General features: G+C 36.1%; 56 protein-coding genes, 2 tRNA genes and 1 other annotated feature (1 of these 59 running past the window's edge). Of the genes, 50 read left to right on the plus strand and 8 right to left on the minus strand.

The genetic code is table 11. The features are described 5' to 3' along the window. The 16 genes from AC1EJ5_RS05580 to AC1EJ5_RS05655 form a co-directional block, all read left to right on the plus strand. A partial coding sequence (locus AC1EJ5_RS05580) for a group II intron maturase-specific domain-containing protein (protein WP_479815078.1) occupies positions 1–549 on the plus strand: 549 nt, incomplete at its 5' end. Between the two features lie 210 nt (positions 550–759). Further along, on the plus strand, positions 760–1830 hold the full coding sequence (msrB, locus tag AC1EJ5_RS05585) for a peptide-methionine (R)-S-oxide reductase MsrB (RefSeq protein ID WP_479815080.1): 1071 nt from the start codon (positions 760–762) through the stop codon (positions 1828–1830). A 186-nt stretch (positions 1831–2016) separates the two neighbouring features. Then, the gene (locus AC1EJ5_RS05590; protein ID WP_479815082.1) at positions 2017–3243 is read left to right on the plus strand and encodes a S1C family serine protease; all 1227 of its coding nucleotides are present in this window, start codon (positions 2017–2019) and stop codon (positions 3241–3243) included. A gap of 177 nt (positions 3244–3420) precedes the next feature. Beyond that, positions 3421–3744, plus strand: coding sequence for a YlxM family DNA-binding protein (gene ylxM, locus AC1EJ5_RS05595; protein WP_209774372.1), 324 nt, complete (start codon positions 3421–3423; stop codon positions 3742–3744). Positions 3745–3752: 8 nt separating this feature from the next. After that, positions 3753–5093 (plus strand): signal recognition particle protein, encoded by a 1341-nt coding sequence (gene ffh / locus AC1EJ5_RS05600; protein ID WP_308749571.1) that lies wholly within the window; start codon positions 3753–3755, stop codon positions 5091–5093. Between the two features lie 17 nt (positions 5094–5110). Then, the gene (gene rpsP, locus AC1EJ5_RS05605; protein ID WP_209774369.1) at positions 5111–5356 is read left to right on the plus strand and encodes a 30S ribosomal protein S16; all 246 of its coding nucleotides are present in this window, start codon (positions 5111–5113) and stop codon (positions 5354–5356) included. Positions 5357–5358: 2 nt separating this feature from the next. Next, positions 5359–5583 carry a KH domain-containing protein gene (locus tag AC1EJ5_RS05610; protein ID WP_223417692.1) on the plus strand — a complete coding sequence of 75 codons (225 nt, stop codon included), beginning with the start codon at positions 5359–5361 and terminating at the stop codon, positions 5581–5583. Further along, positions 5580–6065 (plus strand): ribosome maturation factor RimM, encoded by a 486-nt coding sequence (gene rimM, locus AC1EJ5_RS05615; protein ID WP_479815085.1) that lies wholly within the window; start codon positions 5580–5582, stop codon positions 6063–6065. The genes AC1EJ5_RS05610 and rimM overlap by 4 nt, the downstream gene beginning before the upstream one ends. Then, on the plus strand, positions 6058–6780 hold the full coding sequence (trmD, locus tag AC1EJ5_RS05620) for a tRNA (guanosine(37)-N1)-methyltransferase TrmD (RefSeq protein WP_311480885.1): 723 nt from the start codon (positions 6058–6060) through the stop codon (positions 6778–6780). Before rimM ends, trmD begins: the two co-directional genes overlap by 8 nt. Next, entirely contained in the window at positions 6752–7099 is a 348-nt protein-coding gene (gene rplS / locus AC1EJ5_RS05625) for a 50S ribosomal protein L19 (RefSeq protein WP_209774354.1), read from the plus strand. The genes trmD and rplS overlap by 29 nt, the downstream gene beginning before the upstream one ends. Positions 7100–7210: 111 nt before the next feature. Beyond that, entirely contained in the window at positions 7211–8053 is an 843-nt protein-coding gene (gene ylqF, locus AC1EJ5_RS05630) for a ribosome biogenesis GTPase YlqF (RefSeq protein ID WP_311480884.1), read from the plus strand. Beyond that, a complete protein-coding gene (locus AC1EJ5_RS05635; protein WP_479815088.1) occupies positions 8050–8673 on the plus strand; it encodes a ribonuclease HII in 624 nt (207 codons plus the stop codon). The genes ylqF and AC1EJ5_RS05635 overlap by 4 nt, the downstream gene beginning before the upstream one ends. Then, entirely contained in the window at positions 8670–9017 is a 348-nt protein-coding gene (locus tag AC1EJ5_RS05640; protein WP_223417686.1) for a YraN family protein, read from the plus strand. Before AC1EJ5_RS05635 ends, AC1EJ5_RS05640 begins: the two co-directional genes overlap by 4 nt. 1 nt (position 9018) lies before the next feature. Then, a complete protein-coding gene (gene dprA, locus AC1EJ5_RS05645) occupies positions 9019–10098 on the plus strand; it encodes a DNA-processing protein DprA (protein ID WP_479815090.1) in 1080 nt (359 codons plus the stop codon). Positions 10099–10102: 4 nt separating this feature from the next. Continuing rightward, a complete protein-coding gene (topA, locus tag AC1EJ5_RS05650; RefSeq protein WP_479815092.1) occupies positions 10103–12160 on the plus strand; it encodes a type I DNA topoisomerase in 2058 nt (685 codons plus the stop codon). 151 nt (positions 12161–12311) lie between these two features. Next, positions 12312–13319 (plus strand): hypothetical protein, encoded by a 1008-nt coding sequence (locus tag AC1EJ5_RS05655; protein WP_479815094.1) that lies wholly within the window; start codon positions 12312–12314, stop codon positions 13317–13319. A gap of 63 nt (positions 13320–13382) precedes the next feature. Here AC1EJ5_RS05655 and mscL read toward each other — a convergent pair whose 3' ends face one another. Continuing rightward, a complete protein-coding gene (gene mscL / locus AC1EJ5_RS05660; protein WP_223417682.1) occupies positions 13383–13796 on the minus strand; it encodes a large conductance mechanosensitive channel protein MscL in 414 nt (137 codons plus the stop codon). A 96-nt stretch (positions 13797–13892) separates the two neighbouring features. Here mscL and AC1EJ5_RS05665 point away from each other — a divergent pair, with 96 nt between their 5' ends. The 5 genes from AC1EJ5_RS05665 to AC1EJ5_RS05685 all read left to right on the plus strand — a co-directional run bounded on the left by AC1EJ5_RS05665 (position 13893) and on the right by AC1EJ5_RS05685 (position 17108). Then, positions 13893–14483: an NUDIX hydrolase gene (locus tag AC1EJ5_RS05665; protein WP_223417681.1), complete on the plus strand. Its 591-nt coding sequence runs from the start codon at positions 13893–13895 to the stop codon at positions 14481–14483. Continuing rightward, complete coding sequence (locus tag AC1EJ5_RS05670; protein ID WP_223417680.1) at positions 14473–15303, plus strand: aminoglycoside 6-adenylyltransferase; 831 nt, start codon at positions 14473–14475, stop codon at positions 15301–15303. Before AC1EJ5_RS05665 ends, AC1EJ5_RS05670 begins: the two co-directional genes overlap by 11 nt. Before the next feature lie 8 nt (positions 15304–15311). Further along, complete coding sequence (locus AC1EJ5_RS05675; RefSeq protein WP_479815097.1) at positions 15312–16520, plus strand: D-alanyl-D-alanine carboxypeptidase family protein; 1209 nt, start codon at positions 15312–15314, stop codon at positions 16518–16520. 22 nt (positions 16521–16542) lie between these two features. Further along, positions 16543–16619 (plus strand) — tRNA-Arg (locus tag AC1EJ5_RS05680). A 12-nt stretch (positions 16620–16631) separates the two neighbouring features. After that, complete coding sequence (locus tag AC1EJ5_RS05685; RefSeq protein WP_348937730.1) at positions 16632–17108, plus strand: nucleoside deaminase; 477 nt, start codon at positions 16632–16634, stop codon at positions 17106–17108. 39 nt (positions 17109–17147) lie between these two features. On the opposite strand, the gene AC1EJ5_RS05690 is transcribed toward AC1EJ5_RS05685, so the two are convergent. After that, a complete protein-coding gene (locus AC1EJ5_RS05690) occupies positions 17148–17552 on the minus strand; it encodes a VOC family protein (RefSeq protein WP_479815099.1) in 405 nt (134 codons plus the stop codon). 148 nt (positions 17553–17700) lie between these two features. Between AC1EJ5_RS05690 and AC1EJ5_RS05695 the strand changes: the two genes are divergently transcribed. The 7 genes from AC1EJ5_RS05695 to AC1EJ5_RS05725 all read left to right on the plus strand — a co-directional run bounded on the left by AC1EJ5_RS05695 (position 17701) and on the right by AC1EJ5_RS05725 (position 24953). After that, the gene (locus AC1EJ5_RS05695) at positions 17701–18648 is read left to right on the plus strand and encodes an NAD(P)-dependent oxidoreductase (RefSeq protein ID WP_479815101.1); all 948 of its coding nucleotides are present in this window, start codon (positions 17701–17703) and stop codon (positions 18646–18648) included. Then, a complete protein-coding gene (udk, locus tag AC1EJ5_RS05700; protein ID WP_479815103.1) occupies positions 18645–19274 on the plus strand; it encodes a uridine kinase in 630 nt (209 codons plus the stop codon). The genes AC1EJ5_RS05695 and udk overlap by 4 nt, the downstream gene beginning before the upstream one ends. After that, entirely contained in the window at positions 19264–21069 is a 1806-nt protein-coding gene (gene glgB / locus AC1EJ5_RS05705) for a 1,4-alpha-glucan branching protein GlgB (protein ID WP_479815105.1), read from the plus strand. The genes udk and glgB overlap by 11 nt, the downstream gene beginning before the upstream one ends. Beyond that, entirely contained in the window at positions 21066–21533 is a 468-nt protein-coding gene (locus AC1EJ5_RS05710; protein WP_223417668.1) for an acyl carrier protein, read from the plus strand. Before glgB ends, AC1EJ5_RS05710 begins: the two co-directional genes overlap by 4 nt. Next, positions 21530–22684, plus strand: a complete 1155-nt coding sequence (locus tag AC1EJ5_RS05715; RefSeq protein ID WP_311487104.1) for an FAD:protein FMN transferase — start codon at positions 21530–21532, stop codon at positions 22682–22684. The genes AC1EJ5_RS05710 and AC1EJ5_RS05715 overlap by 4 nt, the downstream gene beginning before the upstream one ends. Before the next feature lie 67 nt (positions 22685–22751). Further along, positions 22752–23405 carry a sugar transferase gene (locus AC1EJ5_RS05720; RefSeq protein ID WP_311480869.1) on the plus strand — a complete coding sequence of 218 codons (654 nt, stop codon included), beginning with the start codon at positions 22752–22754 and terminating at the stop codon, positions 23403–23405. A gap of 75 nt (positions 23406–23480) precedes the next feature. Beyond that, the gene (locus AC1EJ5_RS05725) at positions 23481–24953 is read left to right on the plus strand and encodes a DUF1846 domain-containing protein (protein WP_348937721.1); all 1473 of its coding nucleotides are present in this window, start codon (positions 23481–23483) and stop codon (positions 24951–24953) included. 42 nt (positions 24954–24995) lie between these two features. Here the strand turns inward: AC1EJ5_RS05725 and AC1EJ5_RS05730 are convergent, their stop codons facing one another. Next, positions 24996–27122 (minus strand): metallophosphoesterase family protein, encoded by a 2127-nt coding sequence (locus tag AC1EJ5_RS05730; protein WP_479815108.1) that lies wholly within the window; start codon positions 27120–27122, stop codon positions 24996–24998. A gap of 170 nt (positions 27123–27292) precedes the next feature. On the opposite strand from AC1EJ5_RS05730, the gene AC1EJ5_RS05735 reads away from it, so the two are divergent. From AC1EJ5_RS05735 to AC1EJ5_RS05790, 12 genes are all read left to right on the plus strand, one after another. After that, entirely contained in the window at positions 27293–28501 is a 1209-nt protein-coding gene (locus AC1EJ5_RS05735; protein WP_479815110.1) for an ammonia-forming cytochrome c nitrite reductase subunit c552, read from the plus strand. 48 nt (positions 28502–28549) lie between these two features. Continuing rightward, positions 28550–29959 (plus strand): cytochrome c biogenesis ResB family protein, encoded by a 1410-nt coding sequence (locus AC1EJ5_RS05740; protein ID WP_479815112.1) that lies wholly within the window; start codon positions 28550–28552, stop codon positions 29957–29959. 91 nt (positions 29960–30050) lie between these two features. Beyond that, complete coding sequence (locus AC1EJ5_RS05745; RefSeq protein ID WP_479815114.1) at positions 30051–30950, plus strand: YybS family protein; 900 nt, start codon at positions 30051–30053, stop codon at positions 30948–30950. Then, the gene (locus AC1EJ5_RS05750) at positions 30940–32949 is read left to right on the plus strand and encodes a DHH family phosphoesterase (protein WP_223417652.1); all 2010 of its coding nucleotides are present in this window, start codon (positions 30940–30942) and stop codon (positions 32947–32949) included. Before AC1EJ5_RS05745 ends, AC1EJ5_RS05750 begins: the two co-directional genes overlap by 11 nt. Beyond that, positions 32927–33376, plus strand: coding sequence for a 50S ribosomal protein L9 (rplI, locus tag AC1EJ5_RS05755; protein ID WP_223417650.1), 450 nt, complete (start codon positions 32927–32929; stop codon positions 33374–33376). The genes AC1EJ5_RS05750 and rplI overlap by 23 nt, the downstream gene beginning before the upstream one ends. Continuing rightward, complete coding sequence (gene dnaB / locus AC1EJ5_RS05760) at positions 33376–34707, plus strand: replicative DNA helicase (protein ID WP_223417648.1); 1332 nt, start codon at positions 33376–33378, stop codon at positions 34705–34707. The genes rplI and dnaB overlap by 1 nt, the downstream gene beginning before the upstream one ends. Further along, positions 34700–35254 carry a GNAT family N-acetyltransferase gene (locus AC1EJ5_RS05765; protein WP_308748877.1) on the plus strand — a complete coding sequence of 185 codons (555 nt, stop codon included), beginning with the start codon at positions 34700–34702 and terminating at the stop codon, positions 35252–35254. Before dnaB ends, AC1EJ5_RS05765 begins: the two co-directional genes overlap by 8 nt. Continuing rightward, positions 35235–35975 carry a DnaD domain-containing protein gene (locus AC1EJ5_RS05770; RefSeq protein WP_479815117.1) on the plus strand — a complete coding sequence of 247 codons (741 nt, stop codon included), beginning with the start codon at positions 35235–35237 and terminating at the stop codon, positions 35973–35975. The genes AC1EJ5_RS05765 and AC1EJ5_RS05770 overlap by 20 nt, the downstream gene beginning before the upstream one ends. 1 nt (position 35976) lies before the next feature. After that, a complete protein-coding gene (locus tag AC1EJ5_RS05775; protein ID WP_479815119.1) occupies positions 35977–36957 on the plus strand; it encodes an ATP-binding protein in 981 nt (326 codons plus the stop codon). After that, complete coding sequence (locus AC1EJ5_RS05780; protein WP_348937711.1) at positions 36944–37615, plus strand: NAD(P)H-hydrate epimerase; 672 nt, start codon at positions 36944–36946, stop codon at positions 37613–37615. Before AC1EJ5_RS05775 ends, AC1EJ5_RS05780 begins: the two co-directional genes overlap by 14 nt. 61 nt (positions 37616–37676) lie before the next feature. Then, on the plus strand, positions 37677–38564 hold the full coding sequence (locus AC1EJ5_RS05785) for a DUF4349 domain-containing protein (RefSeq protein WP_479815121.1): 888 nt from the start codon (positions 37677–37679) through the stop codon (positions 38562–38564). A 199-nt stretch (positions 38565–38763) separates the two neighbouring features. After that, positions 38764–38839: transfer RNA gene (locus AC1EJ5_RS05790), tRNA-Val, on the plus strand. A 124-nt stretch (positions 38840–38963) separates the two neighbouring features. On the opposite strand, the gene AC1EJ5_RS05795 is transcribed toward AC1EJ5_RS05790, so the two are convergent. Next, the gene (locus AC1EJ5_RS05795; RefSeq protein WP_479815123.1) at positions 38964–40844 is read right to left on the minus strand and encodes an acyltransferase family protein; all 1881 of its coding nucleotides are present in this window, start codon (positions 40842–40844) and stop codon (positions 38964–38966) included. A 355-nt stretch (positions 40845–41199) separates the two neighbouring features. Here AC1EJ5_RS05795 and serS point away from each other — a divergent pair, with 355 nt between their 5' ends. Beyond that, on the plus strand, positions 41200–42489 hold the full coding sequence (serS, locus tag AC1EJ5_RS05800; protein ID WP_223417637.1) for a serine--tRNA ligase: 1290 nt from the start codon (positions 41200–41202) through the stop codon (positions 42487–42489). A gap of 519 nt (positions 42490–43008) precedes the next feature. On the opposite strand, the gene AC1EJ5_RS05805 is transcribed toward serS, so the two are convergent. The 4 genes from AC1EJ5_RS05805 to AC1EJ5_RS05820 all read right to left on the minus strand — a co-directional run bounded on the left by AC1EJ5_RS05805 (position 43009) and on the right by AC1EJ5_RS05820 (position 47999). After that, positions 43009–44163 (minus strand): uroporphyrinogen decarboxylase/cobalamine-independent methonine synthase family protein, encoded by a 1155-nt coding sequence (locus tag AC1EJ5_RS05805; RefSeq protein WP_479815125.1) that lies wholly within the window; start codon positions 44161–44163, stop codon positions 43009–43011. Between the two features lie 98 nt (positions 44164–44261). Beyond that, positions 44262–44496, minus strand: a binding site (T-box leader). A gap of 102 nt (positions 44497–44598) precedes the next feature. Continuing rightward, the gene (locus tag AC1EJ5_RS05810; RefSeq protein ID WP_479815127.1) at positions 44599–45132 is read right to left on the minus strand and encodes a 5-formyltetrahydrofolate cyclo-ligase; all 534 of its coding nucleotides are present in this window, start codon (positions 45130–45132) and stop codon (positions 44599–44601) included. Then, the gene (locus AC1EJ5_RS05815) at positions 45122–46099 is read right to left on the minus strand and encodes a YihY/virulence factor BrkB family protein (RefSeq protein WP_479815129.1); all 978 of its coding nucleotides are present in this window, start codon (positions 46097–46099) and stop codon (positions 45122–45124) included. The genes AC1EJ5_RS05810 and AC1EJ5_RS05815 overlap by 11 nt, the downstream gene beginning before the upstream one ends. Continuing rightward, complete coding sequence (locus AC1EJ5_RS05820; protein ID WP_479815131.1) at positions 46080–47999, minus strand: alpha/beta hydrolase family protein; 1920 nt, start codon at positions 47997–47999, stop codon at positions 46080–46082. The genes AC1EJ5_RS05815 and AC1EJ5_RS05820 overlap by 20 nt, the downstream gene beginning before the upstream one ends. Positions 48000–48466: 467 nt before the next feature. Between AC1EJ5_RS05820 and hpf the strand changes: the two genes are divergently transcribed. The 9 genes from hpf to AC1EJ5_RS05865 all read left to right on the plus strand — a co-directional run. Then, positions 48467–49006: a ribosome hibernation-promoting factor, HPF/YfiA family gene (gene hpf, locus AC1EJ5_RS05825; protein ID WP_223417625.1), complete on the plus strand. Its 540-nt coding sequence runs from the start codon at positions 48467–48469 to the stop codon at positions 49004–49006. A gap of 135 nt (positions 49007–49141) precedes the next feature. Beyond that, positions 49142–50671: a YifB family Mg chelatase-like AAA ATPase gene (locus AC1EJ5_RS05830; RefSeq protein ID WP_223417624.1), complete on the plus strand. Its 1530-nt coding sequence runs from the start codon at positions 49142–49144 to the stop codon at positions 50669–50671. Further along, on the plus strand, positions 50671–51846 hold the full coding sequence (locus tag AC1EJ5_RS05835) for a GspE/PulE family protein (RefSeq protein WP_479815133.1): 1176 nt from the start codon (positions 50671–50673) through the stop codon (positions 51844–51846). The genes AC1EJ5_RS05830 and AC1EJ5_RS05835 overlap by 1 nt, the downstream gene beginning before the upstream one ends. Before the next feature lie 8 nt (positions 51847–51854). Beyond that, positions 51855–53153: a S41 family peptidase gene (locus AC1EJ5_RS05840; protein WP_479815135.1), complete on the plus strand. Its 1299-nt coding sequence runs from the start codon at positions 51855–51857 to the stop codon at positions 53151–53153. A 161-nt stretch (positions 53154–53314) separates the two neighbouring features. After that, entirely contained in the window at positions 53315–54010 is a 696-nt protein-coding gene (locus tag AC1EJ5_RS05845) for an isoprenyl transferase (RefSeq protein WP_479815137.1), read from the plus strand. Beyond that, on the plus strand, positions 54007–54786 hold the full coding sequence (locus AC1EJ5_RS05850; RefSeq protein WP_223417618.1) for a phosphatidate cytidylyltransferase: 780 nt from the start codon (positions 54007–54009) through the stop codon (positions 54784–54786). The genes AC1EJ5_RS05845 and AC1EJ5_RS05850 overlap by 4 nt, the downstream gene beginning before the upstream one ends. Before the next feature lie 9 nt (positions 54787–54795). Then, the gene (gene rseP / locus AC1EJ5_RS05855; protein WP_479815139.1) at positions 54796–55809 is read left to right on the plus strand and encodes an RIP metalloprotease RseP; all 1014 of its coding nucleotides are present in this window, start codon (positions 54796–54798) and stop codon (positions 55807–55809) included. 10 nt (positions 55810–55819) lie between these two features. Beyond that, complete coding sequence (ispG, locus tag AC1EJ5_RS05860; protein ID WP_479815141.1) at positions 55820–56878, plus strand: flavodoxin-dependent (E)-4-hydroxy-3-methylbut-2-enyl-diphosphate synthase; 1059 nt, start codon at positions 55820–55822, stop codon at positions 56876–56878. Continuing rightward, positions 56868–57671: the start of a PolC-type DNA polymerase III gene (locus tag AC1EJ5_RS05865; RefSeq protein WP_479815143.1), read on the plus strand. It continues 3639 nt past the right edge of the window; only the first 804 of its 4443 coding nucleotides appear in the window; the start codon lies at positions 56868–56870; its stop codon lies off the right edge, out of view. Before ispG ends, AC1EJ5_RS05865 begins: the two co-directional genes overlap by 11 nt.

The raw sequence follows: 57671 nt of genomic DNA on the forward strand, positions 1-57671 counted from the left end.
AAAAGAGTCAAAAAGCTGTTAGAAGGAAAATTAAAGCTTAAAGTCAATGAGGAAAAGACCTCAATAAGAAAATTAAGCCAAACAAAATATCTAGGATATGGATTTTACCATAACAACGGAACCCAATTAAAAGTACACAAAGAAAGCCTAAAGAAACTAACGGCAAAACTAAAAGCAGTAACAAGCAGAAGTAATGCACTAGGCTATAGGCAAAGAAGAATAAAAATCAACCAAATCATAAGAGGATGGATACAATATTTCAAACTAGCAAATATGAGAAATCATCTTCAGAAACTAGACGAATGGTTAAGAAGAAGAATCAGAATGTGTGCATGGAAAAGCTGGAAGAAAATTAAAACTAAATTTACAAACTTAGTAAAACTAGGTACAACAAAATATCAAGCTTGGCAATGGGCAAATACACGCAAATCCTATTGGAGAATAGCCAAAAGCCCAGTATTAAACAGAGCTCTAAACAACAAAAGAATAGCTGAAAGGGGCTATATATCCCTAGTCAGCTATTACAATAAAGTTCATATTAAATTGTAGAACCGCCGTATACGGAACCGTACGTACGGTGGTGTGAGAGGTCGGTAGATGAATTAATCATTTACCTCCTACTCGATTGTGTGGGCAATATGTGGGCAAGTCTTTTAATTTGATTTTCTATGAGATTATCCTTTGCAATGTAAGTAAATTTTATGGATGTTTTTAATAATGGATGGTAAAATTCTTTAAAAAATATAAAGAGGTTAGAAAATGAAGTCGAAAAAAATATTGATTTCCTTTTTGTTCTTAATGTTGATCTTTATAGGAATAAGGGTTTTTGGGAATAAAGACAGTAATTCTCCTAGAGATGAAAATACAGAAATAAAAGCTAAAGACCTAGCAAGCCTTAAGAATAGGGGAGAAATATATTTGGCTGGAGGTTGCTTTTGGGGCGTTGAAGGATATTTTAAGAAAATCCCAGGTGTTATTGACACAAGTGTTGGCTACGCCAATGGGAAAACAGATGATACCACTTATGAAAAAATTGGAAAGACAGACCACAGCGAAACTGTAAAAATCACTTATGATCAAGATAAACTGTCCCTACAAGGTATCCTAGAGTATTATTTTAGGATAATTGATCCGACATCTATAAACAAACAAGGCAATGATGTGGGCAGGCAATATAGGACTGGGATTTACTACACAGATGAAAATGATAGGCTCATTATTGGTGAGCTTATAAGGCAAAAACAAGAAAATTTTGAAAAGAAAATTGCTGTAGAAGTTAAGCCTTTAAAGAATTTTGTATTGGCAGAAGACTATCACCAGGATTATTTGGATAAAAATCCTGGAGGTTATTGTCATATCAATATTTCTTTGGCAGAAAAGCCTTTAGAATCAAATAAAATTGATAAAAATACAATGGAATTAAAAGAAAAACTTACAAAAAATCAGTACAAGGTAACTCAGGAAAATGAAACTGAAAGACCTTATTCTTCTGAATATGATGATTTTTACCAACCTGGTATCTACGTTGATGTGGTAACTGGTGAGCCACTCTTTTCTTCAAAAGATAAGTACGATGCAGGATGTGGCTGGCCATCCTTCACAAAGCCAATTGATTCTAATATCAACTACAAGAATGACAAGGCCCATGGCATGGAAAGGGTGGAAGTAAGGAGTAAAAAAGGCGATTCCCACCTAGGTCACGTCTTTAATGACGGTCCAAAGGATAAGGGAGGTGCAAGGTATTGCATAAACGGCTCTGCTTTGAGATTTGTTCCCCTTAGCAAGATGGAAAAAGAAGGCTACGGAGCCTATATTGATAAGGTAAAATAAAAATTAAGGGGAGAATTTTCTCCTTTTTTAATTGAAAATATATTGAATTAATATAGTAATAAGAATATGAAGATTCTCAAAAAATCAATATTATGATTAATAAAAATTAGAAATTTTATATAAATTTAATAATTTATCCATTGTTTAACCACATATTGGGTATATATTACTGTATAGGAGGAAAATATGAGTAATAGATCTTATAAAAAATCAGGCGGAAGATTTTCATCTTTTGCTTCAGCTTTAATTGGCGCTATCATTGGTGGATTTGTAGTTTATTTTCTACTAGTTGCGCCTCAGTCAAATAAAAAAGAAATTAGTGAAAATAAAACCCAAGTTGAATCAAGGCAAGATAATACCAAACCAATAGACATTAAGGAAAATGAGTCTATGGAGTCTGTTGTTGTTAAAAAATCAATTGATTCAGTGGTTGGTATCAATACAGTGTCAAAGGTGACTAGACAGTCATTTTTTGGACCTCAATCAGGTTATGTAGAAGGTATTGGTTCTGGATCAATCGTAAGTGAAGATGGCTATATTGTCACAAATTCACATGTTGTTAGCGATGGGGAAGCCAAGGAGATTAACGTCTTATTTAACAATGGCGAAACTGCTCCGGCAGAGCTTGTTTGGAACGATGCATCTTTAGACCTTGCTATAATTAAGGTTGACGAAAATAATAAAAACCTAAAGGCAATTGATATCGGAGATTCTGATGAAATAGGCGTTGGAGATAGGGTAGTCGCAATTGGTAATCCACTTGGTTTTCAACTTCAATCCACTGTCACATCTGGTATTATTTCTGGTCTTAATAGGTCAGTTTCCTTTAATACAGGAGTTCAAATGGATGGCTTAATGCAAACAGATGCAGCCATTAACTCTGGTAACTCAGGTGGTGCCCTTCTAAATTCAAGGGGCCAACTAATAGGAATCAACACAGCTAAGGCTGGAAACAGCGATGGGATTGGTTTTGCTATTCCAATTAATACTGTAAAACCAGTTATAGATAAAATTAGGGAAAATGGCAAGTTTGACTCAGTCTACCTTGGCATAACCGGTCAATCCCTTGATTACCTAAGGCAATTACAATACCTAAAAGACAATATCAAGGCAAAAAGTGGTATCTATGTTGTAAGCGTATTTACAGACGATAGCCCAATCAAGGAAGGCGATGTAATCAAAGAAATTGACGGTAAGCCTGTAAAAGACATGGGAGCATTAAAGAAACTTCTCTTAGCCTACAATCTTGGCGATACAGTCAAATTAACAATCGAAAGAGATGGCAAGGAAGAGGAAATTAATTTTACATTTACAGTAGATTCGTCAAATGTAGATGAATATAAGTCTGCAAGACCAAATGAATCCAAAGAAAAACAGGAAGAAAAATCAAATCCATTTTTCAATCTTCCATAAAAAATAATTTAAAAGAGCAGTTATTTAGCTGCTCTTTTTGCATGCATTAAAAAACATTGAAATTTCAATATTGATAGAGGTTGTAATAAAATGTTTGGAGTCAAGAAATTATCTTGACATGGTCTTCGGAAGCGTGTATAATAGTGAAGTCAAGTAAAAATATTGACAGGTGATATTATGGAGAAAATAGTAAAAGTAGCCCAGCTGTACGATATGTATGGCCCACTTCTAAATGAAAAGCAAAGAGATGTTATAAATTGCTACTACAACGAAGATTTATCCCTTCAAGAGATTGCTGACAATGACGGTAGGTCAAAGCAAGCAATTTCAGATATGATTAATAGGAGTGTGGATAAATTATTTGAGTTTGAAAATGAGCTTTCTTTACTAAAAAGCAAGACTGAACTTAAGGCTTCTCTTTTTGAAATAAGAGAGCTGATTGAAAGTTCAAATAATAAAGAAGCAATTCAAAAGTTAACAGAAATAATTGAAAATATTTAGGAGCGTATATGGTTTTTGAAAGCCTTTCAGATAGACTCCAAGCAGCACTTGGAAAGCTAACGGGAAAAGGAAAATTAAACGAAAAAGATATAGACACTGCTATGAGGGAGATAAGATTATCACTTCTTGAAGCAGATGTTAACTACAAGGTTGTAAAAGACTTTGTAAAGACTATTAAGGAAAGATCACTTGGGGCTGACGTGATGAATTCACTTTCTCCAGGACAGATGGTAGTTAAAATCGTAAACGAAGAGCTAACAGAGCTTATGGGTAAGGAAAACTCTAGGCTTGCCTTAAAAGGTGGCACACCTCATATGGTGATGATGGTTGGTCTTCAAGGTTCTGGTAAGACTACTCATTCTGGTAAACTTGTAAAAATGCTAAAAAAGGAAAATAGAAATCCTATGCTAGCAGCCCTTGATATCTACAGACCCGCAGCCATTGAACAATTAAAGGTCGTAGGTAAACAAGCAGATACCTTTGTATTTGAAAAGGGCAAGGAAGATCCTGTAAAAATTGCCAAAGAGGCAAAGGATTATGCAAGAATCAATAATTATGATACAGTAATCCTCGATACAGCAGGTAGGCTTCAGATAGATACAGACCTTATGGATGAACTTAAGGCTATCAAAGAAGAAGTAAAACCTGATGAAATCCTCTTGGTTGTGGATGCTATGACAGGTCAAGAAGCGGTAAATGTAGCCAAATCCTTTGATGATTACCTAGATATAACAGGAGTCATCCTCACCAAATTAGACGGTGACGCAAGGGGCGGTGCTGCTTTATCAATTAGACAAGTCGTAGGCAAACCTATCAAATTTATAGGTGTAGGTGAAAAACTTGACGATTTAGAGCCTTTCTATCCAGACAGGATGGCAAGTAGGATCCTTGGAATGGGTGATGTACTTTCGCTAATAGAGAAGGCTGAAGCACAATTTTCTTTAGAAAATGCTAGGGAACTCGAAGCAAAAATGAGGGAACAGACCTATAGTTTGGATGACTTTATGGAACAAATCCAACAGATAAAAAATATGGGTCCCCTTGAAGACTTACTAGCAATGATACCAGGAGTTAACTCAAAGATGCTCAAAGGTGTCAATGTGGATGATGCTGGTTTTGATAAAATCGAAGCCCTCATAAATTCCATGACTAAGGAAGAAAGAGATAAGCCTGAAATTATTGGCAAGAGCAGAAAAACCAGGATTGCAAATGGTTCTGGAGTGGATGTCCGTGAACTTAATAAGCTATTAAAGCAATTTAAAGAGCTTAAGAAAATGATGAAAAAAATGAACGGACTACAGAAAAAAGCAAAAAAAGGCAGAGGCTTTCCAAAGATGCCTTTCTTTTAAAAAATAAGGAGGAAAAAATGGCAGTAAAAATTAGATTAAAAAGATTAGGACAAAAGAAAAAACCATTCTACAGAGTGGTAGTAGCAGACTCTAGAAGAGCTAGAGATGGTAGATTTATCGAAGAAATCGGTTATTATAACCCAGTTTCTGAACCAAAAGTATTTAAAGTTGACAACGAAAAAGCTAAACAATGGATTAAAAACGGTGCTCAACCAACATCTATTGTAGAAAAGCTATTCAAAGACAATGATGTATTAGCATAATTATGAAAGATTTAGTAGAATTAATCGTTAAAGAATTAGTAACAGACAAAGAAGCTGTAGAAATTGTAGAAGATCGTGAAGGCAGTGAGGTTAATATTTTAATCAAGGTTGCCGAAGAAGACAAAGGTAGGGTAATCGGAGTTAGGGGCAATATTATTAACTCCATTAGAACTATCGCAAGAAGTGCAGCTATAAAGGAAAATGTTAAGGTAAACATAAAAATATGAGGATCTCAGTAGGAGAGATTGTAAAAGCCCAAGGAATTAGGGGAGAAGTCAAGGTAAGAAGCCTAAGCGATAATGAAGAAAGATTCAAAATTGGATCAAAACTTTTTATAGGAGACGAAACTGTAACTATAAAAAGATCATATAAGCAAAAAGCAATGCTTATTTTAGGCTTTGAAGAATATGATAATATCAACGACATCCTTAAATTTGTGGGCAAGGACCTAACCATAGATGAAAAAGATTTGGGAAAACTTGCCGAAGATGAAGTCTACATCAAGGACCTAATTGGTCTAAAAGTAATCTGCGATGGGCAAAAAGTAGGTGAAATCATAGATGTAATCTCAGGCGTCTATCCAAATGACGTTTATGTTATAAAAACAGATGGCGGCGAAGTTTTGCTTCCTGCAATCAAAAATACAATCAAAAAAATTGATACTGAAGAAAAAATAATTGAAGTAGAAAATTTTAGTGACTATGAATAAAGTAACACTCCTGACCCTATTTCCAGAATCCTTTGAATTTTTAAGGACCTATGGGGTAATAGGTAAGGCGATCGAAAATAAAAAACTAGAACTCGAAATAGTGGATATGAGAGATTTTGCAAACAACAAGCACAATCACGTCGACGATACAGTATACGGCGGGGCAGCCGGAATGCTAATTAGACCTCAAGTAATATATGACGCCCTATTATCAGTCAAAACAGCCAAGTCTAAAGTAGCCTTTATGTCGGCTACAGGAAAAGTTTTAGATCAGAAGTTAGCAATCGACTTTGCGAGTATTGAACATTTGATAATAATATGCGGTCATTATGAAGGCATCGACGCAAGAATAACCAACCACTATGTAGACTATGAAATATCCATAGGCGATTATGTCCTAACAGGCGGAGAAATCCCAGCTATGGTCCTAATAGATTCCATGGCAAGGTTCATAGACGGAGTTGTAGGCAAGGAAGAGTCACTAGTAACAGATTCTCACTATAATATATTGTTGCAACAAGATGAATACACCAAGCCAAGAGTTTTCAATGGCTACCACGTACCAAGCGAACTTGTAAGTGGGGACCACAAAAAAATCGCAGCTTGGAATAAAAATAATGCAATAGAAAAAACAAAAAGAGTAAGACCAGACTTATACGAAAAGTACTTACGAGAGGAGAGCAAAGATGGATTTAATCAAAAAAATAGAAAGTGAAAACCTACGTGAAGAAAACTTTGACTTTAATGTAGGTGATACAGTAAGAATAAGCTACAGAATCAAAGAAGGCGACAAGACAAGACTTCAAGACTTTGAAGGAACTGTAATCTACATCAGCGAAGGCGGCGTAGGCAAGACCTTTACAGTAAGAAGAATCTCTTATGGTGTAGGTGTAGAAAGAACCTTCCTATACCACAACCCAAGAATAGAAAAATTAGTAGTAACTAGACGTGGTAAGGTAAGAAGAGCTAAGCTAACCTACCTAAGAGAACGTCAAGGTAAGGCTGCTAAAGTTAAAGAAAAAACAAATTATTAATAATAAAAAATGTCTTAAAGTTACCTTTAAGGCATTTTTTAAATGCAAAAATATATAATTTTTATTTTTCCGATTATTTATGTATAATAGTAGGTAAGTTAGGAGATAGATATGGCACTTAATATAAATTGGTATCCTGGTCATATGAAAAAGACCAAGGAGGAAATTGAAAAAAACCTAAAGCTGGTTGATATAGTTTTAGAGATTATAGATGCGAGGATTCCGGAGTCTTCGAGAAATCCAATGCTTGATGATATTTTAGCTGACAAGCCAAGGATGATTATTATGAATAAATCTGACCTTGCAGATCCAAAGGAAAATCAAAAGTGGATTAATAAGTTTAAAAACGATGGGATTGTGGCTCTTCCAATGAATTCTAAAGAGAGAATCAATGTTGGCAAAATTTATGATATAGCAAGGGAGATTCTTGCTGATAAGTTTAAAAAACATGAGGAAAAAGACATTGACAATCCTATAATAAGGATGATGATTGTTGGTGTGCCAAATTCTGGCAAATCTACCTTTATAAATAATGTAGCCCAAAGGAAAGGTGCGAGAGTCGGCAACCGTCCAGGAGTGACCCAAACCAAACAGTGGATAAAGACAAATTCTAATTTGCAGCTACTGGACACTCCAGGTGTGCTTTGGCCAAAATTTGACGATAGGACAGGTCTTCACTTATCCTACACCAACGCCATTAAGGATGAAATCCTAAATATAGAAGATTTGACCCTTTATTTTATTAGAGAATTGGCTGAGGAATATCCAGAAAATCTCAAAGAAAGATATGGAGTTGACCCAAATGCCCAAGCAATAGATATTTACGAAGCTATCGCCAAAAAGCGTGGTGCAATTATTGCTGGCGGAGATTTTGATTACACAAGGACAGCGACTATTATCCTAAACGATTTTAGGACAGGCAAACTTGGAAGAATTACCCTAGAAAAACTATGAAATATTCTGAATATAATGACCAAATAAAAAAAGAAATATATGAAAAATACGACCACATATGTGGAATTGACGAGGTCGGCAGGGGTCCTCTGGCAGGTCCTGTTGTGACCTGTGCAGTCATAATGAAAAAAGATTCTCACATAGATGGAGTGACTGATTCCAAGAAATTAAGCCGAAAGAAAATGCTAGATTTAAAGGAAAAAATTTTGGCAGATGCCATCGCCATTTCCTATGGCTATGCCAATTCCAGAAAAATCGATCAAATAAATATCAGACAGGCGACTCTAGGAGTCATGAAAGATGCCCTAGAAAATTTGGAAATCCAACCAGATATTGTCCTAATTGATGCGGAAAGGATTGATACAGACCTTCCTCAATTAAATATTGTAAAGGGCGACTTAAACGAATACGCTATTTCTTGTGCTTCGATTTTGGCAAAGGTCAGACGAGATGATATTATGATAAATTTTTCTAAAATCTATCCGGGTTATGGTTTTGAAACAAATTTTGGCTATGGAACAAAGGCTCATTATGAAGGCCTTGAAAAATACGGAGAAACTCCTATTCATAGGCAAAGTTTTTTGAGAAAATTTCACGAAAGGCAGCTATCATTTATATGACGATAAAAAGACAAGTCGGCGATTTTGGTGAGGAAATCACTGCCGAATACTTAGAAAAAAATGGTTATAGGATCCTTGATAGGAATTATTCCAAACCCTTTGGAGAAATTGATATAATCGCCATCAAGGATGATTTGATTGCCTTTGTTGAGGTTAAGACTCGAAAGTCAGATGCCTTTGCCTATGCGGCTGAGGCTGTTGATTTTTATAAGCAGCAGAGGATAAGAAGGGCAAGCCAGGCCTATCTAATGGAAAAAAATATGTCGGATTTTTTGATGACCTTTGATATTGCCGAAGTTTACCTAGATACAAGAAAGATAAATTACATAGAAAATGCTTTTTGATATGGATAAGAGAGAAATTTTATTATACCTAAATTACATAAATATTAATAATAGAACCATCCTAGATATTTTTGAAAATACGAATTTGGATAATTTTTTTGAAAGGACAAGGGCTGATTACTCCTTCCTTAACGATGCAAATCACGATAGGATTTTTAATCCAAAAAACCTTGAGGATTTCAAAGCTTATAGGGAAAAAGTTGCTAAGCTTGGTGTAGATTTTGTGACAATCCTTGATGAATCTTATCCAGAAAATTTAAAATACATAGACGATAGACCTGCGGTTTTGTATTACAAAGGAAGATTAGATGCTATTCGTGATAGCCAGTCCATCGCCTTTGTAGGGGCAAGAAAATGCACAGACTACGGTAAGTGGGCCTGCAAAAATTTGGCCGGATCAATTGCCCAGGCAGGCCTAACAACTGTTTCTGGCTTGGCCTATGGTATTGATGCCATGTGCCACAAGGCGACTTTGGAAGTTGGCGGTAGGACTATTGGAGTAATTGGCTGTGGAATTGATCAGGTTTATCCTAAGGCCAACAAGTTTTTATACGAAAAAATCGAAGAAGAAGGATTGATTTTGTCTGAATTTCCCCTAGGTACACCTCCGATTGGCTATAATTTTCCAAGGAGAAATAGGATTATTTCTGGAATTTCCCTGGCAACTGTGGTTATAGAAGCCAAGGAAAAATCAGGAACCATGATTACAACCAGGTGTGCCCTAGATCAGGGCAAGGAAGTTTTTGCTGTACCTGGAAATATTAACTCAATCTATTCAAAAGGGACCAATAAGCTAATCCAAGATGGATCAAAGCTTATTTTGTGTGCTGAAGATATCCTTGAGGAACTCGATTATCTTTTGGATAAAAAAGTACCTAAACAGCCTATTGATTATTCAGCACTTGATAAAGATGAAGTTAGTGTAGTAAGATATATTGAGACAAATCCAAATGCCAGTCCTGATGACTTGGCACTTAACTTAGATTTAAGTATAGATGTGATAAACTTTTTACTAACAAGTTTAGAACTTAAAAATGTAATTGAAAACATAGGAAATAACGAGTTTACAATAAAGGAGTGAGACTTTGGCTAAAAATCTAGTAATAGTAGAGTCGCCTACCAAGGCTAGGTCAATTTCAAAAATGCTTGGAAGGAACTATAAGGTAAAGGCAACTGTTGGCCACCTTAGGGACCTACCAAAAAGCAAGTTTGGTGTTGACATAGAAAATGACTTTGAACCTGAATACATAAAGGTCAGAGGTAGGGCGAAAACTATTAACGAGTTAAAAAAAGAAGCGGAAAGTGCTGACAAGGTTTATCTGGCGACAGACCCGGATAGGGAAGGTGAAGCCATTTCTTGGCACCTTGAATACCTATTAGACCTTGATCCAAACGAAAACAACAGGGTGGAATTTCACGAAATAACCAAAAACAATGTCCTAAATGCCATGAAAAACCCTAGAAAAATCGACAAAAACCTTGTTGATGCCCAACAAGCTAGGAGGGTCATGGACAGGATTGTGGGTTATGAAATAAGTCCGATTTTGTGGAAGAGGGTCAAATCTGGCCTTTCTGCAGGACGTGTTCAATCTGTTGCCCTAAAACTAATTGTTGATAGGCAAAAAGAAATTGACGATTTTATACCAGAAGAATATTGGACTATTACTGCCAAACACAAATACGATGGCATAGATTTTGAATCTGAATTTTATGGATCAAAATCCAAAAAAATGAAGGTTTCAAATGAGTCTGGTGCCCAAAAAGTTTTGGATAAGATTGATAAGGATAATTTTAAACTCGATACAATTGCCAAAACTAAGAGAAAAAGACGTCCTTATGCCCCATATACAACCTCAACCCTCCAACAGGATGCATCAAACAGACTTGGTTTTTCAACCAAATTTACCATGCAACTTGCCCAACAACTTTACGAAGGTATTGATATTGGAAAAGAGGGAACTGTCGGTCTAATATCCTACATGAGAACAGATGCGACTAGGATTTCTAAGGAAATTGTGGGCGAATCATTGAAATATATCAAGGAAAAATACGGTGCAGAATACGCAGGACGCGGCAATACCTATTCTGGCAAGAAAAAAGGCAGCCAAGACGCCCACGAGGCAATCAGACCTACATCCATATTTAGAGATCCAATTTCCATAAAAACTTACCTAACAGACCAACAATACAAGCTCTATAAGCTAATCTGGTCAAGGGTTGTAGCAAGCCAAATGGCTGATTATGAATATCTATCAACCCAAATTAACTTTGATAACAAGGGCCTAATTTTTAGGGCAAATGGAAAGATTACACTTTTTGATGGTTTCAATAAATTATATGGCAACCTAGATAGTGAAAATAATTTGCCAGACCTTAAGGAAGGCCAAGTCATAGGAGCAGAAAAAATCACCAAAGACCAACACTTTACAAATCCACCAGCAAGGTACACAGAAGCGTCTCTTGTAAAAACCTTGGAGGAATTTGGCATAGGTAGACCTTCAACTTATTCTGCAACCATAAACCAAATCATGTCCAGAAACTACGTCGAACTTGACGGCAGGTCAATCTATCCTACAGAGTTAGGAAAGACTGTGAATGAATTTTTGCAGGAAAATTTTGACGATGTAATAAATGTTGAATTTACAGCAGATATGGAAAACCAACTCGACAGGATTGCCGAAGACCAAATTTTTTGGAAAGATGTTTTGAGAAATTTCTATAAAGATTTTTCTAAGGATATGGCTGCTGTCAAAAAAGATACAACTGACTATAAGGTCAAGGATAAGGTCCTTGATGAAAAATGTCCAAAATGCGGCAAGCCTCTTGCGATTAAACACGGCAGGAACGGCAAGTTTATAGGTTGCACTGGTTTTCCAGATTGTGACTTTACCAAGTCTATCATAAAGACAACCGGAGTTAAGTGTCCTAAGTGTAAAGATGGGGAAATTATCGAAAGAGTATCCAAAAGAGGAAAGAGATTTTACGGTTGTTCCACCTATCCAAAATGCGACTATGCTCTTTGGGATCCGCCAACAGGTGAGAAATGCCCAGAATGTGGCAGCCTTTTAGTCCATAAGAAAAATAGAAAAACAGACGAAATCAGATGTTCTGAATGTGATTATGTAAAAGTAAAGAAAAGATAAATTAGCTATGACAAGTATTTCTTGTCATAGTTTTTTTATTTGTAGGATGAATGGTTTTCAATAAATCGACTGGTATATATCAAAATATTCGTTTGAAATATCATAATACTCAAGTAAAGCATTTATAAATAACAATATTAAAGGAGTTTTTATGAAAAAAACAAATAAAATGTTAGCAGGTTTAGTAATTGGAACAATGGCTTTTCCAGGACTTGGTGGTATGCCTGTAAATAATGCTAACCTTAGCGCAGGGATTCAAAACGTTGCTTATGCTGATGTTAATACTAATAATATCAAGCTGGTAAGCGGCAAATTTGATTATGAGACAAATATCTATACACTTGAGTTTAGTGGAATAAGTGCTAAAAATCTTGGTCAAGTTCAAGACTTTGTTTTGATGGCAAACTTTGATGGCGATATTTATAGGGGAAACTTAGCGCCTGGCAATTATTCTGTAGAAGATAAAAATGGTAAAATGGTTGTATCATTTCCCGGACAAAACATGGCAGGAATTAGCCTGGTATTTAAAGACCTATATTTAGGTGTAAATTTTAAGCCAAATCAAGGTGAAAAAGTTGTATTAGATAGAATCCAAGCCCTCAACCTAAAATCTTATAAGGCACAATCAAAACAAATACTATTTGATAAGCTTGATAAAAGCTTGCTAAATAAGCAAGAGATTGATTATATTAATAAAATTATAGATAGAGGAGATAGTATTGTAGCAGTTACAAGTGATTATAGAACAATTCTCGATGTACTTTACAATATGGGAGAAAAACTCGATCAAATGGTATCTACTGGCAACTATGCTACCGACCAATTAGATGCAAAAACTCATGAATTGTTTATAGCAGGTCTAGAAGAAATGATGCCAAGCTTGAAGCAAGCTCCAAAACAGGCTCCAAAACAAGAAAGTAAAAAAGAAACTCCTAAAAAAGAAAATAAGAAGGAAAAAACTCTTAGCCAAGTTGAAAAGTTAAAAGCTTCTATAGATGATAATAAAATTACAACTAAGGCTGCCCAACTTCTATTAGATACAGTTCCTGATTTGAATAAAGAAGTGACAACAAAACTTCAAAATCTTATCAAAAAATCAGATGCCTTGATAGTTAAAGCTGAAAAAGCCCTTGAAAAACTAGAAAAATCCGGAAAATAAAAAAAGATTTAAAATAAAGAAATGAAATAGGGACCCTTGCAAATTTGCGAAGGTCCCTAATTTTTATTCTAATTCGTTTGAGTAATTTTCAAGCTTAGATGTACACTTTGGACACCTAGTTGCTTCTATATCAATTTTGCTCTTGCAGTATGGGCAAGTTTTTTCTGTTTCTACTACTGGTTCTTCCTTCTTTTTATGAAGACCGTTAAGAGATTTAACAATCAAAAATAAAACGAAGGCAATAATTATAAATGAAATAATTGCATTAATAAGATTACCAATTTTAAGAGTTGCTCCTCCTATGCTTATAACAAGGTCTTCATAGTTAACTCCTGCTGTAAGGCCTGCTATAATTGGCATTAAAAGATCATCAACTACACTAGTTACAATAGCTGTAAAGGCTGAACCCATAATAATACCTATGGCCATATCTAATACATTGCCACGGGCAATAAATTCCTTAAATTCTTTAAACATAATAATTCCTTTCTATATTTCTAAAATACTGTTTCATTATACTCTAATAACTTGACTTTAAAACCATATTTATATATGATTTTAATAGGAGTTTCTATGAAATATTTACAAGTAGATGACGAATTTTTATCTAGGTTAAAATCCTTCGCTGTTTTTATTCCCCTAATAGAGATTGACGGCAAGGACCATATTTTATTTGAAGTAAGAAGTGACATAGTTAGCCAACCTGGTGAGGTTTCTTTTCCTGGTGGTAGAGTAGAATGTGGCGAAGATTTTAAGGAAGCCGCCATAAGAGAGACTATGGAAGAATTAAATCTTAATCGCCGAGAAATAACATATTTAGGTTATTCTTCTATGATTCTTACATCTAATTACAGGCATGTAAAAAGTTTTTATGGTAGGATTAATAAAAATTTGTCAGAAATAAAGTATAATAAGGAAGTAGAGTCGATTTTTACGGTCGATCTTGACTTTTTTAAAAATAATCCGCCCATATCCTACAGGGCGCCTTATAAGATGGATTTTCCAAAAGATTTTCCTTTTGATAAAATCCCGAATGGCAAGGATTATAAATTTCAAACCGGATACAATGAAATGTTTTTCTATGATACCAAGCCTGTAATTTGGGGCTTGACCGCAAAAATGCTAAAAAACTTTATAGAAAGTTGGAGTAAAAATGAGGAATGATATTTCGCAAAAAATTAAAGATTATGCAAAGACAAATCCAGCCATAGAGTCTATTTTCTATGTAAAAAGGCAAAATAATGACGAATTTTATAGGATTTATACAGTTGTCAATGAGGTAATTATAGCCAAACTCGAAGAAGAGTTTGCAGGACTTTTTGATGACCTAATCTTTGTAAATAGGGTTAAGGAGAAAAGCGAACTCGACAAAAACAAGTTTTCTTTTACAACCATCGACCTTTACAAGATGGACAATATTAAGATTTCCGAGTCGATAATAAGTAGCGATGTGGCTAAAGACTTTATAAAGACTCTCCCAGCTGATATTGAGTTTTTATATAACAAACCAGGTTCTGATGCACTTCTGCCAAACAAAGACTTTGCCTATAGCCCTGTCAAAGAATACGAATTTAGCCAAACAGTTAAAAACTTTTTTGCATCTGCTATAGAAGTTTCTCTTTATTTAAACCAAAACAATGGGCTTGCTGCAGCCATCAAGATGGAAGATGTAAGAAGTGAGCTTTCTAAGATGCTTAGGATCTATGTTGTAAACAAGTTTAAGGGAGCAAGAGATATTGGAAAGGATGGCAGCGAATTTGTCCATACACTTGTTAAGGAATACAAGGACGATTTTGAAGATACTTTCCACGATATAAACCCACTTAACATTTATAATAGCCTTTTTAAGGCCTGCATACTTTTTAGAAAAGTGGGAATGGCTGAGGCAGAAGATTTGGGTTTTGAATACGATAGACAAACTGATGTAAAGACATTGAAGCTTTTAAGAAATAATTACAAAAAGCTTGAATCCTTTCTAAACTAGGAGTAAATATGAAATACAAATACAAGATAGCAAGTCTAGCTTTGGCAATTTTTATGTTTTTTATGCCTGTAAGCCTTGCAACTAGCCAAAATAAAATAGTAGGTCTTGATGAAAATGTCAAAGCCTACCTTATAGGAAATGAAGAAAATGGCGAAGTTTATTACGAAAAAAATGCAGATGAGCCAAGACCAATGGCATCTTTGAGTAAACTCATGACTTTTCTTGTGACCAAGGAAGCTATTGATAGGGGTGACATTTCCTTAGATACAAAAGTTAAGGCTGATAAGGAAGCAGAAAAATTAACCACATGGGAATATTCTGCCCTAGGTGTAAAAGAAGGCGAGACCTATACAGTTGATGAGCTCTTAAAAGGCCTAATAGCTGTATCTGGTAATGACTGTGCTTATCTTTTGGCTAACACTGTATCAGTCTCAGAGCCAGCCTTTGCAAGGGAAATGAATGAAAAAGCAAAAGAACTTGACCTAGAAAGCCAAGTGTATTATAATTCTAGTGGGATAGAAACAGAAGATGGTTATCAAAATACTTCTTCTGCTAGAGACTTATTTAAGTTGACCCAATATATACTTAAAAACCATCCTGAAATCTTAGACTATTCGGCAATTAGGGAAATAAAAGATCCCGCCAGAGATATAGACAAGAAATCAACTATTCCTCTTATGGATGAAATCAAGGGAGTTGATGGTCTAAAGACTGGTACAACCAATGATGCTGGATATTGCCTAGTTTCAACAATCGACATGAAAGAACTTGACGATAAGGATGATTTTAGGTCCATAGGTGTTGTTATGGGTGCAGACCAAAAAGACACCAGGGACAAGGTTATGAGTGACCTTATTTATTACGTATCAAAATATTTTTCTATAAAAACAGTCCTAGATTCAAATGTACCTATTAAATCTATAAAAGATGTGACTGTTAAACAGGGATATATAGACCTTTATCCAAAAGAAGATATAAAAATGATCGTAAAAGAAGGCGAAAATCCTACAATAAAGTATAATATAAAAGAAGATGTAAAAGCGCCTATAAAAGAAAACCAAGATATGGGAGAAGTGGAAATTTCCTATAAGGATGAAAGCCACAATGTCGGCTTGTTTTCAAAGAAGGCTCTTGATAAGGCTAGTCTTTTTACAAGAGTTATTAGAACTATAAAAGATTCTTGTGACTTTTTATTAAAGACAGTAATAGCAAGATAAAGGCAAATTTTTTGCCTTATATGTATCGGTAGCTCAGCTGGATAGAGCACTGCCCTCCTAAGGCAGGTGTCGGAGGTTCGAATCCTCTTCGGTACACCAAAAGGAAATATTATGCAAGATTTATTTACAAAAGCTGATGAATTTTTTATGACAGAAGCTATAAATGAAGCCAAACTTGCAAAATCAATTGACGAGGTCCCGATAGGGGCCGTTGTTGTTTGTGGAGAAAGAATAGTTGGCAGGGGACACAATTTTACCTATAAGGGCAAGTCTGCTCTAAATCACGCCGAAATCTATGCCCTCAAAGAAGCAGGCAAAAATATCGGAGATTTTAGGCTTGAGGAATGTACAATGTATGTCACTCTTGAGCCCTGTCTTATGTGTGCGGGTGCCATCATGCACTCTAGGATAAAAAGACTTGTAATTGCCTGTAAAGACCCAAAGAGGGGCGGATTTTCCACATCTTTTATAGATAAAGATAGCCCCCACCTAAATGTGCCCGACATTTCTTATGGGCTCATGGAAGAAGAATCCCTAATAGAACTCCAGAGTTTTTTTAGGGCCTTAAGAGCAAAGAAAAAAAGCTAAGATAAACTTAAGTTGACTTAAGTAAATCCTAGCTTTTTTTTAATCTATAATTTCCGCTATAAATTGCCAGCTTATATCGTATTTGTCCACAAAACTTGTAAATAATTTATTGTCTAATTTTTGTGGCTCGCTGGTTACATTTGAATCTTTTTTGAAATTTATATAGGCCCTATAAAGCTTATCTGAATCTGTTTCTATCACTATTTTTATATTGTTGCCCTTGACATAGGTGTCATCATTTGTGACATCGTAGAGGTAGATTTTATTGCCATAAATATCTAGGTGGGAATTATAAATCCTATCCCTAATTTTTGGAGGGTGGTTGAATTTTGCAAAATCCCTATATCTAATAATATCTTCTGGATAGGCAAGGTCAAAAACATTGCAATAATAGTTTATTGCCTCATTACACAATCCGTTTTTAAAAGTTAAAGCTACCGCCATTTTAATTCCTTTCTATTCTACTATTTAATTTATCCTTCTTATATTATTATTTCAACTCCTCACTTTGTTAAAGAATTTTTAATTATTACAAAACCTACATTTAGAGTATAATGTTTAAAAGAAGTTTTTTATATAAAGGAGTATATAGATGAAAATTAGTCTTATTGATCCATTAGAAGTTAAAGAATCTTATATAGAAGAACAAAAAGAAAAACTTGAAAAACTTGGTCATGTCTTTACTTATTACAAGGAAAGTGCCAAGGATGAGGAAGAAAAAATAGCAAGGCTAAAAGATGCTGATATAGCTATTATTACCAATAAACCTGTATCTAGAAAGGTAATTGAAAATACCAATCTAGACCTAATTGACGTTGCCTTTACAGGTGTTGACCACGTTGACCTTGAAGCTTGTAAGGAAAAAGGCATCAAAGTCCTAAATGCATCTGGTTATTCAGATGATTCTGTGGCTGAGCTTGTAATCGGTCTAACAATTGGAGTTTTGAGAAAATTTGACAAAAATAACGAAAATATCTTTGAAGGAAAATCAAATCCACTTTTAGGTTCCCTTATCAAAGGCAAAACTTTTGGTGTTATAGGGACAGGCCATATAGGTAAAAAACTTATCGAACTTCTCCAAGTTTTTGGATGTAAGATTATTGCTTTCTCTAGGACAGAAAAAGACGACATCAAGGCTCTAGGGGTTAAATATGTTGACCTTAAGACCCTTCTTAAGGAATCAGACATAGTATCCCTTCATATACCAAACAACAAAGAAACCAAGCACTTCTTAGGAAAAGAAGAACTTGACCTAATGAAGGAAGGTGCTGTTCTAATTAACTGCGCAAGGGGAGCTGTAGTTGATAATGACTACCTAGCAAAATTATTAAATGAAGATAAGCTAAGGGCTGGTATTGATGTTTTTGATATGGAACCACCACTTCCAGCTGATTATCCACTAAGAAATGCCAAAAATGTCCTATTAACAAACCACGTTGCTTTTTATACACAAGAAGCCATGCAAATTAGGGCAGAAATAGTATTTGACAACCTTTACTCCTACCTAGATGGGAAAATAAAAAACGAGATTAAATTATGATAAGACCAAAAATCGTAGCCATAGCTGGAGGCTCTGCCTCTGGCAAATCTACGATAGTAAAGATAATCGCAGAAACTTTCAAAGATGATTTGATAGTTGTAGGCCACGATAATTATTACAAGGCCCATGACGATCTAGATTTTGATCAGAGAAAGCTTTTAAATTACGACCATCCAAAGGCCTTTGATACTGATTTGTTTTGCGACGACCTTGAAAGATTGGTGGCAGGAGAAGAAATTAATATGCCTGTTTATGACTACACCATCCACACCAGGAGCAAAGAGACAATCAAAGTTAAGGCCAAGAAGATCATCCTCATAGAGGGGATTTTGGTCCTATATGATAAAAGAATAAGAGACCTTACAGATACAAAGGTCTTTGTGGATGCTGATAGTGATATTAGGCTAAAAAGAAGAATCCTAAGGGATACGGTAGAAAGGGGAAGGTCAGTGGAATCTTGCCTCACCCAATATATTGAGCAGGTCAAACCTATGCACGAAAAGTACGTAGAACCAAGCAAAAAATACGCCGACATCATTATCCCAAGGGGAGCTAAGAATATCAAGGGTATAGAAATTTTGTCTAAACATATAGAAAATATGATAGGAAATACTAATGAAAGTTAATATTTTACCAACAAATTACCAGGAAATTAAAGATTATATAGACGGCAACTCCACCATTGGCCATAAGATTTGGGGAGCAATCCCTCATGAAGATGGCTATATATTCAGAGTTTATGCACCAAATGCAGATGAAGTTTACATCAAAGGAGACTTTACTGGTTGGCAAAACGAAAAACTTGTAAAAAACGACGAGTTTGGATATTTTTATGGCTTTTATAAGGCGAAGGTCAATGACTATTACAAATATATAGTGGTCAAGGATGGGGATTGGATGGAAAAAACAGATCCTATTGCCCATGCCATGGACGGAGAAGGCGACTTTGCAGCTAGAATCACAGCAGAAGATGACTATGTATTTAATGATGATGACTTTTTAAAAACTAGGGGTAAAAACTTTGACAAGCCCCTAAATATATATGAACTCCACATAGGATCTTTTATGAGATTTGCTGGCAAGGTAAATTTCTTAGACATAGTTGATAGTCTTGTAAAACACGTCAAGGAAATGGGATACACTCACGTTGAAATTATGCCAGTTACAGAATATCCTTTCTACCCATCTTGGGGTTACCAATCGACAGGATTTTTTGCAATTAGCCACAGGTACGGGACAGGTCTTGATTTTAAAAAGTTTGTAGACATCCTTCACCAAAATGGCATAGGAGTTATACTTGATGTCGTCGCAGTTCACTACGCTTCAGATTTTTATGGACTTGACCATTTTGATGGAACAGCCATGTACGAGTCCCAATATATGGACCTAAAATATTCTGAATGGGGTTCAAATAACTTTGACTATTCAAAAGGCCATGTGAGAAGCTTTATGAAGTCTTCAATGTCATATTTAATCGAAGAATTCCACCTAGATGGAATCAGGATTGATGCTGTATCTTATATGGTATTCTATAATGGCAACTCAAACAGGGGTGTTCACCACGATAACATCTTCTTTATAAAAAACTTAAATGAAACTTTAGAGAACCTCCACCCAGATGTGATGAGGATTGCAGAAGATTCTTCTGATTATCCAAAGGTAACCCATCCGGTTTCTGAAGGTGGACTTGGTTTTGATTATAAGTGGGATATGGGTTGGATGAATGATACCTTGAGATATTTCAAAGTCGATTCTATGAATAGAAGGGACTACCAAACCAATATCAATTTCTCCATGTATTATTTTTACAATGAGAAATTCCTGCTTCCACTAAGCCACGATGAGGTTGTCCACCTTAAAAAATCCATGGTTGACAAAATGAATGGGTCCTATGAAGATAAATTCAAACAATTAAAGGTCCTAATGACCTACCAAATGACCCATCCAGGCAAGATGTTAAATTTCATGGGCAACGAAATTGCGACCTTCGAAGAGTGGAATGAAAATGTAGGAATCAGGTGGGAATATCTTGATTATCCAATCCACGATGGATATAATCGTTTTGTAAAAGATTTGAACAAATTATACAAGGACGAAAAAGCCTTTTACAAGTATGATTATGATGAAAAAGGTTTTGTGTGGAGGGTAGTAGACGACAATACCAACTCTGTTTTTGCCTATGAAAGGATAGCAGATGGGGATAGGTATTTGGTTATTTTAAACATGGCTAATGTCTATCAACCATACTATGAAATACCTTATGACGAAGATTTAGTTTTTGAGGAAGTATTTAATTCCTTAGATGAAAAATATGGCGAGTATAGAAATAATAAGAGAAGAATAGAAGTTAAGAAAGGAAATAATCTGGGATTAGAGCTTTGGCAATATGAAGCTGTAATCTTTAAGATAAGAGAAATATGAAAGACAGAAAACCAATCAACCTATCATGGTTAGTTGAAAAATGGACTTTGATAGATGAGGACACATACTTAAAAAATATGTGGTTAAACACTGAATCCCTTGATTTTATCAGGATCAATAAGGAAATTCAAACCAATGAAGACATTGAAGCGTCCTATATAGATATAGACCAGGATGTAGAAAAATATATCCTTATGCCAGGTACAAGCGAAGTAGATAATTCCGACATTAGGGATGCCTTTATCTCTACCTTAGATAGGAGAGAAAGGGATGCCTTTGTGGAAAACGCTGAGTTTATAGCACCAAGCGCTGAGTTTATGGATACAGTTTATGAACTTGGCCTAGAAGGCAGATGGAACGACTTTAGAGATAAGGTCGCGGCAGGTTTGTTACTAAGTTGGGCAGAAGACGAGGGGCTTTCTGTCAATAAAGATATGGAGACAATTAATATAAATAAAATATGAAAAAAATACTTATGGTTTTGGCACTCGCTGCAAGTCTTACAGCCTGTGCCAATATTAATGAAAAAGAAAATGTAGAAAAACCAAAACTAGAAGCAGTTAAGGAAGATTCTTCAAAGGAAGATGTAGATGCTAGCTCAAGTGATGAGGAAAAAGTTCAAAGTGATTCAGAAGAAAATACCCAATTAGAAAAACACACAGAAAATGTTTACGAATACTTTGATACAGTAACAACTTTTTTGGCCTACACCAAAGACCAAGAAGAGTTTGATAAATATGTAAAAGTCTTAAGGGATGAACTTAAGACCTACCACGAACTTTACAACTCATACGATGCTTTTGAAGGGGTCAATAACTTTAGGACCATCAATGAAAATGCTGGCAAAGAGCCAGTTAAAGTTGACCCAAAGATTATCGAGCTTGTAGAATATTCTAAAAAAATGTATGACCTTACAGATGGTAAAATAAACATAGCTATGGGTTCTCTCTTAGGCCTTTGGCACGATTATAGGGAAATGTCCCTAGATAATCCAGAAAAGGCTGCAATTCCAGAAGAAAGTATGCTTGTTAAGGCCAGTGCCCACAAGGATATTGATTCTATAGTAGTTGATGAAAAGGCAGGTACTGTATTTATCAAAGATCCTGAGGTTCAAATAGATATTGGAGCTATCGGCAAGGGCTATGCAACAAAAATAATTGCAAATAAGCTACAAGAAGCAGGTCTAGAGCACGGAATCCTATCTGTAGGTGGGGATGATGTTCTAATTGGAGATAATCCAGCTAGTGAAAATTCTTATTATAAGATAGCCATCCAAAATCCAGACCTAGAAGATAAGGAAAATCCATATTCATCTGTAGTTAGCCTTAAAAATACATCTGTTGTAACAAGTGGGGACTACCAAAGATTTTTCATGGTAGATGGCAAGAGATACCACCACATAATTGACCCAGAAACTATGTATCCATCAACAAGATGGAGATCAGTTTCTGTAATTTTAGATGATATAGCAGAGGCAGATACAATTTCAACCTATCTTTTCATCATAGATCTTGAAGAAGGTCGTGAGTTTGCGAAAAAAGTTGGGGCTGAAGTTTTGTGGATAGATGAAGATTATAATTCTTATTCTACAGAAGGCTGGCCTGAAGTAGAATAAGATTTTACTAGACTATTTATAAATTTGAAGTTTAATAGTCTAATGATTATTAAAACAGAGGATTAATGTGAATAAGGTAAACGAAGATTTAATTTATGAAAAATTAAATAAGAAAAAAGTGTCTTTGTTTTTCAAGAGATTTTTTGATATTCTTGTATCGCTCATAGTCTTGATAATAATTGCTATTCCAATGATAATTGTGGCAATTTTTATTAAGCTTGATTCAAAAGGACCTATTTTTTACAAGCAAGAAAGGCTTGCCAAGGGCAAAAGACCTTTTTATATCATTAAATTTAGGACAATGAGAGTGGGCGCCGACAAAAACCTTGATAACCTAACAGTTAAAAATGACCCAAGGATTACAAAAACTGGGGAATTTTTGAGAAAATGGAAGATTGACGAACTCCCTCAATTTATAAATGTCCTAAAGGGCGATATGTCACTTGTGGGACCAAGGCCAGAAACACCAAAGATGGTAAATTTATATCCAAATTACTACGACGTAATTTTTGCTGTAAGGCCTGGGATTACTGACTATGCATCCATAGAATTTAGGAATGAATCTGAATATTATAATTCAATTGAGGATAGTGAGAAGATTTACCTAGAAAAAATCCTCCCAATAAAAATAGATCTCAAGTTAAAATATATAGAAAATCTGTCAATAAAGACCGATATTTCAATACTTTTTAAGACAGCTAAAACAATTATCACAAAATAAGGCGTATATTTTTTATGTCTTATTTTTTTTTTGAGAAATTCTTGGTATAATTAATAGGTATAATAGGAGGAAATTGTGAAACTAGCTTTTGATAACGATAAATATATTAAGGAACAATCGGCAAAGATTGTTGAAAGAATCAGTCACTTTGATAAGTTGTACCTAGAATTTGGTGGTAAACTCTTTGACGATGCCCACGCATCAAGGGTCTTGCCAGGATTTTTACCAGATTCTAAGTTGAGGATGCTCTTAAATATAAAAGAAAAAACCGAAATAATTATTACAATAAATGCTAAGGATATTGAAAAGACAAAGATTAGGGGAGATAACGGTATTTCATATGATACAGAAGCCATCAGGTTAAAATCTGCCCTTGAAGACTTTGGATTTTTGGTATCTGCCATAGTAATTACTCAGTTTGACTATCAGGAAAAAGTCCTTAAGTATTGCCAATACTTAGATAACCTAGGCATTAAAAATTACAAGACTTACGACATTGATGGTTATCCAAATAAGCTTGAAAAAATTATTTCAGACCAAGGTTTTGGCAAAAATGACCATGTTAAAACTACTAGACCCCTAGTAGTAGTTACAGGTCCTGGTCCAGGTTCAGGTAAAATGGCAACTTGCTTATCTCAAATGTATCTCGACCATGAAAATGGAGTTAATGCTGGTTATGCCAAATTTGAAACTTTTCCAATTTGGAATTTACCACTAAAACATCCTGTAAATATGGCCTACGAAGCAGCCACAGCTGACCTTGATGATGTAAATATGATTGACCCATACCATCTTGAAGCCTACGGCAAGTCCGCAGTTTCCTATAACAGGGATGTGGAGGCCTTTCCTATCCTTAAAAAGATGTTTGAAAAAATTATGGGCAAATCTCCATACATGTCACCTACAGATATGGGTGTTAACATGGCAGGCTTCTGCATCGTAGATGATAATGCCGCCAAAGATGCTTCCAAGGCAGAAATCATAAGAAGATATTACAATACCCTAGTTGACTACAGGATGGCTAAGGAATCTTTCCACACATTAGAAAAAATTCAAATGCTAATGAGCCAGCTTGAAATATCCGCAGATGACAGGATTGTTGCCCTAGAAGCAAGGGAGAGAGCAAAAAATGCTGGCACAGAAGCCTTCGCCATAGAAACCCAAGACGGGGAAATTATTACAGGCAAAAAGAGCGATCTTTTAAGTGCACCTGCAGCTTGTATTCTAAATGTCCTCAAAAAACTTGGCAAGCTAGATGAAGAAATTTTACTAATTTCTCCTCACATAATTGAGCCGGTATCAGACCTTAAAACCAAGGATTTAGGCGGCAATGAGACAAGTTTGTCAGTAAATGAAATGCTCATAGCTCTTTCAATATCAGCGACAACCAACCCGCTAACCCATATGGCTATAAAACAATTGGGCAAATTAAAGAACCTTGATGCCCATTCAACAGTTATTTTAAATGATTCACAAAAATCCATGCTTAGAAAACTCGGATTAAACTTTACACAAGATCCAGAATTTTCAGAAGAAGATTATAGGTAAGAAAAAACAAGCCCCTGTAAAATTTTACAAGAGGCTTGTTTTTTAATTGTCACTATCGTGAAATTCTATATAGTTGAAGTAAAAATCTATATCATTATCAGTATCATTTTGGTAAATTTTTGCCATATCTTCGTTCATTTCCCCAATCATGTCTATGATAAATTTCCTCAAAGATTTTTGGCCAAACATCTTATCTGACATATTCATCTTAAACTTTCTAATTGATCTCGAATGGGCGATTTTTTTAGCAAGGTCAACACCACTTATATGAGACTTTCTTGTAATAAATCTAGAAAAGAAATTTAAAAGATCTCTTAGTGTGTCGACTCGAAGCCTGATATACTTGTAGGCGAGGTTTGAAGTAAACCCGCTAGTCTTAATTAAGTCATCAAAAAATCTTTTTTTAGACCCGTATTTAATGAATTTAATATTGCTAGTTACATAATCAAAGGCTTCATTTATCTCATCTGTTGCGTAGTCCAAGGTTGAATTTATTATGTCATAAGATTTGTCATTGAGCTTATCAATCATATCTGTAACATATTTTGGTCTTTCTATATCATTTGACCTGTATTGGTAAATAAAGTTTGCAAAGTCATAGAAAGTATGGCCCTCAACATCAATAGGCATCTTAAATATCTTATTTAAAATTTTTTCTATAAAATAAATGATTAGGGGTGGATATATAATGTTCCTTTCAACCTGTTTAAAAATCACATCCAAGGCTTCTTCTATATCCTTAGATTTGATTATTATCCTATTGCCAATAGCCTTAACCAGGATATGATAGGACTCATTTTCTTCTATTAGGTTAATATTTCCAATCATAGGCTTAATCATTGGAAATTTGTCTTTTATCATTGGAAAGACGACCTGGTCCATGTAAGTATTGTAAGGTAGATTAAACTTGGTGTTGGCGTTGATTTGATTAATAAGTTCTGTTTTCACATCCAAATTTTCAAGCTTAGGATTATTAGCCTGAATCCTTATATAGTTTGAAATTACTTCCTTAAGAGAAAGTTGATTTTCCAAGGTATGCAAGGAAGCATCTTCAATGTGGATGGTATTTTTATTTTCATCTGTGTAGGTAAATTCACTTATCAGTTGGGTTTTTATTTCAACTTCAAAACCGCTTATGGTTCCCGACTTGTTTTCTATTTTTAAATGTCTGATTGGAAGGGGATAGGTAATGGTTGAACCTGTCTGGATGTCGTAGATTTCATTTCCCTCTTCAGAGACGAATTTGGCTGTTCCATTTTCGTGGAGGTGGCCAGTGAAGATAAACTTAACCCCATTGTCAGCAAGGACTTCTATAGGTGTTTTATTATTTAGTCTTTGATCAGGATCTTTAATCCTAGTCTTGTATTCTTTGATTATAAAAGGCGAAAATACTAGCTCTTGGTTTCTAAAATTTGGGATAAAGGCGTGGTGACCGACAGCTATTACCATATCATTTCTGGCCTTGGCCTCGTCAATCTTATCTGCTATCCACCTTAATTGTTCTGTAGAAACTGAGCCGATTACGTTATTAACTCCATCCCTGTGGCCTTGTTCCATATCTGCGGCATAGATTGAAGAATCAATCATAATTATTGTAAGACCATTAGTGTATTTATAATCTTTTTTTATCCTTGCTACATAAGTCAAATAGCCATTGGCATAATAGGAATATTTTTCGTCCCTCTTATATTTTTCGTTGACCCTTTCAAGATAGGTCTTAAAAATATCAGAATCCTTGTAAAATTCAAGGATTGATGGGTCTTTATAAATAAAATCGTAAGTTTCGTAAAATTCCTTAGGGCTAGTGGCAGGAGTTTTGGTGTCATTTTTATAATCATAGGCACGCTTAGAATTTATGTCGTGATTGCCTGGAATTATAAAAATTTTTCTATCAGGATCTTTTTCTTGCCAAATTTTTAAAAGAGAAGCAGACTTTTTGTGACTAACAAGTTCGCCTTCCTTGCTAATATCGCCTGAAATAATTAGATACTTTGATCCAGCCTCATCCACAAGATCAAGAGCCTTCCTAAAAAGAGACTCACTTTCAACAACTAATTTTCTTTCGACTTTTAATTCTTTTCTCAGACTTTCAGTATCAGCAATCAAGGACTCATCCAAAACATGAGGGTCTGAAATGATTGACATATCTGAATTTTTTAAAATATCCATATCTTCCTCGCCTTTTCTTACACTAATTATACCAGATATAGGCCCTAATGATAAGTAGGAGAGGCTTGTAAGGAAAAGCTTTGCTTGATAATTTGTAGATAATAGTTTATAACAGTAAGTAAGAAGAATATGGGATTTTTGCCCATGAACATAAATTTTAGGAGGAGAAGATGAATAAGAAGATTATAAGTGTCTTATCAGCCTTTGTTTTGGCCATATCTCTAAGCTCCTGCAGCAATGATTCTGAAATCAAATCTGCAGAAGAATATAAAGATACATACCCAGATATTTATGCGACATATAAAGCAAATGAAGATATGAGCGAAACAAAATTTGGTGGGTCAGTCCAAGTTGACTACCTCGAAGCTCATCCAAACTTAAGGACTTATTACGAAGGTTACGGCTTTGCCAAACAATATGACAGGGCTAGGGGCCACGTTTATGCTCTTGAAGATGTTATTAATACAGAAAGACCAAAGCCAGGCGCATCTTGTCTTGCTTGTAAGACAGCTGACTTTGTAGCTGCCCTTGAAAAGGATGGGGTGGATGTAAATTCCATGGACTTTGACCAATTTGTTGCTGACCATCAAGGTATGGACACAATTTCATGTTACGATTGCCATATGAATGATATCGGCACTGTTCAAGTAACAAGAGACCACTTTAGAAAACAAATCGATGCGGGCAATGTAAATGCTAACAATGCCAAGGTAGATAGCCTAGCTTGTGCCCAATGCCACGTTGAATATTACCTAGATCCAGAGACCAAGGAAGTAATTTTACCATATAAATACGGTTTTGAAACTGACGATATGTTAAAATATTATGATGAAATTGAATTTGCTGATTGGGAACACCCTCAAACAGGTGCTAAGCTCCTTAAGGCCCAACACCCTGAGTTTGAAACCATGATGGGTTCAGTTCACGATTCTGCAGGACTTTCTTGTATAGACTGCCATATGCCAGTAGTTGAAAATGAAAAGGGCGAGAAATTTAAATCTCACCACTGGACAAGCCCACTTAAGTCAAAAGAAGGCATCAAAAATTCTTGCCTATCTTGCCACGCAGGAAAGAGCGAAGATGAAATGATTGCTTGGGTTGAAGAAGTTCAACAAGGTGTATATGACAGAACAAACGAAGTAAGTGACGAACTTAAGGCATTTATAGACCTTTTAGCTAAACATGTTAAGGCAGGCGACTTATCAGATGAAGATAAGGCTGAGCTTCAAAAAATTCACAGACATGCACAATTCAAATGGGACTTTGTTTGGGTAGAAAATGGTGAAGGCTTCCACAATTCAAAGAAAGCCCACCAAAACCTAGACGAAGCCGAAGAATTGGTAAAACAAGGCCTAGAAATCTTAAAGAAGTATGAATAAAAAGCTAAGATGGACTCCGCCGGAGTCCTTTTGCTTTTAAGGGAGATTATGAAAAATAATAAAATATTTAAAAGTTTTTACTCAATGAAAACTGGGATTATCCTCCTGGTTATAATTGCGCTTTTATCGATAATAGGAACTGTGATTCCTCAGGGAAACCAAGCCGCCTTTTACCAAGAATCCTACAGCGATTTTTGGGCTAAAATCATCCTTGCTTGCGACTTTGACAAGGTATATTCAGCCTGGTGGTATATCTTAATTACAGTTTTACTCTTGATAAATTTATTTTTATGCAGCATAAACCGCTTTAGGGTGATTTTTGAAAAGTCTTTCAAGGACCCAGCTATAGAGCCAAAGCTAAAAAATTACAAGTCTTGGACCAAGGTCAAGGACGATGAGCTTGCTATATTTAAAAAACTTAATATTAGGTCTTATAAAAAAACAGAAGTTGATGGCAAGGAAGTCTACTATGCCTTTGATGGTAAGATTGGTTATCTAGGCTCATGGCTTACCCACCTTTCTCTAATTATAATTATCCTAGCTTTTGCCTATGGCAGATACCAAGGCTTTGAGGAATTTGTCCACGGCGTGCCCGGCACAGTTATGAATCTTGAAAATTCTGATTATAAAATCAAGGTCGACCAATATGACGTGATGTTTAGGGAAGACTACACAGTTGACCAATATATCACTAGCCTATCTATCCTTGATAAGGATGATAAAGTTGTTGATAAGGGCATAACTATGGTAAATAAGCCTTTTAGGTTCAAGGACTTCAATGTCTATCAAAACTCAACAGGCTGGGCCTTTGATGCACTTTTATTTAAGGATAAAAAATTAGTCGAAGATAAAATTATGTATAAGGGCGACTTTTTTGTGGCAGATGGTAAAAAAATAGCCCTCCAATTTGTAGATTTTTATCCAGACTTTGATGAAAAATCTATGATGAAACCTAGGACAAAATCCCCATTTTTGAACCATCCTGTAACTCTTTATGCCTTATTTTATGATGGCTTGAGGGTTGATATGGGCCTTAACCATCCGGGAGAGCCTATAACTTGGGAAAATTACAGTTTTGTAATCAGGGACCCACAGATGTTCACCCTAGTCCAAGTTGCAAGAGATCCTGCAACACCGACTGCTCTTTTTGGAGCCTTAGCTGTGGGCCTTGCTGGAGTTTTAACTGACATAACAACATTAATCCTTATCAGATCCTATAGTGACTACAAGTCAATCTACAAAACCCTAGCCTTTCATAGCTTTTATTCTATATGGACATCTTACGTGATGATTTCATTGTTCATTGAAAATTCAAGCTTTATAATGGGAAATGCAATAGTGGTCTTACTTGTATCGATAATTTTATATTTTATAGCCTACTATGTATCTAAGGCTACAATAAGGCTTTTTGATTCAAGAAAGCTATTGGATAAGAAAACCCACAGTTTTAGGGAATGAAGGACTCTTTTGATTTGCGGATATTGTTAAAATTCCTTTTTAAAGTAGAATAATATAGATAAAAATTATTCGATTTTTATATGGAGATTATATGACTTTAACAAAAAATACAAATAGGATTATGGAGCCTATTTTTGTCATAGCTTTGACTTTACTTTGCTTATTTTTTTCAGAAAAGAGCTTGGTATTTATTGGTATGGTTCCAATACTATTTACTATTTTTTACTTTAATGAAGGAATTTTAAGCTTTTTACTAGGAGCTTTTGGCACATATCTTTTAGGCCTGATTTTTGTAGACAAGGATGCTCTATCTATGAGCCTTATTGCCTTGCTACTTATTAGTCTAAGTCTAATAGTTCTTATTGGCCTTAAATTTACTGCCAGAGTCCAGATTATAGGAACCTTTGTCGTAACTAGCCTGATTTTTATTTTCTTGTATAAGTACCAGATGCTAGAAAAGGGACTTTCTATCGATAAATTAGCTATAAATTTAAAGGAAAATTTTGAAGATCTTTATGCTTATAGGTTAGATTTTGATATTTATAGGCTAACAACTAGCCTATATCCTGCAATTCTTGCATGGGTATCAATGTTTTATGCAATTTTATCGGTTAAGATTATTAGAAATTATTTGTCAATAAAAGATGAGGGTTTTACAGACGTAAAAAATCTAGATGAGTTAAGGATGAATCCAAAAGATTTGGTGATTTTGTTTATAATTGAAGTCGCTATTTACTTTTTAGGGAAATTTTTTGCCATCAAAGATCTTTACCTTTTGGGCAATTTAATCCTATTAGCTTTGATGTTTTTTGCCATAAATGGAGCGAGTCTTTTTGACTATATACTAAAAAATTCAAAGTTACCTTTAAGCAGGGGCTTTCAGTGGTTTTTTATGCTGATATTAATACAAGTTTTTATAATCCCTTTACTTATAATAGGGATTGCAGACATATTTATAGATTTTAGAGCAAGGAGGAAAAATGAAGAATGACGAAAAATTTATTAGCACTGCTAATATTGTTTTAATTATGGCCTTTCCCTTACTTGCTTCACTTGTAGTTTTCTACTACAATCCAACCTTGGGTGCTGTTGGTATTGCTATATCAATAATATTATTCTTATTTTTGAAAAGCATAAATACGACCAAGGCCAAGGAGCTTCAGAAGTATGTGGATGATGTTTCATATTCTTTTGACTCCATTACAAAAAATGTAGTTTTTGAAATGCCATTTCCTATAGCTATAGTTGAAGATGACAGGAAGATAAAGTGGCACAACTCATTTTTTAGGGAGCTTTTTCCCAATAGGACCCTAATCGGAGAAGAAATTGACCATCTTATTCCAGATTTATCAGAGATTGAATTTGATAATGAAGAGATAAGGACATCAAAAAATGTAAATATTTCCGATAAGGTAATACAGTTTTATTACTCAACTATTTTTGCTGATGACCATTCAAAGGGCCAGACCTTCTTGTATGGGATAGATAATACCTATGACGAATCAATCAAAAAACTATTCAAGGACAAGAGATTGGTATTTTATTCTGTCTTTATAGACAACTATGAAGATATTAGAAATTCATCCGCCTCTGATGTAAGACCACAAGTTTTAGGTGAAATCGACAGGGTGATAAATGAGTATTTCAAAAAATACAATTGCTTAATAAGAAAATACGAAAATGACAGATTTATGATCTTAAGTGAATACCAAGATTATAAAAATATCCACGAAGATAAGTTTTCTATCCTTGATAAGGTAAGGGATATTGATAAGGGAAATGCCCTTCCACCAACCCTATCCATAGGTGTTGGTATAGCTGGGGCAAACCCTTCTGAAATATATTCTGATTCAAGAGATGCGATTAACATTGCCCTTTCACGTGGAGGAGACCAAACTGTCATCAAACTTGAAGATAATTACGAATACTTTGGCGGCAAGACCAAGGCCATAGAAAAAACTTCTAAGGTAAGGTCTAGGGTAATTTCCCAAGCCCTAAAGAGAATGATGCAAACAAGCCCAGATATATATGTCATGGGCCACAACAACCCAGATATGGATTCCTTTGGATCTGCCCTAGGTATATACGAAGGCGCAAAATCAATGGGTAAACAAGCTTACATTATCCTAAATGAAGTGACCAAGCCTATTGAAAATATGTATGCTAGGGTTACTGAAGAATTAGAAGAATTAACTGATAATATCCTAACCGAAGAAGAGGCCCTTGCTAGAATTAGTCCACAGTCTTTGGTAATCGTCACAGATAACCACAGGAAAAATTCAACTGAAGGACCGGCCTTACTTGATAGGACGGATAATATCTTTATAATCGACCACCATAGGAGGGGCAAGGACTACATCAAAAAGGCCACCATCTCCTATATCGAGCCATACGCTTCGTCTGCATCAGAACTTGTGACAGAGATTTTATCCTATTTGGATGAAAACTTTAAGGCAAGAACTCCTGTTGCAGAATCGCTCTTGGCGGGTATAACAGTTGATACCAAAAATTTTGTCTACCAAACTGGAGTCAGGACTTTTGAAGCAGCCTCCGTCCTTAAGAGATGGGGAGCCGATTCAGTCTACATCAAGAGGATGTTTAAGGATGACTTTGAGATTGTAAAATATAAATCAGAGGTAATAGCAGATTCATTTATGGTCAATGATTTCATTGCCGTAGCCCATTTTAATAGGGAAATTGATGGATCAACCCTGATTGCAAGCCAGGCTGCAGATGACCTTTTAAATATAAAGGGAGTTCTCGCAAGCTTTGTCCTAACTAGGGCTAATAATAAAATTCATATCTCAGGTAGAAGCTTAGGCGATATATCGGTACAATTAATACTAGAGCGCATTGGAGGTGGCGGACACTTAACAGCCGCAGCCACCCAATTAGATATGAGCATGGAAAATGCCGAAAAAATGTTAAGAAAAGCTATTATTGAATATATAAGAGAGGAAGAAGAAAATGAAAGTAATACTAACAGATAATATTGTAAGAGTTGGAGTTAAGGGAGACCTTGTAGATGTAAAACCAGGATATTTTAGAAACTATCTTGATCCACAAGGACTTGCTGTAAAGGCAACAAAAGAAAACATGGAAGAACTAGAAAAAATGAGAGAAGAACTTAAGAAAGAAGAAGCTGAAAACAGAAAAGCAGCTGAAGCTCTTAAGGAAAAAATCGAAGCTCTTAGCGTAGAACAAAAGGTAAGAGTAGGCGAAGACGGCAAACTATTTGGTTCTGTAACAAACAAAGACATCGCTGAAGCTCTAGCAGGACAAGGTATCGAACTTGACAGAAAGAGAATCGAAGAAGTTGAAAAAATCGACGGAGTCGGTGAATTTGTAATCAACGCTAGACTATATGAAGGAGTTAACGCAGACCTTAAAGTTATCGTAGTTGCTGAGGTAGAATAATGACAGATGGCCTAAGGCCACTACCTTATGACTTCTTATCAGAACAGGCTATCATAGGTTGTATTTTAGCAAAAAATGAGACCTTTGATAGTGCAAATCAAATTATAAAACCTGTAGACTTTTATGACTCGAGAACACAGAGGATTTACAAGTCCATAGTAGGGATGTTTGAAAAAGACATCAAAGTAGACTATGTATCGCTTGTAAGCCAGCTATCGAGTGAAAATATATTACAAGAAGTTGGAGGGGAGGAGTTTATCACTGAGATTACCCTCTCCTCATTTTATACTCCAAATATTGAAACTTATTGTAAGACAGTCAAGGAAAAGTCGCTACTAAGGAGTCTGATAGGGGCTAGTGAGGATATAATCGATTCGTCATACAAGCAAACTGACGACGTTACTGACATCCTTGCGATCGCAGAAAATAGAATATTTGAAATATCCCAAGATAGCCACAACCAAGGCCTTGTAAGGGTCGCTGACACAATGGATGACACCCTAAGGCAGATAAACGAGCTAACCTTAGCAGATGGGAAAATCACTGGAGTTGCAACAGGCCTTGATGTAGTTGACAACAAGCTCTCAGGATTGCAAAACTCCCAGCTAATCCTTCTTGCAGCAAGACCTGCCATGGGTAAGACCGCCCTAGGACTGACTATGGCTTGGAATGCAGCGAAAAATGGCAAGTCAGTTGCTTTTTTCTCCCTTGAGATGTCAATTTACCAATTAAACCAAAGACTTTTGTCAATGGTTAGTTTGGTAAGCCTTGAATCTATCATAAATGGATCAATCAGAGATGACGATTGGACACTTTTGATAGATGCAACTAAAAAAATTGTCAAAACTGATCTTTATGTTGACGAAACACCAGGAATTAGATTATCAGAAATGAAGTCTAAATTAAAAAGGCTTAAGGCAGAAAAAGGCCTAGACCTAGTTGTAATCGACTATTTGCAGTTGATGCAGGCAGATGGCAGGCAGGAAAATAGGCAAAATGAAATTGCCTCTATTTCTAGAGGCCTAAAATCCCTATCAAAGGAATTAAATTGTCCGATTCTTTCCCTTGCCCAATTATCAAGAGAGGCTGACAAGAGGGCCGACCACAGGCCAATCCTTTCTGACCTTAGAGAGTCAGGTGCTATCGAGCAGGACGCAGACGTGGTTATGCTCTTATATAGGGAAGATTATTACGATGAAGAAGTCGAACCAAACCAGGCAAAGGTCATCTTTGCCAAGCACAGGAATGGTGCAACTGGTACTGTAGACTTATTTTTCAATAAACAATGCACAACCTTTACAGACCTATCCCTAAGGGATGAAAATGTCTAGGATATATTTAGATAAAATAGACGTCAAAGCCGCCTTTGAACTTCAAGACTGGGCTATTTTTGACGACCCAAAGCTTGTTGGCTATAACTATGGCAACCTCACAGATTTTGAAATCAAACTCTGGCAAGGGTCTATTTCCATGCCAAATAAAAAATATTTTGCAGTAAGAAGAGTCACTGACGATCGTTTTATAGGTTTTATTGGACTTAAAAATATCAATCCCCTCCTAAGAAGGGCCAAGCTGGGTATAGTTTTTGATCCTAATTTTGTATCGGCTGGCTATGGCTACGAAGCTGTGATGGCTATAATGAGGGTGTTTTTTGTGGAAATGTCCTATAGGACTTTGACTCTTGATGTCAATACTTTTAATGAAAGGGCGCTAAATCTATACAAAAAATGCGGTTTTAAAATTACTTCCTATACAAGGGAAGTTTTTGAAAACCAGGATGTAGAAGTCGATGGAGAAAATTTTGAACTTTCCCACGGCCTAGTTTATTCGAAAATTATTAATATGAAATTAAGTAAGGATGATTATAATGAACTTTGAAATGCAGGAATTAAAATTAGATATGGGTACAACTCCATTTGAAAATATGTTTTTAAATACCTATCTTCAGATGGCTGATGGTGATGCTATCAAGGTTTATCTACTAATCTATAAGGAAATTTACAATAACAAATTCGTAGATGAGGGAAAGATTAAACGTCAGCTAAATTTTGATGACCAACGATTTGAAGAGGCTGTTAAATTTTGGATAAATATGGGGATTTTTAGGGAAAAAAAGAATTCTGATGGGGGGACCTATATAGAAATTGTATCCCTAAGACAGATGTATTTTGGCGAAAGCGATGATACTCCATCAAATGAAATTAATTTCGATAAGGCCCAAAGAAAGTCAATGATGTTTGAAAATGTCGAAAGAATAATCGCTAGGAAATTAACTCCGGCAGATATTACAAGAATCCACGAAACCCTCGGTGAATATGACCAGGAACCAGAGCTTGTCACAGAAGCCTTTAGACAGGCTAAAGAATCTGGAAATGTGGATGTAAAATACGTCATGGGCTACCTTAAATCTTGGCGAGATATGGGCATAAATAGCCTAAATGAGCTCAGGATGAAGGAAGAAAGGGACAAGCTTAAAAAAGCGACTGGAGTCAGGACGTACAGGAGAAAATCTGATCCAGCAAAACCAAATGATGGTATGTCCATAGCCGAAAAAGCTAGACTAAAGAGACTTGAGAGATTAAACAAGACGGAGAAATAGTATGAAAGCCAATGAAAAAGCATCCCTAATCCTAGCTGAAAGACGCAGGATAAATAAGGTCTTGCAAGAAGAACGCATAGAAGAAATTTACAAAAAAATCCCTCAAATCAAGGCAATTGACCAGCTCATAAAGGAAACTGGTTTTAAAAGTTTAGAGCTTGCCACCCAGGATATGGACACAAGGCCAGCTGAGGAGAAAATAAAAACCCTAAAAAAAGAAAAGGATAAACTTCTTTTGGCCAATGGCTATGAGACAAATTACATGGACCTAAAATACCACCACGACCTTTGCAAGGACACTGGTTTTGTTGGTACAGAGCCATGTTCATGTAGGCTAAATTTAATTATTCAAGATAATTACGAAAAGTCAGGACTAAGGGCCGTCATAAACAGAGAAAATTTCTCAACTTTTAATTACAATTTATTTTCCAAAAATCCTTACATGGGCATATCTGTAAGTCCATACGAAAATATTGTGAAAATTGTTAGAGAAATAAAGGAATATATAAATAATTTTGATAGACAAAGCGGCAATATATACATTCAAGGAGAAGTCGGCAGGGGAAAGACCTTCCTTATAAATTCAATTGCTAAGGAACTTTTAGACAGGAATTATTCGGTTGTTTATATGACTTCAACCAAGCTTTTTAAGTTCCTAAATGACTACCATTGGGCCTTTGAGGATAGACGTGCTAACCTTGAAAGCCAGTATGAGATGATTTTTGATTGTGATTTGCTAATTATAGATGATCTTGGGGCCGAAACCCACAGGTCAACCGACCAATCAAACCTCTTTGATGTTGTAAATGAGAGGATGAACAAGGGTTTACCTATTATTCTATCTTCCAACCTAGATGAAGATTTGATAGGAGAAATCTACGGACCGAGGGTATTTTCCAGGATTTTGGGTAATAATTCTAAGACCTATGAAATATTTGGTGAAGATCTAAGATTAAAGGGGACAGATTATGATTTTAGTTGACAGAGTTCAAATGCAAGCTATCGACCGCTACGCCATAGAAGTCTTGAAAGTGCCAGCTTTAAGCCTTGTTGAAAGAGCTAGCATGGCTGTGCTTAAACATATAAATCTCAATAAATTTGGCTACTTTGGTGTGGTTGTAGGTGTTGGCAACAATGGTGCAGACGGCCTAGCACTCGCAAGAAATCTACTTGCCAGATACAAGGATGTGGAAATTTTTATTATAGGCGATGTCGAAAAGGCTAGCCCTGAATTTAAGCTAAACCTAGAATCCTGCGAGATGCTTTGCGAAGAAATTTATTATGTAGAATCAATCGAAGACTTGGAAAACATGGAAAAAAGACTTTCCAATGTCAACCTGATTGTTGATGCCATTTTCGGCACAGGACTAAATAGGCCAGTTACAGGCATCTACGCCACAGTAATTTCTATCATAAATAATGTTATGAAATATAAAATTTCAATAGATATTCCTTCAGGCCTTGATGCATCAACAGGCCAGGATTTGGGAGAAGTTGTGGATGCTGACCTCATTGTCACCATGCAGCTTATGAAAACAGGTCTCTATGAAAGAGAAGCCTACAAGAGAAAATGTGTGATAGAAGATATTGGTATCCCACAAAAGGCTATAGATTCAGTTTTATACGGGCTAGTTAATTAGGATTTCCCCTCCTTGCAATCGTTTGCCATGGTGATATAATAAAAGAAAAGAGGAGGGCCTTATGAAAAAGAAATTTTTATTAATTCTACTAAGCATCTTTGCCCTAGCTTCTTGTGGGGCTGGAAATCATGTCAAAGAAGAAGCTAAGGAAGCCCGTGACTATGCGAGCGATGGTCAAAATCAAGCCTCATCTGAAGCTGAATTGACCAAAGACGAGTCTGTGTCCGAAGGAGAAAGCCCAAACGAAATAGAAGATTCAGATTCTTATATAGAGAGATTTGTCTATTTAGACCTTGAAACAACAAACTATGATAAGGACTTTGAGGCTATCAAGAAATCTGCTAAAGACCTTGAGGGTCTAATAGAAAATGAATCCACATATTATAATTCTTATGATGGAAGTAGGGACCTAAAGACTACAGAATTTACCATAAAAATCCCAAGAGATAAGGTAGATAAATTCGACCAAGTCCTTGCTGGTATAGGCAAGACTATGAATATCAATAAAAATTCAAACAATTTAAGGACTGCCTTCAGAGATGTGGATAAGGAACTAGATATCAAGGAAAAACAGCTTGATAAATTCAACGAACTCCTTGATCAAACCACAAATATTGAAGACACCCTAGTCATCAATGCCAAAATTATTGAGACCCAGGGTGATATTGATGCCATAAAAAAAGCCAAGGCCGACCTAAAGGACAGGGTGACCTATGACACCTACAATATTTCCCTAAACCAAGTATATTCCTACGACCGAAGGGCAAATAATCCAGACCTAGGAGAAAGAATTAAGGAAGCTATGGGTGAATCTTTGGGCATATTAAAGGAATTTTTCTCCCAAATCATAGTAGGATTTTTCCTCTACTGGCCATTTATATTAATAATTTTAATAATTCTTTTTATCCTCTATAGGGTAAGGAAAAAATTCAAGAAAACAAGGGACTGATTTTGGTCCCTTTTTTGTGGTTTTTTTTGTAAAATGATTTATGATTTTGAGATAAACTTCGATGCCCATACCATATTGGTTTTATAAACATGGCAAGAGGTCTCTCGACTCCGCTCGAGACGAGGGGTGGAAAGTTTTCACAAATTAAATCCCTTCCATTTGACAATCTAATCTTTTCTTGATATGATTAGATAAACTTGGGGAGTTAGCTCAGCTGGAAGAGCGCCACGTTGACATCGTGGAGGTCGCTGGTTCAAGCCCAGTACTTCCCACCAACTTGCAGGCTATGCCTGCTTTTTCTTTTGCCAAAAATTTTCAAAAACAAAAGCCCCGGTTTTTTAAAAAGTAAAATTAAAAGTATTTTACTTTCAAAGTCCCAGGGCTTTTTAAATTTTATTTTTAATCGCTAACCTTATTTACATTCAAGATTTTTCTTACAACTAAGTCAGCGTAGGCTTGGCTACCTTCCACATTTGGGTGGGTCCTGTCGACTGCCAAGAGTTCTGGCCTATCTTTAACATAGGCACGCCAGTTAATTAGGTGGGCCTTTGGATTTTTGTCCACAAAATCTTTCATATCGGCATTGACCTTATCCATATAGGATTGGAGGTGAGAAGTATTTACAAAATATACATCCCTGCCTTCAGCAAGGTCCATAATTGTCTGCATGTCGTTGTGGTTGGCAGACCCATTTGATCCAAGGGATATTAGGATAATATCTCCGAGGCCGACGTTGTTTTTGATATTTGCGAGGACATTTGGTCCGTCAACCATATCCCTACCGACTACTCCGTCTAGGTAGAGGTTTGGAATGTATTTTCTTAGGTATTTATCAATATTGATAAGGACTGAATCGCCCACAGCTGTGATGTGGATGTCCTTTACATAGTTAAGCTCATTTTCTGTGAAAATGAAGTCGTCATAAGGTTTTTCCTTGAAATTCTTATTCTCTTTAGCCTTTTCAAGGTCTTTTTGATAGGAATCTTCCTTTTCTGATGAGCTAACTTCTTTATCTTTTTCGTCTTCCTTTTCTTTTTTATTTTCTGAAGCTTGTTTCTTCTTAACAGATTCGTTATTTTTCTTGATTTCTTCTTCGCTTTGCTCAAATCTCGCCTTAAGCTCGGCCATATCTTTTTCTTTTTGGTTGCCGATTGCAAGGGAAACAATGTTTAGGATTATAAGGCCTGCAAGAGGAATTAGGATTAGGTATTTATTAATCCTCTTCCTATCAAAAATGATGTGGCAAATCTCTCCTACAAATATTATCCAAGCAAATTGTAGACCATAGTATAAAAATTTGTTTTCTAATAAATTTATCAAGAAATATGAGAAAAACACTTGGACTACATATTGGAGTATGTAGAGGTAGAAACTTCTCCTGCCAAGGTATTCCAAAATCCCTCCCAAAATATTTTGAGAAAACTTTGCCCCATATTCGATTTCATACCTGTAAAGGATGAGGACCATAAGGGCAAAGGCCAATGTATAAACTAGAAAAAATGACTTATAAATCCAAATATCCTCACCATTTATAAAAAACATTGGTACAAAAAGGCAGAGGCTCAAAAGCCCAATCGAAATTCTGAGGCTTTTTTGGCTTACTTCTAGTCTATCCTTGTATTTTAAAAATAGGAGGTAGAAGGCCATGCCTAGGAAAAAGGCGTAAATCCTAGTATCTGTACCATAATAAATCCTAATTATTGGACTATTGTTGATGGCAAAATATAAGGAAAGTCCAAAACTAATTAGACTTAAAATTATAAGTCCCCATATTCTGGCGGAAATATTTCTGATTTTCCCTCCAAGGTATTTCACAAGGTAAAAAATTACTATAAATTGGATGTAGAGGGATATGTACCAGAGGTGGACAAAGAGGTTGAAATTACCATTCCTATCAAAATACGAAGCGCCAGCAATAATTTGCCTGATATTTTCAAAGCCAAAAATCACCGCTAGGCTCGACCTCGCTGAGTCGTCAAAGATTTCCCTGGCAAATATCAAAGCCACAACAAGGCTTATAAAGGCTATAAAAATAATAGGTGGCAGGATCTTCTTTGCCTTTCTTTTCAGGCTTTCTAATATATCTTGAAGTGTTAGGTCCCTATTAAAGTTCGCTTTTTCCATCAAAAATCCGGACATAACTAAAAATCCTATTACGGCTAAAAAACCACCCGGCAAAGCGTGGCCAAAAAGGTGGTAGGTAGACACAGTCAAGAGGCAAAAACCCCTGAGGATATTTAGGTAGCGGAAATTCACTTTTCTTTTAGTTAATCTTTTCACATTCTTCTCCATAACATAACCATTATACTCTTATTAAGTTGATTTAAAATAATTTTATCCCAAGAATATGGGTTAAAAATGTTTGGCTTGTTAAATTCAGATAAAGATATTTGCATTTTTTTTCGAAATGCTGTATATTAGTACTAATGAAATATTGCGATGAAAAGAAGTAGTAGCTATGAAAGGCACCTAGAGAGGGAATGGTTGGTGGAAATTCTCTGTCGGCAGTAGTGAATCCGTCTTCGAGCAAATACGAAATTAAGGCAAGCCCTGCTTGCGTAATTTGGGTGGCACCACGAGACCTTCGTCCCAATTTGGGGGAGGCTTTTTTTATGCATATTTTTAAGGAGAAAACATGATTGATATTAAATTACTAAGAGAAAACCCAGACTTTGTTAAGGAAAATATTAAGAAAAAATTCCAAGATGAAAAACTTGTCCTAGTTGACGAAGTATTAGAACTTGACGAAAAACTCCGTCAATATAAGACCGACGGCGACAAGCTAAGAAGCGAAAGAAACAAGACTTCTAAGGAAATCGGCGCTCTTATGGGTCAAGGCAAAAAAGACGAAGCCGAAGCCGCTAAGGCTCATGTAGTTGAAATCAACGACGAACTTGTCCACATCGAAGAAGAAACTGCGAGACTAAACGAAGAAGTCAAAAAAAGGATGCAAGTCATCCCACAAATCATAGACGAAACAGTACCTCTAGGCAAGGACGACACTGAAAACGTCGAAATTGAGAGATTTGGAGAGCCTCTTGTTCCTGACTTTGAAGTGCCTTACCACATAGACATCATGGAAAGTTTTGACGGAATCGACCTTGATTCATCAAGAAATACCTCAGGTGCAGGTTTCTATTACTTAAAAGGCGATATAGCAAGACTCCACTCAGCAATCCTTTCTTATGCGAGAGACTTTATGATTGATAAGGGCTACACCTATTTTGTCCCACCATTTATGATTAGATCTGATGTAGTAACTGGCGTTATGTCTTTTGCTGAAATGCAAGATATGATGTATAAAATCGAAGGCGAAGACCTCTACCTAATCGGTACATCTGAGCACTCAATGATTGGTAAATTCATCAACACTATCAACGAAGAAGACAAGATGCCACTAAAGATGACCTCATATTCTCCATGCTTTAGAAAAGAAGTAGGAGCACACGGCATCGAGGAACGTGGGGTTTACCGTATCCACCAATTCGAAAAACAAGAAATGGTAATCATCTGCAAACCAGAAGATTCAAAGAAATTCTATGACGAACTATGGCAAAATACAGTAGAATTCTTTAGAAGTCTAGAAATCCCAGTAAGAACACTCGAATGCTGTTCAGGAGACCTAGCAGACCTTAAGGTAAAATCTTGCGACGTAGAAGCATGGAGCCCACGCCAAGGCAAATACTTTGAAGTAGGATCATGCTCAAACCTTGGCGACGCCCAAGCAAGAAGACTTGGCATCAGACTAAGGGGAGAAGACGGCAACTACTTTGCCCACACCCTAAACAACACAGTAGTAGCCCCACCAAGAATGCTAATAGCCTTCCTAGAAAACCTACTCCAAGCCGACGGATCAGTTAAAATCCCAGCCCCACTACAAATGTACATGGGCGGCAAAGAAAAAATCGTACCAACAGTTAAATAAACTTTTGCAATAGAAAGCACCCCTAGCCCGGGTGCTTTTGAATATTAAAAAATGTTAAATTACTTTATTAAAAGTATGAAAAACCCCACAGCGCCCTCTCGACGACGCCAAAGGCGGAGGAGAGATCTCACAAAGTCGGGACACCTATATACCTTGAAACAAAGCCCAAACCCACCCCCTCGTTTCTGAAGCCCTATCCCCGTTTTTGAAAAAAACGGATGGGAGGACAAAATTGCCCAGCGGCAGAGAGCGTGCAGAGGCAGACTAAGTGAGTGAAACGAACGAATGTAGAAACCTCTGGACCAAAATCAGGACTGTCTCTGGTTGGGATTTGGTTTGTAAAATGATTCTTCCGTTTAAGATAGATTTGATACCTTGACCATATTGGTTTTATAAAAATGGCAAGAGATATCTGTCTCCTCGAGCCGACGGGCTTGCACTTCGGTCGAGACAAGGGTGGAAAACCAAAAGCACCCCGGCTAGGGTGCTTTTTCTATATACTAGGAGAGATTTATTTTTTTATTTATTCCAGAATTTCTCTGCGATTTCTTGACCTTGCTTAATCTTTGCCCATTGCTGGTCTTGGCTTAGTTCGTTGCCATTATCGCATGAGGCAAAGCCGCATTGGTGGGAGAGGTAGAGTCTGTCTTTGTCTATAATTTGGCTTGCTTGATCTAATAATTCTAGGGCTCTTTTCTCATCATCTAGGTCTGGTGTTTTTGATGATAAGAAGCCTAGGACGATTTCTGCGTCCTTGTTTTTCTTAAAGGCTTTTAATGAATTTAGAGATCCTGCTCTTTCGTCATCCCATTCTAGGTAGAATCTATCGTAATGTTGTTTTTCTAGGAAAAGATCAGCGATTGAGTCGTAGGTGCCTGCTCCAAAGTGACGGGAGGCGTAGTTGCCTCTGCAGTTGTGGGTGTAGACTTTTAGTCCTAGGTCATGACCATAGTCGATGACTTCGTTGTTGATGGCTATATATTTTTCAGCTAGGGCAAGGTTTTTATTATCCCTGGCTTGGCCATCGAATTGGCTGCTATCACCTTCGTCTGCAAATTGTTCCCATAGGCAATCGTCAAATTGGACTATTTCACCGCCAGCATTTTTAAAATCGTCTAAAAATTCATTATATGAACGGATTAGGTCTTTTTCAAAATCGGCTTCGTTTTTGTAATAAGAATCTTCTAGGAAACCAAAACTAATGATTTCACCAAAAATATGGGATGGGGAAGGGATGCATTGTTTGACGGCTGCCCTGCCATTTACAAGTTTTTTAAGTCTCTTAAAATGGTCTATAAATGGGTGGTTCTTGCCTGAAAGTCTGTCCACAAGCCTTAGTCCTATATCACGTCTGGTCTCAAATTTGCCACAACAATCTTTATCTTCAAATAAATATCCGCTTTCTCTGATATATCTTTCTACCCCTGCTAGTCCCCAAACAAAGTCGAGGTGCCAGAGGGATTTTGAATATTCTCCGTCTGTGATTTCTGTAAGACCGGCTGCAATTTGCCTTTCTACTACATCTGCTACTGCCTTATCTTCGCATTCTTTGTAGCCAGCAAAGTCGTCGTAAAATGGATAGACAATATCGTCTCTTTTTTCTATTTCTCTTTTGTATTTTAATAATTCTTCGTTTCTAAGTAATGATCCAACTGTTAAAAATCTTTCTGTCATTTTTATACCTCTTATATTTTTCTAATTTTTTCAACATTCTAACATTAGGCGCCTTAGAAAATATTCTATGTAGTAAAGTATAAAAAAAGCCCCGTCCCATAAAGGACGAGGCTTTGCCACGTGTTACCACCTTAATTTCAAATTAATTTCACAATTAATAACTCATCGGGTACCAACATACCCTATCGCTGTAACGGGCGATCCCGTCTTATCTTAAATATCGGATAAGAAACTCAAAGGCCATTTTCAATTTAATCTCACTAGGCTACTCTCACCAAACATAGCTTCTCTGGGTAGGTTGATTAAATCTACTTTTCTTCTCATAGTTTATTTTCTATAGCCTGATTATACACAGGAAAATTTTCCATGTCAAATAATTTTTAATAATTATTCGTAAATTCATGCATAAATGGCTATAAAATAAGCTTTTAAAACCTAAAATATTTTATCTTCTGTGATGATACAGTCCATTTTTATATCCCAAGGATCGGCAGGAATTTTAATTGACCTAAAATCTGAAATCATAAGACCGATTTTTGTGGTTTCATTTTCTCCTAAGAATTTATCATAAAATCCACCACCATATCCCAGCCTATTTTTCTCATCATCAAAAGTGAGTCCTGGGCAGATGGTAAGGTCTGGATTTTTTATAAATTCAAGGCTTTTAGATGTTGGAATATCAAAGGCTCCAGCCTCTAGGTCTGATAGGTCATCTAATTTTGCCGCAAACATTTTATGGTTTTGTATTTTTGGCACATAGATTTTTTTCCCACTAGCTATGGCTTTTTTTATAAAATCCTTAGTGTCAACTTCCTTATTTTTTGAAACATAGACAAAGATACTTTGGGAATTTTTGTAAAAATCACTTGCTAGTAAGTTTTCTATGATTTTTTCTGACTTTTCTTTGATTAGAGATTGGTCCATTTCTCGTCTGAGATTTAGGAAAAATCTCCTAAATTCACTTTTCATTTATTTTTCCTTTTATTTTTGAAACGATTTTATTCATAGGATTTTTGCCATCGTTATCAGGCTTAATATCCTTGTCAAAATATTCATCCCTATAGCCTTCTCTAAAGGCGGCTATGACTTCAGCTCCTATTATTAGTAGGGATGAGACTATCAAAAGCCAGATGAAAAGTGCAAGGATACCGGCAAGGGCGCCGTAAATTAGGGATTTGTTTGAGAAGTTGTTTATAAAATATGAATAAACAAAACTTGTCACATAGATGGTAAAGGTTGTGAAAATCCCACCTGTGAGGGCCTGTTTGAAAGGAATCCTATTTGCCGAATTGCCTGGGGCATACTTATAAAAGATGCCCAGGGCTGCTGACATTATAAGAAGCGGTATGGCTGTAGTTAGGATGGTAAAGATTGGAGAAGATATGAAGTCGACGATGTATTCCAAATTTTTCCCCAAAAATTTCCCTGTTATATCAAGGATTTTGCTATCTAGGATTTTTAGGATGGTCGGTCCATAAATCTGAAAAATTAGCAAAAACATGATAAAAACTATAAAGATAATGGTGTAGACGATACTCATCAATCTTTGCTTGATGGCCTTAGATTGGTGACCTAGGCCGTAGGCGTGGTTTATAGCTGCGATTAGCTTATCTACACCACTTGTCGCAGACCAGAGGGCAAAGAGGATTGTGACTGTTGTGACAGTTGCAGATTGGCTCGAGGCAAACATGATGTCTAGGGCCTTGATTATTAAATTTGCAGTTGTCTTTGGCACTAGGTTTAAAAACTCATAAATAATGGTTTCATTGCCTTTTAGAACTCTTGATACTACAGACACCAGGACCATCATTAAAGGGATTGAGGCCTGGAGAAAGTAGAAAGATAGGGCAGATGAATAGGTCATTATGTCCTGGGTTTTTAGCCTATTTATGAAATTTTTTAGAAAATCCTTAAATTTATGCTTCTTTATTTTCATTTTTTAGATATTTATCAAACCAATTTTTGATCTCGGTTAGCCTTTTTATCCTAGCTTTTGGCTTGCCCGATCTTGATAGTTCGTGGTTTTCTCCATGGAATATTACCAATCTTGTGTCAACTCCATTTAGTTTTAGCTTGTTATACATTTGGATACCCTGTTCTAGTGGGCAGCGGTAGTCGCAGTCTGCGTGAATGAAGAGAGTAGGAGTTGAAGCTTTATCGGCATGTTTAATTGGGGATTGTTCCCACATTTTATCTAGGCTCTCCCAAGGATCTGCCGCAGTTTGGTCTGTTGCAAAGTAGTAGCCAATGTCAGATACACCGTAAAAACTTGTCCAATTTGAAATTGACCTTTGGCTTACAGCTGCCTTAAATCTGTCAGTGTGGCCGATTGTCCAATTTGTCATAAAACCACCGTAGGATCCGCCATAGACTCCCATCTTGTCGGCATCAATTTGTGGATATTTTTTGATAGCTTCGTCTACAAAATTCATCAAATCATCAAAGTCAATCTCCCCATAGGAGCCCCTGATGTCAGAATATTTCACACCTCTTCCGCTTGATCCGTGTGGATTTGTATAAATAATTATATAACCATCTGATGCAAGCATTTGGTGTTCGTGGTGGAAAATATCAGAAAGTTCTGTTTTTGGGCCACCATGAACAGAAAGGATTGTTGGGTATTTTTTATCCGGGTCGAAATCTTTTGGTAAGAGAACATAGCCTCTCAAATCATCTCCATTTGAATGGAAATTAAATTCCTCAATTGGAAGGACCTTTTCGATTTTGTTTGTAATTAGGCTTTGGTTTTGGGATTTGATTTTAAGTTCAGCAAGATGATCTGGACCCATTTCTAGGTAATAGATGTCTTTATCAGTAACGAAGAAGTCTTCTATGCAGCCATCAAGTTCGAGTTTTAATTCACCGTCAAGGTTTATTGAATAAAGCTTGGATTCTTCAAATTCTGTCACTATAAAATATAGCCTCTTATCGTGGACTTGGAAGGTCCTGTTTCCTTCAGCCCTAGCATCTGTACCGATTGAATTACCAAAGGACTTGTCAAAAATAGAGTCATTTACCATATTTAGATTGCCATCAAAGTCAACTTGGTAAATGAAAGCATCCTCGTTGATTCCGCCTTTTTTCATGTCTGTGCCAACAAAAATTAGCCTATCTTCGATGAAATTTAAGGTGTAGATTGAATAAGCTTTTTCAAGAAGGACTTTTTCTTCGCCTGTCTTTATGTCTTTTAGAATTATAGATTCTAGAAATTCCATAACACCATTTGAGTCAGAATGGCCCTTTACATAGGCAATTTTATCTAGATTTTCGTTAATATCTAGGCCATGGACTTCATTATCCTTGTCTGATTTTAGGATTTCTGTAAGTTTGTCTTCTTTTAGGTTGTAAAGGTAAAAATATAGGACTTCTTCCTTGAGGTAGCCAGCACCATTTAGCCAAAAAGGAAGGGTTGTGATTTCTTCATAGGCCTCATTTTCTTTTTCGTTCTTTTTCTCTTCTTCGGTTTTCTTTAGACTTGCTGAGATTAGGTAAATATCGTCTTTTAGGTATTTGATAGATTTAATGTCCTTATCAAGTTTAAAGGCTAAATCACCTAGGCCGTGGCCGTTATTTTTATAAAAATAATCAAAAGAATCGTCAGAGTCATACTTATAAATCAAGTTAGATTCACCGTCAAAGGTATAAAGGCTGGCTGTTTTTTTGTCTGTAATCCTATAAGATTTGCCGAGATTTTTTTGGTAAATATAAAGGTCTGTGTCGTATTTATTGTCTTTTAGATTTGCCTGGGTCTTTTTGTAGGCAATTTTATTGTCATCTTTAGAAACTAATATTCCGGATAGAAATTCATAGTTAAATAAGTCGTTGATTTTAGTCATATTTTCTCCTTATATATTAATAATATCACTATACCCTTTTGAGCTGAGGGATAAACTTGAATAAATCTGTAAATAGTCATATAATATAGGTAAGAGAAGCCACCTCTTATCCATCAAAAAAGCCGCAAAGCGCAAACTTTGTGATACAAAACAACAAGTATTTCCCATCGGGACATTGAAAAAGAGGAGCGGCCAGGCTCCTCTTTTTTCATTAGTCCTTGTTTCTTTTTTCTTTCCATAATTCGAAAAGAATATTAGATAACAAGGGTAATACAAAACTTGATACAATTATAAAAATTATATCTAACAAGTTTTTCCCCATGGGACATCACCCCCTTTCTTTTGTGGGGATAATTTTATTATATCATAAAGAGAAATTTTTTATTAATTAAGATTAGGGAAAAGGTTTTTGGGTATATAAATAATATAAAAGTTAGCAGCCTGCTAACTAAATATAGGAGGGAATTATGAAACTAAATATCAAAGCTAAAAATTTCACATTGACAGATGACATTGTAAGAGAATCTGAAAAGAAATTTGATAGGTTAGATAAGTATTTCCATGATGAAGAAAGTATGGATCTTAAGTTTGCTAAGGAGGGCATAGGCTACGAGCTTGAAGCTACTATGTTTTTAGATGGTGGCACAATCTTGAGGGCTGAAGCCTACGAGGAAACTTATGAGAATGCTATCGACAGGGTTATTGATGCTCTTGTTAGACAAATTAGAAAGCATAAGACCAGACTCCAAAGAGACAGACAAACTGGCGATAGTATCAAGTTTGAAGCCTTCGATTCTGAAGCAAAAGCTGATGAAAAAGAAGAAGAAATCAAGATAGCCAGGGAAAAAACTATTCCGGTTAAACCTATGAGTGCAGAAGAGGCTATCCTACAAATGGAATTATTAAACCACAACTTCTTTGTATTCCAAGACGCAGAAGATATGGAAGTTAGGGTTGTATATAAGAGGAAAAAAGGCGACTACGGCCTAATTGTTCCAACCAGATAAAATTAACATACGACACCCTTATATTATTCACGGTGTTTTTCTCCTTTCTCCCACCCCAGCGGTGGGAGTTTTATTTTGCCTATAAAGCCAGAATTTTTATTTTATGTTATAATTATTATAAGAAAGCGAGGACTTATGTATTCTAAGACTAATACCACATCCCTAATTGGCCTTGAGGGCAAGTTAGTGGAAGTTGAAAGCGATATCACATCAGGGATGCCTGCCTTTAATATAGTTGGTCTACCTGATTCATCTATAAAAGAATCCAAGGATAGGGTGAGGGTGGCTCTTGTAAATTCATCCTATAAATTTCCTGCAGGAAGGATTACTATCAATCTTTCCCCAGCAGACCTAAAAAAAGAGGGAACTCAGCTAGATTTGCCAATTGCGATTTCTCTTCTAAGCTCTATGGGGGTTATAGATAGGGCCTACGATGACTACATATTTTTGGGAGAACTTTCCCTAGATGGGAGGATTCTGCCAATTAGAGGTGCCCTTGCCATGGTGATTTCCATGCGTGAGCAAGGCTTTAGGAAATTTATCATTTCAGAAGAAAACAAGGAAGAATGTGCGATTATTTCCGACATTGAGGTCTATCCTTTCAATAAACTAAACGATGTTGTTGCCTTTTTAAATGGTGACTTGAAGAAGGATTTTTATAAGATAAATCCAGCTCTGTTGAAGGAAGAAATTTCCTATGATTTGGATTTCAAAGACCTTAAGGGCCAGGAAAATCTCAAGCGTGCACTTCAAATTGCTGCGGCTGGTGGTCATAATTTGCTAATGGTGGGTCCTCCTGGATCAGGCAAGACTTTTTCTGCCAAACACTTGCCAACCATTCTTCCAGATATGAGTTTTGAGGAAAGAGTAGAAGTAACAAAAATTTATTCTATAATGGGTCTTCTTGATAGTGGCCACTTGGTAAGTGCAAGGCCTTTTAGGGCTCCACACCACTCATCAAGCCAGGTTGCCCTCATCGGTGGTGGGCATTCTGTGCCAAAACCTGGTGAGATAACCCTGGCACACAGGGGAGTATTATTTTTGGATGAATTTCCAGAATACCAAAAAAATGTCATCGAAGCCTTGAGAGAACCTCTTGAAAATAAGGAAATAAACGTGGCCCGTGCCCAGGCCAGTGTCAAATATCCTTCAGATTTTATTTTGATTGCGGCCATGAACCCTTGTCCATGTGGCAATTACGGCAATCCTCTTAAGGAATGTACTTGTTCGATAAATGAAATTAGAAGGTATCTAAACAAGATTTCTTCTCCAATTCTAGACAGGATTGATATCCACATAGAGATTAAACCTGTAAAATACGACGATTTGAATGATGATACCAAGTCAAAATCATCAGCTGAACTAAAAAGCGAAGTGGTAAGGGCAAGAGAAATCCAAGCGGCAAGGTACAAGGACGAAAAAATCAAGACCAATGCCTTACTTTCAACTAGACAGATGAAAAAATATATAAAACTCAGTCCAGAGGTTGAGAAAATCGGCCAGATGGCCTTTAATAAATATAATTTTTCTGTAAGGAGCTATAACAAAATCCTAAAGATGGCAAGGACCATTGCAGACCTTGAAGCAAGTGAGGAAATTACAAGTAAACATCTTTTGGAGGCGGTAAGGTATAGGTCACTTGACGATAAATATTGGAGTGTTTAATGCTTGATCAAAGGCAAATAGCCGTTGATATTGACGGCTTTATAGAAAATTTAATAGGAGAAGCTATAGGTCTTTTCGCATCTGATATCCACCTCCAACCAGAGGAAGGTTTCGGAAAAATTAGGCTAAGGATAGACGGGTCTCTTGTTGATATTATGAAAATTCGCAGGGAATATTTTGATATGTTATCTTCAAAAATCAAACTTTCCTGTGGAATGGATATTTCCCAAAAAAGAATGCCCCAAGATAGGTCTATGCAATATGAGGTTTTTCCTGGAATTGACTTTAGGGTATCGTCTGTGCCTACAATCCTCGGCGAAAAAATCGTAATAAGGATTCTTTCTGTAGATATTTTTATGGAAAAGGCTAGACTTTTGGGTTTTTCTGATGATAGCAAGGAAAAACTTACAAGGGCCATTAGGAAAAAATCTGGCATAATTTTAATGACCGGCCCAACAGGATCAGGAAAGACAACTTCCTTGTATGCCCTTCTTGAGAAACTCAACAGGGAAGAGGTAAACATAATTACAATAGAAGACCCAGTTGAATATAAGATTGAAAATATAAACCAAATTTCAATCAATGAAAAAATCGGATTAACCTATCCAGTAATCCTAAAATCTATCCTCCGTCAAGACCCAGATATAATAATGATTGGAGAGATTAGGGATAAGGAAACGGCAGAAATTGCAATAAGAGCGGCCATTACAGGCCACTTGATTTTATCAACTGCCCACACTCGCAATGCCTTTGCGGGCCTAATTAGGCTAAAGGACCTAGGAGTGGAAGATTATCTCATAAGGTCAGCTGTAAACCTACTTGCCGGCCAAAGGCTAGTGAGAAAACTGTGTGACTGCAAAAGAGAAGACGTCATGACTGATGAAGAATATGAAATAATGTCAATCTACATAGATGTGGACAGGGAAGCTCTAATCTACCGTCCAGTAGGGTGTCCTCATTGCAACGGAGGCTACAAGGGCCGCCAGGCAGTAGAAGAAGTCATGCCAATAGATAATGAATTTAAGGATATACTTAGAATTTACGGTCTAGAAAGTGAAAAAATAAAGGAAAAACTAAACAAAGACGGCTTTAGACCGATGATAGTAAACGGTCTAATCCAAGTCCTAGAAGGCGAGACTTCCTTTGAAGAAATTTTATCCGCCCTTGACTATTGAGGTTAACTATGAAGAAATTGACAAAAATACTAGGACTTCTTTTTGCGATAATAATAGGAATCACCCTATCTTTCTTATTAAGAAGCAAGGATAGTCATTTTGATTATGAAATTGATCCAAAATATTATTCCGAAGACCAAAGTCCTTTTGAAAATGACTTTGACTACGCTTTTGATACTTTGGAAAAATATTATGCCCTTTTTTATAGGAATGGGACCTATGATTTTTTGAAAAATCGAGATTCTTACAAGAAAGAAATCAAAAACCTAAAGACCGATAAGGAATTTTTCGACAAGATGAATAGGATTTTAGAAGATTTGGGCGATGGTCACACCAATCTTCTTGATAATAATGAGTCTTATGATATGAAAGAGACCTTTGTCCTTTCAAATAAGGAAGAAAAAGGTCTGGTAAATGTTGATTTGATAAATTATCTGTTTGGAACAAAAATTTCTAGTAATGAAATCATCAATAAAATTTTTAAAGAATCTAGTGCAGCTACCAAAAATTTGATAACCCAAGATATAAATAATGATATAGCCTACTTAAAAATCAGGGCAATGATTGACCCAGGAACTCCTGATTTTGAAGAAGATTTAGACCTTCTAAAGACTTATCTAAAAAAATCAAAAAATAAGAAGGCCTTAATTATAGACCTTAGGGGCAATGGTGGGGGCAATTCTGCCTACACAAATTTCTATCTATATCCAATGATTTTGGGCAAGAAAGATTTTAAAGACACCCACGAATATATTTTATTTAGGTCAGATGATGTTTTTAAGTACGATCCTCAATATCCAGAGTTAAGCGACTCCATAAAGAAAATCAAGGAATCGGATTTTGAATATTTGGAAGAAAATATTCCTTTCCTAAAAAAAGATAAGAAGATGATGAATGATATAAGAAAAAACTACACCCACATTATCTTTAATCCAGGCCTTGAAAATCCTGGTGAATTTGGAGATGAATATAAATTTAATGGCAATCTCTATCTTTTAATCGATGAGGATGTCTATTCATCAGGCCAAATTGCAGCCCACTTTTTTAGGGACAATGACTTAGGCACAATCATAGGGGAAAAGACAGGTGGCGATGGGATTGGGACCACACCCGCCATGGTAAAACTTCCTAATACAAAATATATCCTAAGATTTTCCCACGAATTAGGCCTTAGGGAAACAGAATCAATGGAAGAATCAACCTACACAATTCCAGACATAGAAATCCCAAGAAAAGACCAATCTCAAATCCCTTCTAATGATGGGTGTGTGAAGAAAGTAATAGAAATAGAATCGCAGAGCAAATAAATTTTAAGAAGTGGCATATAAAAATGTCGCTTTTTTTGTGTAATCAATCTAAGTTTTCAATTTAAAATGGAAATTAAAATCTAAAGCCTGGTTATAAGTCTAGTTTTTTATAGAAAAAATCAGGGATTTTGGGTATAGTGGTTAGGATATAGAGAGGGATTATGACTGAATTAAAAATACCTGACCACATTGCGATTATCCTTGATGGCAATGGTAGGTGGGCAAAAAAACAAAATAGACCTAGGACCTTCGGCCATAAGGAAGGTGCGGAAAATGTGATTAGGATAGCCAAGTCTTGCAAGAAGTTTGGGGTTAAGACCTTGACTCTTTATGCATTTTCCACAGAAAATTGGAAAAGACCAGCTACTGAAGTTGGTTTTTTGATGGATTTACTTATTAAATTTGTAAATTCTAAGCTAGAACAATTAATGGCTGAGGATTGTAAGGTAAATTTTTTGGGAGATATTTCAAAACTTCCAGCAAAGACCAGAGAGGCTTGTGATTTTGCCCTTGAAAAGACAAAAGATAATAAATCACTTACCATAAATATTGCCCTTAATTACGGGGGTAGGGATGAAATTGTCCATGCTTTTAAGGAAATTATGGAGAAAGGATATGGCAAGAACGACATTACAGAAGAATTAATTTCTGAAAATTTATATACTGCTGGCCAGTCCGATCCTGATTTATTGATCAGACCTGGTGGGGAAATAAGACTTTCAAATTTCCTAATCTACCAGCTTGCCTATACAGAACTATATTTTACAGATGTTTTGTGGCCGGATTTTACAGAAGATGACCTAAGGGAAGCAATCCTTGCTTTCACCAAAAGAGACAGAAGATATGGTGGCTTATGATTAAACTTTTAAATAGGGCCTTTGGTGGCATAGTTATTTTGACACTTTTAATATTAATCACCTATTTGGGTAGGATTCCTCTTGCCCTTGGTGTGGCGGCCTTTTCTTATATTGCCCTTCATGAGATGGATAAGGCTTTAAAGAAGATTGACCTTCATTTGCCTATGAAGTGCCTATATTTTATCAATGGAATTATCATGGCGGCTGCCTTTATAAATAATTCTGATATTTATATAGCATCAATTGTGGTTTCGGTTTTATATTTATTTATGTATATTATTTTGACTGGCCACTACAGCCTTTATGATGGCTTTGCTGCGGCTTTTGTCATGCTTTACGTGTCATTTCTGATTTCCCATATTCTTAGGATAAAAAATGTCTCCTACGTATGGATGCTTTATATTACTGCTTGGGGATCAGACACCTTTGCCTATATCATTGGTAGCCTTTTTGGCAAACACAAGATGGAGTGGATGGCCCACATTAGCCCAAATAAGACCATAGAAGGTTCTATTGGGGGAATTGTTGGGGCGACAATTTTAAATATTGTCTATTGCCACGAATTTGGCCTTGATAATTATATCAGGGAGATAGTTATTTTTACAATTATAGCTGCGATTATGTCTCAAATTGGGGATCTGATTGCATCTTATATCAAAAGACAAACTGGAATTAAAGATTTTGGTAATTTGATACCAGGCCACGGAGGCATCCTTGATAGGTTTGATTCTATCATGTTTATTGCCCCTGTCCTTTATCTTTTTTCTAGGGTTTAAGGAGAATAAATGAGAATATTATTAGCGGTAGTTTTATTTTTGCTACTGATTGTTTTTCACGAGTTTGGCCACTTTATTGTGGCTAAAAAATCGGGAATAAAGGTAAATGAGTTTGCTGTGGGCATGGGTCCCCTTGTTTATTCAAAGGAAAAAGGGGAGACTACCTATTCCTTTAGGGCAATTCCTATTGGAGGTTATTGTGCTATGGAGGGCGAAGATGACGAATCATCTGATCCAAGGTCCTTTGACAATGCCCCTGCCTCTAAGAGATTTCTAACAATCCTTGCAGGCCCTGTGGCAAACTTAATTATAGCAGTCCTTGTATTTACAATAGTTGGAGTAATCGGCGGCGTTGTGACTACAACAGTTTCTGACTTTATCGATGATTCCCCAGCCCAAGCCGCTGGAATTGAAAAAGGCGATGAAATTTTAAAAATCAATGGCCAAGAGATTGGAGATTTTACAGATATTTCTAAAGTTGTAAATGATTTTTATAAGGATAAGGATTTTGATAAGGGAATCACAGTTCTTGCAAAAAGAAATGGTAAAGATCTTGATTTTGCCTTTAAACCAAAGGTAGAGGGAGAGAATACCTATATTGGAATAATCCCTGCTAGACGTACACCTGGATTTTTTGAGGCTATTGGCCTTGGTTTTAAGGAAACAGGTCGCAATGTCAAGATGATTTTTACAATCTTAGGCAGGCTTTTTACTGGCAAACTTGCCTTTGGAGCTCTTTCAGGTCCTGTTGGAGTTCTTAAGGAATTAGGAAACCAAGCCCAAAATGGTCTTGCAAATTTGCTTTACTTTTTGGCTTATATTTCAGTAAACCTTGCAGTTTTTAACCTCTTGCCAATACCTGCCCTTGATGGGTCAAAGCTTTTAACAAGCGGAATTGAAATTATTACAGGCAAAAAAATTAATAAAAAACTTGAAGAAAAAATTACCATGGTTGGATTTTTCATATTACTAGGTCTAATCTTGGTGGTTTCTATAAAAGATATATTAAATTTATTTAGATAAGAAGGGAAATATGCGTAAAGAAACACGAAAAATTTTTGTAGGAGATGTTGCTGTTGGTGGCGGCTCTCCTATTTCTATCCAATCAATGACAACTGCGAAGACTTCAGATGTGGAAGCTGTTGTTAAACAAATTAAAGCTTTAGAGGCTGAAGGCTGTGATATTTCAAGGTCGGCAGTAAATACAATCGAGGATGCAAAAGCCATTCCTAAGATAAAAAGCCTTACAAATATTCCTTTTGTGGCTGACATCCAATTTGACTATAGATTAGCCCTCGCAGCTGTGGAAAATGGCTGTGACTGTTTGAGATATAATCCGGGTAATATTGGAGGTAAGGATAAGGTAGCCCTCCTTGTTGAAGAATGCAAAAAAAGGCAAATTCCAATAAGGATTGGGGTTAATTCTGGATCTGTTTCAAGAGATATAGTTGATCGATTTGGTGGAGTTAATAAGGATTCTCTTGTGGCATCCGCTATTGAAGAGGTAAAAATCCTAGAAGATATGGACTTTTACGACATAAAAATTTCTGTAAAGTCTTCTGATGTAAATACCATGATTGATGCCTATAGGCTTTTGTCATCTAAGGTAGATTATCCTTTGCATTTGGGAGTGACAGAAGCAGGCCCACTTTACCAAGCTCTTGTCAAGTCCTCAATAGGAATCGGCTCCCTTCTTAAGGACGGGATTGGCGATACTTTGAGGGTTTCTATAACAGGTGATATTGTTGAGGAAGTGAGGGCTGGAAAGGCAATACTTAAGGCTCTTGGCCTTAGACGAGATGGTCTTGATATAGTTTCTTGTCCGACTTGTTCTAGGACAACAGTTGATCTTCCAAGGATAGTTGGAGAGGTTGAGGAAAAGTCAAAAGGCCTTGATGTCAATGCCAAGGTTGCCATCATGGGTTGTCCTGTAAACGGTCCTGGCGAATCAAAGGAAGCTGATTATGGGATTTCTGCAGCCAATGGTATGGGATTTTTGTTTAAAAATGGCAAGACTGTTAAGAAGGTAAAAGAAGAAGAGATTGTTGATACCCTAATTGAAGTTTTAAAAGAAGAGAAAAATGCAAATTGACCTGGCTAAATTAATAAAAGTTAAAGAAAATTTATATACCATAATAAGTGCAATTTATTACCAAAAGGAAAACCTCCTTGAGATTAAAATAAAATCAGAAAATCCTTTGGATTCTGCTCTCGAAGAGGATTTGAGGGAATATTTTGATTTTGTTGACCTTAAGATTTCTTATGAAAAAATTATTGTAAAAGACTTTGACGATTATATCCCAGAATATGAGGGCGAAGTCGAATACGAAGATGTGCCTGATGATTTAAATGATATAGTTTTTAGGGATGAGAATATTCCAGAGCCTAGGCCAATAGAAAATTCAGCTTATCATTCAGCTAAGGGAAATTTTGGGCAAGATGAAGATGAAATCATAGATATTGATGAAAATTTAAACGAAAATCCTTTTGAAGAAGACAGTGTAAATCAAGATGAGCTTTTAAAAGAAGAAGCGGAACTTAAGGAAGAAAGCCCAGTCTCCATAGAAAATAGCTTTGAAAATAGAGATTGCGATGAAGAAGAACTTGACCAAGACCTTGAAGAAAGAGAATTAGAAGACGAAGACGAAGATTCCGGGGATGATGAAAGTATAAATTATGAGGAATCTTCTCAAATAGAAGAAAATCCACAAATAGATAAATCTTCATCTTTTGACGATTTAAAAAGGGCCAAGGAAGCCCAACTACAAAGGCAAATTGCCCAGGCTCTAAATTATCAAAACAAGCAAAAGGAAAAGGAAGAGGCCAAGAAAAATACTGACGGCCTAAATTTTGGCAGAAAAATCAAGTCTGACCCTATACAAATT

It is taken from the genome of Anaerococcus sp. C0059F3, assembly GCF_056590475.1.

Coding starts and splice junctions, on each gene's coding strand:
- msrB (WP_479815080.1), top strand. CDS start 760: ATGAAGTCGAAAAAAATATTGATTTCCTTTTTGTTCTTAATGTTGATC.
- AC1EJ5_RS05590 (WP_479815082.1), top strand. CDS start 2,017: ATGAGTAATAGATCTTATAAAAAATCAGGCGGAAGATTTTCATCTTTT.
- ylxM (WP_209774372.1), top strand. CDS start 3,421: ATGGAGAAAATAGTAAAAGTAGCCCAGCTGTACGATATGTATGGCCCA.
- ffh (WP_308749571.1), top strand. CDS start 3,753: ATGGTTTTTGAAAGCCTTTCAGATAGACTCCAAGCAGCACTTGGAAAG.
- rpsP (WP_209774369.1), top strand. CDS start 5,111: ATGGCAGTAAAAATTAGATTAAAAAGATTAGGACAAAAGAAAAAACCA.
- AC1EJ5_RS05610 (WP_223417692.1), top strand. CDS start 5,359: ATGAAAGATTTAGTAGAATTAATCGTTAAAGAATTAGTAACAGACAAA.
- rimM (WP_479815085.1), top strand. CDS start 5,580: ATGAGGATCTCAGTAGGAGAGATTGTAAAAGCCCAAGGAATTAGGGGA.
- trmD (WP_311480885.1), top strand. CDS start 6,058: ATGAATAAAGTAACACTCCTGACCCTATTTCCAGAATCCTTTGAATTT.
- rplS (WP_209774354.1), top strand. CDS start 6,752: ATGGATTTAATCAAAAAAATAGAAAGTGAAAACCTACGTGAAGAAAAC.
- ylqF (WP_311480884.1), top strand. CDS start 7,211: ATGGCACTTAATATAAATTGGTATCCTGGTCATATGAAAAAGACCAAG.
- AC1EJ5_RS05635 (WP_479815088.1), top strand. CDS start 8,050: ATGAAATATTCTGAATATAATGACCAAATAAAAAAAGAAATATATGAA.
- AC1EJ5_RS05640 (WP_223417686.1), top strand. CDS start 8,670: ATGACGATAAAAAGACAAGTCGGCGATTTTGGTGAGGAAATCACTGCC.
- dprA (WP_479815090.1), top strand. CDS start 9,019: ATGGATAAGAGAGAAATTTTATTATACCTAAATTACATAAATATTAAT.
- AC1EJ5_RS05655 (WP_479815094.1), top strand. CDS start 12,312: ATGAAAAAAACAAATAAAATGTTAGCAGGTTTAGTAATTGGAACAATG.
- mscL (WP_223417682.1), bottom strand. CDS start 13,796: ATGTTTAAAGAATTTAAGGAATTTATTGCCCGTGGCAATGTATTAGAT.
- AC1EJ5_RS05665 (WP_223417681.1), top strand. CDS start 13,893: ATGAAATATTTACAAGTAGATGACGAATTTTTATCTAGGTTAAAATCC.
- AC1EJ5_RS05670 (WP_223417680.1), top strand. CDS start 14,473: ATGAGGAATGATATTTCGCAAAAAATTAAAGATTATGCAAAGACAAAT.
- AC1EJ5_RS05675 (WP_479815097.1), top strand. CDS start 15,312: ATGAAATACAAATACAAGATAGCAAGTCTAGCTTTGGCAATTTTTATG.
- AC1EJ5_RS05685 (WP_348937730.1), top strand. CDS start 16,632: ATGCAAGATTTATTTACAAAAGCTGATGAATTTTTTATGACAGAAGCT.
- AC1EJ5_RS05690 (WP_479815099.1), bottom strand. CDS start 17,552: ATGGCGGTAGCTTTAACTTTTAAAAACGGATTGTGTAATGAGGCAATA.
- AC1EJ5_RS05695 (WP_479815101.1), top strand. CDS start 17,701: ATGAAAATTAGTCTTATTGATCCATTAGAAGTTAAAGAATCTTATATA.
- udk (WP_479815103.1), top strand. CDS start 18,645: ATGATAAGACCAAAAATCGTAGCCATAGCTGGAGGCTCTGCCTCTGGC.
- glgB (WP_479815105.1), top strand. CDS start 19,264: ATGAAAGTTAATATTTTACCAACAAATTACCAGGAAATTAAAGATTAT.
- AC1EJ5_RS05710 (WP_223417668.1), top strand. CDS start 21,066: ATGAAAGACAGAAAACCAATCAACCTATCATGGTTAGTTGAAAAATGG.
- AC1EJ5_RS05715 (WP_311487104.1), top strand. CDS start 21,530: ATGAAAAAAATACTTATGGTTTTGGCACTCGCTGCAAGTCTTACAGCC.
- AC1EJ5_RS05730 (WP_479815108.1), bottom strand. CDS start 27,122: ATGGATATTTTAAAAAATTCAGATATGTCAATCATTTCAGACCCTCAT.
- AC1EJ5_RS05735 (WP_479815110.1), top strand. CDS start 27,293: ATGAATAAGAAGATTATAAGTGTCTTATCAGCCTTTGTTTTGGCCATA.
- AC1EJ5_RS05740 (WP_479815112.1), top strand. CDS start 28,550: ATGAAAAATAATAAAATATTTAAAAGTTTTTACTCAATGAAAACTGGG.
- AC1EJ5_RS05745 (WP_479815114.1), top strand. CDS start 30,051: ATGACTTTAACAAAAAATACAAATAGGATTATGGAGCCTATTTTTGTC.
- AC1EJ5_RS05750 (WP_223417652.1), top strand. CDS start 30,940: ATGAAGAATGACGAAAAATTTATTAGCACTGCTAATATTGTTTTAATT.
- rplI (WP_223417650.1), top strand. CDS start 32,927: ATGAAAGTAATACTAACAGATAATATTGTAAGAGTTGGAGTTAAGGGA.
- dnaB (WP_223417648.1), top strand. CDS start 33,376: ATGACAGATGGCCTAAGGCCACTACCTTATGACTTCTTATCAGAACAG.
- AC1EJ5_RS05765 (WP_308748877.1), top strand. CDS start 34,700: ATGTCTAGGATATATTTAGATAAAATAGACGTCAAAGCCGCCTTTGAA.
- AC1EJ5_RS05770 (WP_479815117.1), top strand. CDS start 35,235: ATGATTATAATGAACTTTGAAATGCAGGAATTAAAATTAGATATGGGT.
- AC1EJ5_RS05775 (WP_479815119.1), top strand. CDS start 35,977: ATGAAAGCCAATGAAAAAGCATCCCTAATCCTAGCTGAAAGACGCAGG.
- AC1EJ5_RS05780 (WP_348937711.1), top strand. CDS start 36,944: ATGATTTTAGTTGACAGAGTTCAAATGCAAGCTATCGACCGCTACGCC.
- AC1EJ5_RS05785 (WP_479815121.1), top strand. CDS start 37,677: ATGAAAAAGAAATTTTTATTAATTCTACTAAGCATCTTTGCCCTAGCT.
- serS (WP_223417637.1), top strand. CDS start 41,200: ATGATTGATATTAAATTACTAAGAGAAAACCCAGACTTTGTTAAGGAA.
- AC1EJ5_RS05805 (WP_479815125.1), bottom strand. CDS start 44,163: ATGACAGAAAGATTTTTAACAGTTGGATCATTACTTAGAAACGAAGAA.
- AC1EJ5_RS05810 (WP_479815127.1), bottom strand. CDS start 45,132: ATGAAAAGTGAATTTAGGAGATTTTTCCTAAATCTCAGACGAGAAATG.
- AC1EJ5_RS05815 (WP_479815129.1), bottom strand. CDS start 46,099: ATGAAAATAAAGAAGCATAAATTTAAGGATTTTCTAAAAAATTTCATA.
- AC1EJ5_RS05820 (WP_479815131.1), bottom strand. CDS start 47,999: ATGACTAAAATCAACGACTTATTTAACTATGAATTTCTATCCGGAATA.
- hpf (WP_223417625.1), top strand. CDS start 48,467: ATGAAACTAAATATCAAAGCTAAAAATTTCACATTGACAGATGACATT.
- AC1EJ5_RS05830 (WP_223417624.1), top strand. CDS start 49,142: ATGTATTCTAAGACTAATACCACATCCCTAATTGGCCTTGAGGGCAAG.
- AC1EJ5_RS05835 (WP_479815133.1), top strand. CDS start 50,671: ATGCTTGATCAAAGGCAAATAGCCGTTGATATTGACGGCTTTATAGAA.
- AC1EJ5_RS05840 (WP_479815135.1), top strand. CDS start 51,855: ATGAAGAAATTGACAAAAATACTAGGACTTCTTTTTGCGATAATAATA.
- AC1EJ5_RS05845 (WP_479815137.1), top strand. CDS start 53,315: ATGACTGAATTAAAAATACCTGACCACATTGCGATTATCCTTGATGGC.
- AC1EJ5_RS05850 (WP_223417618.1), top strand. CDS start 54,007: ATGATTAAACTTTTAAATAGGGCCTTTGGTGGCATAGTTATTTTGACA.
- rseP (WP_479815139.1), top strand. CDS start 54,796: ATGAGAATATTATTAGCGGTAGTTTTATTTTTGCTACTGATTGTTTTT.
- ispG (WP_479815141.1), top strand. CDS start 55,820: ATGCGTAAAGAAACACGAAAAATTTTTGTAGGAGATGTTGCTGTTGGT.